The sequence below is a fragment of the Anaerovibrio lipolyticus DSM 3074 genome (assembly GCF_900141865.1).
Classification (GTDB): Bacteria; Bacillota; Negativicutes; order Selenomonadales; family Selenomonadaceae; genus Anaerovibrio; species Anaerovibrio lipolyticus.
Genome location: NZ_FQYW01000011.1, coordinates 57,672 through 115,342, shown reverse-complemented (window position 1 = coordinate 115,342; position 57,671 = coordinate 57,672). Strand labels below are relative to the sequence as shown.

General features: G+C 44.7%; 53 protein-coding genes, 7 tRNA genes and 1 other annotated feature (2 of these 61 cut by a window edge). Of the genes, 55 read left to right on the top strand and 5 right to left on the bottom strand.

The window, feature by feature from the left end; genetic code table 11:
* The 9 genes from B6K08_RS07485 to B6K08_RS07445 form a co-directional block, all read left to right on the top strand.
* Window positions 1–1,861, top strand: partial view of a methyl-accepting chemotaxis protein gene (locus tag B6K08_RS07485; protein WP_039208704.1) — the 3' portion only. The gene continues 116 nt to the left of window position 1, outside the view; 1,861 of the gene's 1,977 nt are visible here — the last part of the coding sequence; its start codon lies off the left edge, out of view; it ends in the stop codon at window positions 1,859–1,861.
* 79 nt (window positions 1,862–1,940) lie between these two features.
* Entirely contained in the window at window positions 1,941–3,230 is a 1,290-nt protein-coding gene (locus tag B6K08_RS07480; RefSeq protein WP_039208700.1) for a DUF3298 and DUF4163 domain-containing protein, read from the top strand.
* Between the two features lie 169 nt (window positions 3,231–3,399).
* Complete coding sequence (locus B6K08_RS07475; protein WP_027398005.1) at window positions 3,400–3,612, top strand: hypothetical protein; 213 nt, start codon at window positions 3,400–3,402, stop codon at window positions 3,610–3,612.
* A gap of 103 nt (window positions 3,613–3,715) precedes the next feature.
* A complete protein-coding gene (locus B6K08_RS14270) occupies window positions 3,716–4,222 on the top strand; it encodes an HMA2 domain-containing protein (RefSeq protein WP_327078472.1) in 507 nt (168 codons plus the stop codon).
* A 4-nt stretch (window positions 4,223–4,226) separates the two neighbouring features.
* Entirely contained in the window at window positions 4,227–4,838 is a 612-nt protein-coding gene (locus tag B6K08_RS07465; RefSeq protein ID WP_039208696.1) for an HMA2 domain-containing protein, read from the top strand.
* Complete coding sequence (locus B6K08_RS07460; protein WP_039208695.1) at window positions 4,838–6,919, top strand: heavy metal translocating P-type ATPase; 2,082 nt, start codon at window positions 4,838–4,840, stop codon at window positions 6,917–6,919. The genes B6K08_RS07465 and B6K08_RS07460 overlap by 1 nt, the downstream gene beginning before the upstream one ends.
* Window positions 6,920–7,088: 169 nt before the next feature.
* Window positions 7,089–7,433 (top strand): Hpt domain-containing protein, encoded by a 345-nt coding sequence (locus B6K08_RS07455; RefSeq protein ID WP_052212184.1) that lies wholly within the window; start codon window positions 7,089–7,091, stop codon window positions 7,431–7,433.
* Window positions 7,434–7,702: 269 nt separating this feature from the next.
* Window positions 7,703–7,779: transfer RNA gene (locus tag B6K08_RS07450), tRNA-Pro, on the top strand.
* Window positions 7,780–7,788: 9 nt separating this feature from the next.
* Window positions 7,789–7,865: transfer RNA gene (locus B6K08_RS07445), tRNA-Arg, on the top strand.
* 221 nt (window positions 7,866–8,086) lie between these two features.
* Here the strand turns inward: B6K08_RS07445 and B6K08_RS14195 are convergent.
* From B6K08_RS14195 to B6K08_RS07420, 5 genes are all read right to left on the bottom strand, one after another.
* Window positions 8,087–8,245, bottom strand: a complete 159-nt coding sequence (locus B6K08_RS14195) for a helix-turn-helix domain-containing protein (RefSeq protein ID WP_072033471.1) — start codon at window positions 8,243–8,245, stop codon at window positions 8,087–8,089.
* Between the two features lie 149 nt (window positions 8,246–8,394).
* On the bottom strand, window positions 8,395–8,658 hold the full coding sequence (locus tag B6K08_RS07435; RefSeq protein WP_039208692.1) for a Txe/YoeB family addiction module toxin: 264 nt from the start codon (window positions 8,656–8,658) through the stop codon (window positions 8,395–8,397).
* Complete coding sequence (locus B6K08_RS07430) at window positions 8,651–8,908, bottom strand: type II toxin-antitoxin system RelB/DinJ family antitoxin (protein ID WP_039208690.1); 258 nt, start codon at window positions 8,906–8,908, stop codon at window positions 8,651–8,653. Before B6K08_RS07430 ends, B6K08_RS07435 begins: the two co-directional genes overlap by 8 nt.
* Window positions 8,909–9,052: 144 nt before the next feature.
* Window positions 9,053–9,376: a type II toxin-antitoxin system RelE family toxin gene (locus tag B6K08_RS07425; protein WP_039208689.1), complete on the bottom strand. Its 324-nt coding sequence runs from the start codon at window positions 9,374–9,376 to the stop codon at window positions 9,053–9,055.
* A complete protein-coding gene (locus tag B6K08_RS07420; protein ID WP_052212183.1) occupies window positions 9,373–9,699 on the bottom strand; it encodes a type II toxin-antitoxin system Phd/YefM family antitoxin in 327 nt (108 codons plus the stop codon). Before B6K08_RS07420 ends, B6K08_RS07425 begins: the two co-directional genes overlap by 4 nt.
* Before the next feature lie 94 nt (window positions 9,700–9,793).
* Here B6K08_RS07420 and B6K08_RS13975 point away from each other — a divergent pair, with 94 nt between their 5' ends.
* The 46 genes from B6K08_RS13975 to rpoC form a co-directional block, all read left to right on the top strand.
* Complete coding sequence (locus B6K08_RS13975; protein WP_039208687.1) at window positions 9,794–10,045, top strand: recombinase family protein; 252 nt, start codon at window positions 9,794–9,796, stop codon at window positions 10,043–10,045.
* A 167-nt stretch (window positions 10,046–10,212) separates the two neighbouring features.
* Window positions 10,213–10,464 (top strand): UPF0175 family protein, encoded by a 252-nt coding sequence (locus B6K08_RS07410; protein ID WP_039208685.1) that lies wholly within the window; start codon window positions 10,213–10,215, stop codon window positions 10,462–10,464.
* Window positions 10,457–10,942, top strand: coding sequence for a PIN domain-containing protein (locus B6K08_RS07405; protein WP_039208683.1), 486 nt, complete (start codon window positions 10,457–10,459; stop codon window positions 10,940–10,942). The genes B6K08_RS07410 and B6K08_RS07405 overlap by 8 nt, the downstream gene beginning before the upstream one ends.
* Window positions 10,943–11,306: 364 nt before the next feature.
* Complete coding sequence (locus B6K08_RS07400; protein ID WP_039208680.1) at window positions 11,307–11,711, top strand: YkvA family protein; 405 nt, start codon at window positions 11,307–11,309, stop codon at window positions 11,709–11,711.
* A 109-nt stretch (window positions 11,712–11,820) separates the two neighbouring features.
* On the top strand, window positions 11,821–13,536 hold the full coding sequence (locus B6K08_RS07395; protein ID WP_039208677.1) for a methyl-accepting chemotaxis protein: 1,716 nt from the start codon (window positions 11,821–11,823) through the stop codon (window positions 13,534–13,536).
* Between the two features lie 150 nt (window positions 13,537–13,686).
* A complete protein-coding gene (locus tag B6K08_RS14060; RefSeq protein ID WP_234985295.1) occupies window positions 13,687–14,916 on the top strand; it encodes a L,D-transpeptidase family protein in 1,230 nt (409 codons plus the stop codon).
* 33 nt (window positions 14,917–14,949) lie between these two features.
* Complete coding sequence (preA, locus tag B6K08_RS07385; RefSeq protein WP_080325830.1) at window positions 14,950–16,446, top strand: NAD-dependent dihydropyrimidine dehydrogenase subunit PreA; 1,497 nt, start codon at window positions 14,950–14,952, stop codon at window positions 16,444–16,446.
* Between the two features lie 99 nt (window positions 16,447–16,545).
* On the top strand, window positions 16,546–19,395 hold the full coding sequence (locus B6K08_RS07380; RefSeq protein WP_039209045.1) for an AAA family ATPase: 2,850 nt from the start codon (window positions 16,546–16,548) through the stop codon (window positions 19,393–19,395).
* Between the two features lie 80 nt (window positions 19,396–19,475).
* Window positions 19,476–19,748 carry a YhdT family protein gene (locus tag B6K08_RS07375; RefSeq protein WP_039209052.1) on the top strand — a complete coding sequence of 91 codons (273 nt, stop codon included), beginning with the start codon at window positions 19,476–19,478 and terminating at the stop codon, window positions 19,746–19,748.
* Window positions 19,745–21,229 (top strand): sodium/pantothenate symporter, encoded by a 1,485-nt coding sequence (gene panF / locus B6K08_RS07370; RefSeq protein ID WP_080325829.1) that lies wholly within the window; start codon window positions 19,745–19,747, stop codon window positions 21,227–21,229. Before B6K08_RS07375 ends, panF begins: the two co-directional genes overlap by 4 nt.
* Window positions 21,230–21,274: 45 nt before the next feature.
* Window positions 21,275–22,675, top strand: a complete 1,401-nt coding sequence (locus tag B6K08_RS07365; protein WP_080325828.1) for an alanine/glycine:cation symporter family protein — start codon at window positions 21,275–21,277, stop codon at window positions 22,673–22,675.
* Between the two features lie 83 nt (window positions 22,676–22,758).
* Window positions 22,759–22,835, top strand: a tRNA-Pro gene (locus B6K08_RS07360).
* A gap of 315 nt (window positions 22,836–23,150) precedes the next feature.
* Window positions 23,151–26,672, top strand: a complete 3,522-nt coding sequence (nifJ, locus tag B6K08_RS07355) for a pyruvate:ferredoxin (flavodoxin) oxidoreductase (RefSeq protein WP_039211627.1) — start codon at window positions 23,151–23,153, stop codon at window positions 26,670–26,672.
* A 179-nt stretch (window positions 26,673–26,851) separates the two neighbouring features.
* A complete protein-coding gene (gene def / locus B6K08_RS07350; protein WP_027398021.1) occupies window positions 26,852–27,319 on the top strand; it encodes a peptide deformylase in 468 nt (155 codons plus the stop codon).
* Window positions 27,316–28,248, top strand: a complete 933-nt coding sequence (gene fmt, locus B6K08_RS07345) for a methionyl-tRNA formyltransferase (RefSeq protein ID WP_039211632.1) — start codon at window positions 27,316–27,318, stop codon at window positions 28,246–28,248. Before def ends, fmt begins: the two co-directional genes overlap by 4 nt.
* Window positions 28,249–28,272: 24 nt before the next feature.
* On the top strand, window positions 28,273–29,073 hold the full coding sequence (locus tag B6K08_RS13545) for a DUF116 domain-containing protein (protein WP_039211635.1): 801 nt from the start codon (window positions 28,273–28,275) through the stop codon (window positions 29,071–29,073).
* Window positions 29,074–30,402, top strand: coding sequence for a 16S rRNA (cytosine(967)-C(5))-methyltransferase RsmB (gene rsmB / locus B6K08_RS13540; RefSeq protein WP_039211637.1), 1,329 nt, complete (start codon window positions 29,074–29,076; stop codon window positions 30,400–30,402). It begins immediately after the preceding gene.
* Window positions 30,403–30,408: 6 nt separating this feature from the next.
* On the top strand, window positions 30,409–31,449 hold the full coding sequence (gene rlmN / locus B6K08_RS07335) for a dual-specificity RNA methyltransferase RlmN (protein WP_039211640.1): 1,041 nt from the start codon (window positions 30,409–30,411) through the stop codon (window positions 31,447–31,449).
* Window positions 31,450–31,536: 87 nt separating this feature from the next.
* Entirely contained in the window at window positions 31,537–32,292 is a 756-nt protein-coding gene (locus tag B6K08_RS07330; RefSeq protein ID WP_039211642.1) for an FhaA domain-containing protein, read from the top strand.
* 1 nt (window position 32,293) lies between these two features.
* Window positions 32,294–32,749, top strand: a complete 456-nt coding sequence (locus B6K08_RS07325; protein WP_027398027.1) for an FHA domain-containing protein — start codon at window positions 32,294–32,296, stop codon at window positions 32,747–32,749.
* Window positions 32,746–33,468 (top strand): Stp1/IreP family PP2C-type Ser/Thr phosphatase, encoded by a 723-nt coding sequence (locus B6K08_RS07320; RefSeq protein ID WP_234985293.1) that lies wholly within the window; start codon window positions 32,746–32,748, stop codon window positions 33,466–33,468. Before B6K08_RS07325 ends, B6K08_RS07320 begins: the two co-directional genes overlap by 4 nt.
* Entirely contained in the window at window positions 33,458–34,717 is a 1,260-nt protein-coding gene (locus tag B6K08_RS07315) for an FtsW/RodA/SpoVE family cell cycle protein (RefSeq protein WP_039211646.1), read from the top strand. Before B6K08_RS07320 ends, B6K08_RS07315 begins: the two co-directional genes overlap by 11 nt.
* Window positions 34,707–36,104 (top strand): peptidoglycan D,D-transpeptidase FtsI family protein, encoded by a 1,398-nt coding sequence (locus tag B6K08_RS07310; RefSeq protein WP_039211648.1) that lies wholly within the window; start codon window positions 34,707–34,709, stop codon window positions 36,102–36,104. Before B6K08_RS07315 ends, B6K08_RS07310 begins: the two co-directional genes overlap by 11 nt.
* A gap of 11 nt (window positions 36,105–36,115) precedes the next feature.
* A complete protein-coding gene (gene pknB / locus B6K08_RS07305; protein WP_039211651.1) occupies window positions 36,116–37,918 on the top strand; it encodes a Stk1 family PASTA domain-containing Ser/Thr kinase in 1,803 nt (600 codons plus the stop codon).
* A 28-nt stretch (window positions 37,919–37,946) separates the two neighbouring features.
* Window positions 37,947–38,843 (top strand): ribosome small subunit-dependent GTPase A, encoded by an 897-nt coding sequence (gene rsgA, locus B6K08_RS07300; RefSeq protein WP_039211653.1) that lies wholly within the window; start codon window positions 37,947–37,949, stop codon window positions 38,841–38,843.
* The gene (gene rpe / locus B6K08_RS07295) at window positions 38,843–39,493 is read left to right on the top strand and encodes a ribulose-phosphate 3-epimerase (protein WP_080325827.1); all 651 of its coding nucleotides are present in this window, start codon (window positions 38,843–38,845) and stop codon (window positions 39,491–39,493) included. The genes rsgA and rpe overlap by 1 nt, the downstream gene beginning before the upstream one ends.
* A gap of 16 nt (window positions 39,494–39,509) precedes the next feature.
* Window positions 39,510–40,193, top strand: a complete 684-nt coding sequence (queC, locus tag B6K08_RS07290) for a 7-cyano-7-deazaguanine synthase QueC (protein ID WP_039211657.1) — start codon at window positions 39,510–39,512, stop codon at window positions 40,191–40,193.
* Window positions 40,194–40,204: 11 nt separating this feature from the next.
* Window positions 40,205–40,993 (top strand): GTP cyclohydrolase FolE2, encoded by a 789-nt coding sequence (gene folE2 / locus B6K08_RS07285; RefSeq protein WP_039211659.1) that lies wholly within the window; start codon window positions 40,205–40,207, stop codon window positions 40,991–40,993.
* A gap of 68 nt (window positions 40,994–41,061) precedes the next feature.
* Window positions 41,062–42,081 carry a lysylphosphatidylglycerol synthase transmembrane domain-containing protein gene (locus B6K08_RS07280; RefSeq protein ID WP_052212536.1) on the top strand — a complete coding sequence of 340 codons (1,020 nt, stop codon included), beginning with the start codon at window positions 41,062–41,064 and terminating at the stop codon, window positions 42,079–42,081.
* Between the two features lie 80 nt (window positions 42,082–42,161).
* Window positions 42,162–43,328, top strand: a complete 1,167-nt coding sequence (locus tag B6K08_RS07275) for a hypothetical protein (protein WP_143254865.1) — start codon at window positions 42,162–42,164, stop codon at window positions 43,326–43,328.
* Between the two features lie 77 nt (window positions 43,329–43,405).
* Window positions 43,406–44,158, top strand: coding sequence for a glucosaminidase domain-containing protein (locus B6K08_RS07270; protein ID WP_080325834.1), 753 nt, complete (start codon window positions 43,406–43,408; stop codon window positions 44,156–44,158).
* Window positions 44,159–44,205: 47 nt separating this feature from the next.
* Window positions 44,206–45,828 carry an ABC-F family ATP-binding cassette domain-containing protein gene (locus B6K08_RS07265; RefSeq protein WP_039211664.1) on the top strand — a complete coding sequence of 541 codons (1,623 nt, stop codon included), beginning with the start codon at window positions 44,206–44,208 and terminating at the stop codon, window positions 45,826–45,828.
* A gap of 62 nt (window positions 45,829–45,890) precedes the next feature.
* Window positions 45,891–47,183 (top strand): DEAD/DEAH box helicase, encoded by a 1,293-nt coding sequence (locus B6K08_RS07260; RefSeq protein ID WP_039211667.1) that lies wholly within the window; start codon window positions 45,891–45,893, stop codon window positions 47,181–47,183.
* 129 nt (window positions 47,184–47,312) lie between these two features.
* A tRNA-Tyr gene (locus tag B6K08_RS07255) sits at window positions 47,313–47,397 on the top strand.
* 19 nt (window positions 47,398–47,416) lie between these two features.
* A tRNA-Met gene (locus B6K08_RS07250) sits at window positions 47,417–47,492 on the top strand.
* A gap of 12 nt (window positions 47,493–47,504) precedes the next feature.
* Window positions 47,505–47,580, top strand: a tRNA-Thr gene (locus tag B6K08_RS07245).
* A gap of 7 nt (window positions 47,581–47,587) precedes the next feature.
* Window positions 47,588–47,664 (top strand) — tRNA-Met (locus B6K08_RS07240).
* Between the two features lie 171 nt (window positions 47,665–47,835).
* A complete protein-coding gene (gene rpmG, locus B6K08_RS07235; RefSeq protein WP_027398039.1) occupies window positions 47,836–47,985 on the top strand; it encodes a 50S ribosomal protein L33 in 150 nt (49 codons plus the stop codon).
* Window positions 47,986–48,087: 102 nt separating this feature from the next.
* Window positions 48,088–48,258, top strand: coding sequence for a preprotein translocase subunit SecE (secE, locus tag B6K08_RS07230; RefSeq protein ID WP_071997220.1), 171 nt, complete (start codon window positions 48,088–48,090; stop codon window positions 48,256–48,258).
* A gap of 34 nt (window positions 48,259–48,292) precedes the next feature.
* Window positions 48,293–48,841: a transcription termination/antitermination protein NusG gene (nusG, locus tag B6K08_RS07225; RefSeq protein ID WP_027407588.1), complete on the top strand. Its 549-nt coding sequence runs from the start codon at window positions 48,293–48,295 to the stop codon at window positions 48,839–48,841.
* Window positions 48,842–48,867: 26 nt separating this feature from the next.
* Window positions 48,868–49,293, top strand: a complete 426-nt coding sequence (gene rplK / locus B6K08_RS07220) for a 50S ribosomal protein L11 (RefSeq protein ID WP_027398041.1) — start codon at window positions 48,868–48,870, stop codon at window positions 49,291–49,293.
* A gap of 61 nt (window positions 49,294–49,354) precedes the next feature.
* Entirely contained in the window at window positions 49,355–50,038 is a 684-nt protein-coding gene (rplA, locus tag B6K08_RS07215; protein ID WP_027398042.1) for a 50S ribosomal protein L1, read from the top strand.
* Window positions 50,039–50,054: 16 nt separating this feature from the next.
* Window positions 50,055–50,193, top strand: a sequence feature (ribosomal protein L10 leader region).
* A gap of 22 nt (window positions 50,194–50,215) precedes the next feature.
* Window positions 50,216–50,764: a 50S ribosomal protein L10 gene (gene rplJ, locus B6K08_RS07210; RefSeq protein ID WP_039211670.1), complete on the top strand. Its 549-nt coding sequence runs from the start codon at window positions 50,216–50,218 to the stop codon at window positions 50,762–50,764.
* A 60-nt stretch (window positions 50,765–50,824) separates the two neighbouring features.
* Window positions 50,825–51,193 carry a 50S ribosomal protein L7/L12 gene (gene rplL, locus B6K08_RS07205; protein ID WP_027398044.1) on the top strand — a complete coding sequence of 123 codons (369 nt, stop codon included), beginning with the start codon at window positions 50,825–50,827 and terminating at the stop codon, window positions 51,191–51,193.
* Window positions 51,194–51,677: 484 nt separating this feature from the next.
* On the top strand, window positions 51,678–55,505 hold the full coding sequence (gene rpoB / locus B6K08_RS07200; protein WP_080325826.1) for a DNA-directed RNA polymerase subunit beta: 3,828 nt from the start codon (window positions 51,678–51,680) through the stop codon (window positions 55,503–55,505).
* Window positions 55,506–55,525: 20 nt separating this feature from the next.
* Window positions 55,526–57,671, top strand: partial view of a DNA-directed RNA polymerase subunit beta' gene (gene rpoC, locus B6K08_RS07195; protein WP_080325825.1) — the 5' portion only. Its footprint extends 1,961 nt past the window's final position; only the first 2,146 of its 4,107 coding nucleotides appear in the window; the start codon lies at window positions 55,526–55,528; its stop codon lies beyond the right edge, outside the window.

Here is a 57,671-nt window from a genome sequence, read left to right as displayed (position 1 = left end):
AAAGATTGTTTCCATTATTCACGCAGATAATAACGCTGCGGAGGCCTGGCTGCTACAAAAGGGGCAGCTGGGTGAAGGGGTTGCATCTATTCTTACCAATTTATCAGCTGATCAGGAGGCTATGGCCAGAAGTCATGAGCTTACTCAGGCAGTAACAAGTGATAAAGAAGTAACTAACCTTATCAATGCCATGGAGGATGGCTACTGTATGGCACGCACTGGTGGTAACCAGACAGGTCAGGCAGAATGGACAAAACGTGCGTGGTATACTCAGGCCAAGGCTGCAGGTAAACTGATTTTTACAGATCCGTATAAATCAAAGACAACCGGTGATATTGTGTGTGCAGCTGGTATACCTTATACCAGAAGTGGTGCTCCAAGCGGTGTAGTAAGCGTTACGTTTAAGACGGATACCCTTTCAGAATTAGCAAAAAATATAAAATACGATGGGGAAGGCAAGGGTATGATAATAAATCCTACCTCTGCTCTTATTTTGGCCTCTGCTGATGAAAGCGAGAATTTGCAGTCTGCCAAGGATAGTCCTATTTTAAAGAATCATCTTAGTGATATGGCATCTAATAAGTCTGGCTATTTTATAGATGATGTGGACGGGACGGAAATGGTTATTGCCTACGAGAGTATGCCAGTCACAGGCTGGGTTACAGCTGTAGCTGTACCAGCAGATTTTGTATTTGCTGATATTGCAAGATTAAAGTTGATATATAGCTTCCTTACTATTATAGGTATTGTGTTGATAATGGCTTCCCTGTTGTTCTTCTCTAATAATGTGGTTAACAGCATTAGTGGACTTGTAGGACACATGAAGGAAATGTCAGAGGGGAATTTGCATTTGTCTGATTTGGAGGTTAAATCTAATGATGAATTTGGACAGATGGCAGGACAGTTTAACACGATGCGTGATAATATTCATGGATTGATTACCCAAATGTCCCATTCTGCTGAGCAGGTTGCTTCCAGTTCAGAAGAATTAACAGCCAGCTCCCAGCAGGCAGCAGATGCAGCAACTCACGTGGCTCAAACCGTTGTTGGTGTGGCTAGTGGCATGGAAAGACAGCTTTCAAGTGTTACTGAAGCTAAGGACAATATAGATAGAGCCTTTGTAGATATAAATGCAATGACGGAAAAGGCCGGGGTAGTCACAGAAAATACTGAGAATATGGCTACTTCTGCAGAGCATGGCGCTCAGCTTATGCGTAATGCTATGGATAAAATGGGTGGTATCGAGCAGAGCGTTTCTCATTCAGCGGAGGTTGTTAAGAAATTAGGGGAGAATTCCCAGCAAATTGGTGCTATTGTGGAAAGTATTTCTGCTATTGCTGATCAGACCAACCTGCTGGCATTGAATGCAGCTATTGAGGCTGCCCGGGCAGGTGAAGCCGGCAGAGGATTTGCTGTAGTTGCCGAGGAAGTCAGAAAACTTGCTGAACAGTCACGTGAATCTACGGAGGAAATTAAAAGCCGTATTTCCACTATTCAGTCCGATACAGAGAAGGCTGTAGCCGCCATGAAAACCGGTACCGAGGAGGTAGCTCTGGGTACCCAGGCTATTCGTGAGGTGGGCGAGCAGTTCAAGGATATTACGGATAGAGTAGCTTCCATAAAGAATGAAATGAATGAAATAAATTCCGCAGTTCAGACTGTTTCAAAAGGAATGCAGGAAGTGGTAACGGCAGTGGACGAAATCGACACTATTAGCCGTAATACTTCTAAAGAAACGCAGACCATTTCTGCTGCAGCTGAGGAGCAGTCAGCTTCCAGCGAAGAAATTGCTTCTGCTTCTCACTCGTTGTCAAGTCTGGCTGGCAAGCTACAGGACGAAACCAGAAGATTTAAATTGTAAAAGCTGTTAGTCTAATATCGGGCTGTGTCTATGTGCATGGCCCGTTTTGACTATCTGTAAGTACGAGGGGGAGATGGCAGTGTTTCAATACAAAGGTCTAAAAAAAGCAATAGTGGCTGGAATGGTGCTGGCACTTAGTGCTTCTCTATGCGAGGCTGAAATACCTGTGGATAGGTCTATTCAGCCTGTTCAGCTTTCGGTAAATACCAAATATTACTGGGATGGAGACAAGGATGGGGACTTGCTTTGGTCCTCAAAAACACTTGTTAGTGTGGTAGGCTCCGAAAAGGGAAAGGGAATATCAGGCCTTCAGGATAGTCTTTGGCAATATTGCAAAGATGTAAATAAGAAGCACAAGGATATAAGGGAAGGTATACTTGATGCAGCAAAGCAGGAAAAGGCTTTGCGTAAGGAATATCAGCCCTATGTATTTTATCCCTTTGAGCATTGCACAGATGTATATATTCGCCGGGCTGATACTGTTGCTACCAGTCTGTTGGAATTTTCTCATACCTATGAAGGTGGGGTACATGGTATGTACGGTGTTCGGGGAAGGAATTTTGATTCCAGGTCAGGCAAGGAATTGAGCCTAACAGATGTATTTACCGATACCAATGTGCTTATAGGAGCTATTGAAGCTCAGCTTCGCCGTGATTATCCAAAAGCTACCTTTATGGAGGAGGGCAGCACTCTGATGGAGGATATGGTTTCCAGAATGGTATTGGATGAAGTTATCTCCTGGAGCCTTGATCCTTGTGGTGCTACATTCTACTTTAACCCGTATGTTATTGGTTGTTATGCTGAAGGTATATTTAATGCCACTATTCTCTATGATGATTATCCAGGGCTGTTTAAAGAAAAATATGCTTCTATGCCAGCCAGCTACTGTATGGAGCTGTATCCTTATTTACCGGTACGTACTGGCTTTGCCGATGGTAGCAGCACTGTTGTTGAGGTGGGAGGTACAGACAGTGGTGTTCGTGTAGTGGCAGGGGGACAAACCTTGGTGGATAGTGGTTTCAAGGGAGAAGCTCGCCCGGTGTTGGTAAGTCTGGCAGACGGCAGGCGGTATTTATATGTGGATGCAGTGGAGGAAGGGGAACAGTTCGAGCGTACCAGGGTATATGATATCTCAAACGGAGCCCCAGTTACTGTACCTTTTAAGAATTGGCTCAGCCGCCGGGAAAACGTGCCTGCCAACTATAAAAGGGCAAATTTTGATAAAAATAAGAAAATGGAGAAAAACTTTTATATTATGTCAGATCCAGATGATTTCTTTATGACAGCCTTCAATGAAGAAACTGGCGAAACATATAAGGAAGTATTTAAGATTGGAGCCGATGGCATCCCGGAACAATTAATTAGATAAAAATAACTGGACTCGATTTGAATAATGGATTATAATAATGATAACAATTATTATTTCCATAAAGCCACCAAATAATTAAGTATCTTTATTATTGAACATAAGCTAACAAAAGTGTTATAATTGTAGCGAAGTTATTCTTCGTTGTTATATGTTGAAGGAGGAAAATTTAATGTTTCAGAAGACAGATTTTTGGATTGGTTTAGCAGTTGGTGCAGTTGCAGGCATTTTTGGCTATCGTTTCATGCAGGAGCGTGAGCAGCAGATGGCAGCTATGCAGCAGTCCATGCTTCCAGCAGGTCAGGTTCCTTTAGCTGAACTTCAGCGTCAGAAGGAAGAGCTTGAGGACATGATTGCAGCTCAGGAAGCAGCTCAGGCTGAGTAATTGCGCGATTTAATTGAGGTTGCTTTGGAATATCTGGAGCAGCCTCTTTTTTCTTATTAAAGATATTTAATAGAGACTCATTTGGCTGTGGGAGTGAAGCAGTATGGATAAAAAGAGTTTTAAAAATACAATTAAGAATATGCCGTTGTCTTTGCCAATGGGAGCAGCAGCCATTGGAACTGCAGCTTCTTTATGGTTTGCCAATAAAAGGGTACATACCCTGTGTGGCATGATATGGCTTGGAGTATCTGCAGTACATACTTGGCAGCATTACAAAAAAGTAAGACAGGATGCGGCAAAGGTGGTAAATAAAATGGGATTAATGGATGTTTTAAATCTTCCAAAGAGTAAATTGGATTTGTTTGTACGCTCCGTGGAAGTGTCTTCGTATATACCTGGACGTGTGCGCTTGTACAGCAAGGCCCTTATCGGTAATAAAGCAAAGTGCCAGCAGGTCCTGGAATATCTGCATGGGGTTGGGGAATTGGATGAAGTGAAGGTAAACGAAGTTACTGGTTCTATTTTGATTTTATATACCCCTCAGATATTGCGAGCCAATAAAGAATTAATTAGGGTGGAGGAATATATCAAAACCCATGTGAGGAGGTAACATAATGTCATTTATGTCTGGAATTATGATGGGGGCTGCCATCGGGCGTAATATCCATGAAATAATTGGCGGTAAAAAACGCTGGAGGGGCAAGGCAAATGCCATGGCAACGGGCAAAATAAGCAAAGGCAGTTGCTGTGGCAAAGGTCATGCTAAAGCAGAGGAGTTTGCCTTAGTAAGTAAATTGCCAGGACGTCGTCGTTATCGGATTCAAGCTTTGGTAAACAATGCTGCTCTAGGTGCTCTTATTGAGAAGAAGCTTAAAGAGGATAGAAAGATTTCCAAGGTGGAAATCAATTTTCTTACAGGCAGTCTTTTAATCATCCATAAAAAAGATGACAAGGCAATGGATTCTCTGATGGTGCAGATAAAATCAATGATTCCTGTAAAAAAAGGAAAGGCACCTGTTATTTATGCCACTAATTGGTATAACACCACTGATTCTCTTAATAGTCGTGTAAGATGCCTGACTCATGGCTGGTTTGACTTGTCAACCCTTTTGTCAGTGTTCTTTTTGATTCGCGGTATTCGTAAGATGTTGCTATTGGGGCAGCGACCATCTGGTCCTACCATGGTATGGTGGGCTCTTCACATGATGAAGGGGTGGAAGTTTTAATGGCTTTTAAATGTTATAGCATAAAATTGGGGGCACGATTGTCCCAGCCTGACAGCAGAATGCTCTGCGTTCGTCTCAGAGCTTTATCGGGTATAGTTTCTGCTGTTGTGTCCGGCATGGAGCTAAAAATATGGTACTACGGTGTATTTCCAGCTTCTAAGGTAAATTTGCTGGTGGCCAGTATTATGAATTCCTACAAAAAGCAGGGCGAAGAGCCGGAAATGGCGGATTATCGCCGTGAAGCTCTTTTGTCTGTGGGCAGCTTTATTGCCATGCAGCTTCTCAAAAAGGCTTCACCTGGGGCTTTTGCCAGCGTAAAGCTGTTACGCAGTGCTCTGATTTTGTATATTTCCCGTAATTTCATAAAAAATGGTGTTACGGGACTGGTAAGGGATAACAGGCCAAATGCGGATACCTTAACTGCTACAGCAGTGGTGGCCTCAGTATTAGCAGGTAAGCCAGAATCCAGCCTCAGTTTACTGGCTCTTTCCAATGGTGCGGAAATGCTTACAAGCTATGCGGCTGAAAAGGCCCGTGGTCATATTTCCGGATTGCTGAATTTGAACCAGCCTTATGTATGGCTGGTGGATAATGGTATTGAGCGAAAGGTTCCAGTAAAGGAAATTAAGGCTGGGGATATTATTGCAGCCCATACTGGAGAAAAAATCTGTATCGATGGACAGGTATTGTCGGGAACAGCGGCCATTAATCAGGCATCCATTACCGGAGAATCAGCACCTGCCATGAAGAAAAAGGGATTGCCAGTGTACGCAGGCAGTGTGGTGGAAGCTGGTGAGGTTGTTATCAAGGTTGAGAAGGTGGGAGATGATACTTCCCTTGCCCATGTAGTACACTTGGTGGAGGAGGCCCAGACCAGAAGGGCTCCGGTACAGAATTTTGCCGATACCATGGCAAACCTTTTGGTGCCAATTTCCTTCCTGGGAGCGGCTATTGTTTATGGTGCCACCAGGGATTGGCAAAGGGTGTTGAATCTTCTCTTTATTGACTTCTCCTGCGGTCTGAAGCTGTCTACGGCTACAGCGATTTCTGCGGCTATTGGTGCTGCAGCCAGAAAGGGTATATTGGTAAAGGGTGGCAACTATATTGAGGCTCTGGCAGATACTGATACAGTAGTGCTGGATAAAACAGGTACCATTACCATTGGCGTGCCTCAGGTATCTTCAATCCTTACAGTGGAGAATGTGGATGAAAAGGAGCTGCTGCTTTTGGCAGCTTCAGCCGAGCATCATTCGGTACATCCACTGGCAGTGGCAATTCAAAAGTATGTCAAGGACAAGGAATGGACAGTACCACAGCATAAATCCTCCAAGACCATTGTAGCCCGTGGTATGACGGCAATTGTACCGGATTTTGAGGACTATAAAGGCGGCGAGGTGCTGGTGGGTAGTGCCAAGCTCATGCAGGAGCGGAACGTTTCCGGTATGGAGCAAATAACCGTGGAAGACATTACCATGGGTTATATTTATGTTTCCAGAGATGGCAAGCTGTTGGGGGCTATTGGCATAAAGGATCCTATTCGCCCGTTAATGAAAAAGACCTTAAATCAGATGCGTCGCCATGGTGTGGATGAAGTAGTAATGCTCACCGGTGATTCCAAAGCCGTTGCCAGCGAAGTGGCAAGGGATATGGATATCGATGCTTATCATGCCGAGGTGCTGCCGGAGGATAAGGCAAACCATGTAATGAAGCTGAAAAAACGTGGAACCGTTATGATGGTAGGAGATGGCATAAACGATGCACCAGCTCTGGCCTTTGCTCATGTGGGTGTAACCCTGGGAGGCAGACAGACGGATTTGGCGGCTGAATCTTCAGCAGTAACTATTCGCTCCGAGGATCCTACACGCCTGATAGAGGCTTTACAGCTGGGACGGCGTACTATGAACCTTATCCACCAGAATTTTACGGCAACTATTATGGTAAATTCTGCGGCTATGATTCTGGGGGCCCTGGGAGTTATTAATCCTCTGTGGTCGGCAGTGATTCATAACACAGCAACTTTGGCGGTGGTATTGAATAGTGCCCGCATATTGGCACCAGATAAAAGGCGGATGGCCGGATAATTAACGATTAATGAATTATATGGGGCTTTTCAACGATAATCTGTTGGAGAGCCCTATTAATTTGTTAATAATTTACTATCCATAAAATATGGTGTATGCTATACTTAACAATAGGAGAGTATGACAATAGTTTATCAATATTCTATTTTTACTATAAGGAGTGACGATTATGTCAGCTTTAACAGACACCTTAAAATCTATGGGATGCGGAATTGACGAGGCTATGGCCAGATTCTTGAATAATGAGGCCTTTTATGAAAAGTGTTTTAAGAAGTTCCTTGATGATACTGTTTTTGAGGGCTTGGGGGCAGCTTTGTCCACAAACAGTGTAGAGGATGGCTTTAGCATGGCCCATAACCTGAAGGGTGTTAGTGCAAATCTTGGTATTACTCCTATGTACGAAATCGTTGCTGCTCTGACCGAGGAGCTGCGTGCCGGTAATATGCCAGCTGATGCCATGGACAGATATAATGAGATTATTAAGATGCGTGATGATTTGAAGCGTCTGGTGTAATTTTATTTTCTTGTTTAAAAATATATATAACGAGCTTTAAGATGTCCCCCACCTCTTTAGGTGGGGGATAGCAAACTACAACAGCTGGCGAGCATATCTCCCAGCTCGTTGCGACACGAACGAAGTGAGTTAGTCCTTTAGGGAAACGCTAATTGGAAGATTTTTCTTCTAAAGAAGAAAAATTTGAGCAATGGCGTTATAAATTACTTGACATGGTCTGCAAATTAGTATATTATATATTGTGTTGACGCGTTAAGCGAAGGCACGATCGGGGCATGGCTCAGTTTGGTAGAGCACCTGGCTTGGGACCAGGGGGTCGCAGGTTCGAATCCTGCTGCTCCGACCATTTTTATTTGCGACAGTAGCTCAGTTGGATAGAGCAACGGCCTTCTAAGCCGTGGGTCGGGGGTTCGAATCCCTCCTGTCGCACCATTTAAAAATAACCTCAAAGTCTTGTGTATCAAGGCTTTGGGGCTTTTTTATTTTCAGGCGAAATCTGAGCATTTGTCCACATTAGCATTTTGTACCCCAATAGCAAAATAGAGAATGTAAAAAATGTAATTAATTTAGGTAATGTTTGACTACAGTTTAAGTATAATTATACAAATTACAAAATAGTTTTCCCCTTGGTCGTTATAACCAAGGGGAATTTTTCATTTTATAGCAGTTTGGATGTACTCGTTGACACTGGTTTGAGGAATCTTCCATATCCGTTTAATTCTAAAGGCTTTGATTTTCCCAGACCTCAGTAATTCATAAGCAGCGTTTTTACCGATTGAAAGCTGTTCACACAGCTCTTCTAAGGATAGTATAGGTGTTGGTTCTTTATTGAAAGACCTGTAAAAAAGATAACATCAAAACTTGTAAAGGTTATGGAGGAGGTATCCAATGTCCCAAAGAACGGAACGTCAACAATAATATAAAAATAGCTCCCTGCATAACACAGAGAGCTGTACCGATACTACTTATCCCGGTAATGAGAGCCACATTGGACTATTTTTATGGTGTCATTCTCAATCTTATAGACTATACGGTTAGCATCATCAATGCGCCGGCTCCAGTAACCAGACAGATTCTCACCCAGAGGTTCCGGTTTTCCGATACCAGAGTACCCGTTTCTGTCAATATCTTTTATGAGATTCAGAATCCGCTTTAAGGTTTTCTTGTCCTGCTTTTGCCAATAGCAGAAATCATCCCAAGCGTCATCAGTCCATGATTTAATCAACGTATTTTACCTCATGGACAGTACCGCCAGTTGCTTCCATCTGAGCAATAGATGCTTTCAAACGTGAAATATTCTCATCGGAGTAAAACGGATCAGCGGACACTTCAAAAGGGATACGGCGTTCTCTACATACTTTCTTTGCGAAAATGGTAAAAGCTGTAGTCATGGTCATTCCCATGTCTTTGCAAACAGCTTCCATCTTTGTTTTTAATTCTTTTTCCAAGCGGAAATTTACAGCTACCTGCTCCATTTCGATTACCTCCTTTTTATTCAATTATAAAGAAAAATAAAGACATTGTAAAGAAAATTCATTACAAGATAGGAGCGATAATATGTCAGATGAGCGTCAAATATGACACATAACAACACCACTACTCCAAGCAGCGGTTCATAATCATAATTTTTGTATTCTTTTTTCGGCCAATTCGTAAACGTCATTATCTGCCCTGACTCCGATAATAATTATCCTCATACCCTTTTCATCTCGCTTTAAATCGTATACTATCCTGATTCCAAGTTTCAGTAATTTGATTTTGAGAAGGCCGGATAGATTGATGCCGTGTTTGTTGCCAAGGGGCTTTCCGTAACCACCCTCATCAGTAGGCAACGGATTCTTGGCAACTTTGCTGATTCCTTTCAGCACGATATTCCTTTGGGAACCATCAAGTCTATCCAAGTCATCTTCGGCTTCTGGTATATACTCGATGCTCCAGCTCATTCTATTTCAACATCCTCCATTTCATCAAGGTCATCTTGGCTGATGCCATACTTCTTCATGATTTCCTCATGGCTAATAGTTTTACCGGAAGTATGGGAAAGACGGTCTTTGGCCATTGCCAAGAGTCTCATATCTTCAAGTTCGTCCAATAAAGATATGTATTCCTCAGGGGACATTAACACACATTCAGGAATATTATTTTTGATTACAACTTTAGGCCCGTTGCTGCGCACATCTGCGAATATTTTGCCGGCCATACCTTTATTGAAATTAGAAATAGGAACAGAATTTTGGATTGCACTTCTAACAGATACGGTTCTCATAGTAAATCACCATCCTCAATTATATTATAGTATTTATAGATATATTTATCAATCAATATATCGTTTGATTTAATAATAAATAAGGAGAAAGCATATGAATAAAATATATGGTTATGCACGTATCAGTAGGAAAGAGCAATCTATAGACCGGCAGATTCGGAATATAAGAGCAGCATGTCCAGATGTCCACGTAGTGCAGGAGGCGGAGGCTGGTGTTCCAGTGAAAGTAGTGAGTGAAAGATTAGGCCACAGTTCTGCAAAAATGACCCTTGATGTATACGCCCATGTTATAGCTCACCAGCAGGATAAGGCTGTAGCTGCCTTGGAAAAATATATGAAAGAATAGTGTGCCCATGCCCATTGGAGGCATGGCACAAGCTCTGGCGATACGCCAGGGCTTTTTTAGATTGTGCAGAAAGTGGAACGAATATGCTAAATAATATGCTATAATAAGGAAAATATAGGAATCGATAATAATATTTGTGACTCTAAATGTTTGATGGAGGCGATAATATGTGTCAGGTTGCAATAAATATACCAGAAGAAGTGCTATACGATACTTGCATGAATCGTATAGAGGCTGAGCAAATGGTGAAGCGTGCCACAGCTTTGTATTGCTATGTGAACCATCACGTTTCTATAGGTTATTGTGCTGAAATAGCCGGAATGTCAGAAGAGGATTTTATGCTTTTCTTAGGGCAGAACAAAGTGTCTGTGTTTAATTATGATGCGGATGAATTGCAAGAGGATTTTGATAATGCGTGATGTGATTGTAAATTCTACACCTATGATAATTTTGAGTAAAATAGGAATGTTGGATATATTACACAAAATGTATGGTAATGTCATTATTCCTCAGGCTGTCTTTGATGAAGTGACTGTAAAAGATGATTCTGCGTGCCACACTATAAAGACATTGGAATGGGTCAATGTAAGGAGTATTGCCTCGCAGGATGACAGGAGAATGTATAAAGCTAAACTTCACGCTGGTGAAGTTGAGGTAATGATTTTGGCCCAGGAGCTGGGTGAGGATGTTTTGACTGTCATTGATGATAATGCGGCCAGAAAAACGGCCCGTTATCTTGGGATAAAGGTAACTGGTACAGTCGGTGTTTTGATGAAAGCTAAAAAACTTGGGTATATAGATAGCGTAAAGAAATGTATTGCCATGATGCGCAGGGCTGGTTTTTATGTTAGTACTGAGTTGGAAAGGGTGGCTTTGGACAAAGTTGGAGAAGCTTAGGGATTGACAATATATACATGTTATTCTCATGATTATTCATGGAGTTTTAATAGGTGCACACAAAAGCTTTGTACCACAATTTGTACCCCAACAGCAAAACAAACAATGTGTAAAATGTAGACATTGGGCTGAAAGAATGTAAAAAAGTAGTGTATATAATGGACAAATGGCAGGAAAAACGCAGGATAAAGCCCACCGAGCTTCTTCTAAGCCGTGGGTCGGGGGTTCGAATCCCTCCTGTCGCACCATTTGGAACTAACCTCAAAGTCTTGTATATCAAGGCTTTGGGGATTTTTTATTTTAATGTATCTTTAGCAGGAAAGAAGTATTGCTTTGTAGAAATGTAGCTGTCGAGGTGGTTATAATGAAGGATAAAACAATTGATGTTGATTTCAGCAAAATTAAAGTAGAGAAATATGTGGATGATTATTCTGAGGAAGGACTTTGGAATAAAATAAAGGAAAATGTTACTGCCATTGGTATTGGCCTTATTTATAAGGCGTTGCAGCTTTATTATGTGGCCCAGTCCCCCAATTGCCCCATGAGAGTTAAGGCTGGAATTTATGGTGCCTTGGGATATTTGATTTCCCCATTTGACTTTATTCCAGATTTTACACCAATAGCCGGTTATACCGATGATGCTGCAGCCATTGGCATAGCCCTGCTTTTGGCACAGATGTACATTAACGATGACATTAAGGCCCAGGCCAAGGGGAAAATAAAAGATATTTTGGGGGTAAAGGCTTTGGAAAAGTTGAATGAGGGTTAAACGAATTTTTTGTTTTCAAGAATTATTAAAAAAATTTAAAGGATTTTAACTTTGAAGATAGAATACTTGCAATAAGTGAATGATTATAGTAAGAAAAGAGGGGATGTAAATGAATTTTTTTTACAATTTGAAGATGGTGTATAAGATATTAACCCTTGTGGTAATTGCCGCTATCGGTATGGCTCTCATCGGCTATCGTGGGTATTCCACCATATCTGAATCCCGTGATTCATTGGAGGTTATTTATCAAAAAAATATGCAGCAACTGTATTGCATAGGTGAGATAAAATACATGCTCCGTGACATGCAGTCAAGAGGTGCCCTTTCCCTGTCCGCCAAGGATCAGAAGCGAATTGATGATTTGAGAAATGACCAGAAGGAAATAAGGGAAAACTTTGAATCCAACTGGAAGCTGTATGAGCAGGCTACATCAGGAACTGAGGCAGAGAAAGCCAATGCCGCTATTCTGGAAAAGTGGAAGGTTTTTGGCGCTGCCATTGATCAAGTAATTGCTTTGGCAGAAGCCAATAATAAGGATGAGGGTGCAACATACCTCAGTAAAAATGCCGGTGATGCCACCAAGCAGCTGCGTTTATTGTTGGAGGCTCAGCAAAAGCAGGCCCAAGAAAATTCTCAGGCCCTTTTTGAGAAGATGGAAAGTGATGCGACTTCAGCCAGCAGAATGATGGTTTTGTTCAGTGTTGCTGCTTTGATTGCCCTGTTTGCTTTCTCCATGCTGATTATTAAAGCAATTACTGGCCCGTTGAATAGAATGATGGAGACCTGTCGCCATATGGGTGATGGAGATTTTCGTATTACTCCTCGTACCATCACCACTACCGATGAAATAGGTGAGCTGGCAGATACAGTATGTATTATGCGTGAAAACCTTAATAAGCTTATGCGTCAGACCAGCTCCAGTGCTGAACAGATTGCGGCTGCCGGTGAAGAGCTGACCGCCAGTGCCCAGCAGTCAGCCCAGGCCTCTACTCAGGTGGCTCAGTCCGTAACTGATGCTGCCGGTGCAGTGCAGATACAGCAGGGAGCTATCGAGTCCAGTACCCAGGCAGTCAGCAATATAAATGATTCCGTATCTGCCATTGATAATCAGTCCAATAATGTGGCATCCAGAGCAGATTCTGCAGCAAAGTCTGCGGCACAGGGCTTAAAATCCATTGAGGAGACAATTAAGCAGATTCGTAATGGTGCTGTTGGGGTTCAGGATTCCTCAGAAATTGTGGATAGGCTGGGAGAAAGCTCTCAGGAGATTGGTACTATCGTAGAGACAATTTCCGGTATAGCGGAGCAGACCAATTTGCTGGCGCTCAATGCGGCTATTGAGGCTGCCCGTGCTGGAGAACATGGTCGTGGCTTTGCTGTAGTAGCTGAGGAGGTCCGTAAGCTGGCCGAGCAGTCCGGTGAAGCCGCTCAAAAGATTACCCAGCTTATTACGGGGATTCAGCAGGAAACCCAGCAGGCGGTTACTTCTATGCAGAAGGGCAGAGCTACAGTGGATGCTGGGGCTGAGTCTGTGGCTAATCTGCGACAGAATTTTATAGAAATAGAGTCACTGGTAAATGAAGTTACCCAGGAGGTCAAGCAGATGAGTCAGGCCGTTCATTCCGCAACCTCCGATACAGAGAATATCACTACACAGGTGGAAAATATCGATAAGCAGGGACGTGCGGTTTCTGACGAAATGCAGACTGTTTCGGCTGCTACAGAGGAGCAGTCAGCTTCTGCCAGCGAAATTGCCACTGCCAGTGAATCCTTGTCAAAATTGGCTGAAGACCTGCAGCATTCGTTGCACCAGTTTAAGTTTTAATTGAGTGTAGGTTGAAATTGGACATAAAGAAATAAACTATAATAACCCCAGAGTCAAATCATATTGGCTTTGGGGTTATTATTTTGCTAAAAAGGTATTTGAAGATGAAGGTCGAATATATCAAGATAATAAGACTATTATGGAGGTGCTATGATGGTTAAACTTTTAGGTTACATATTAAGGACGACAGTGACTGCAATGATGTTGGCAGTTGTGCTGGTGGCATTGTCATCAGGAGAGGCATTGGCAAAGGACAGTACCTTCTATACCAGTAATGGGTATCGGCTTGAGGTTCCCAACAAGTATAAGGATGACTTATTGACCACTACCATTTTTGATAAGTACGAAGGGACACTGTTCTCTGTATCAGAAAAGAAATCCGTGGAGGAGAGCAGGGCAGCTGGTATGCGCTATGACGGCATGGGCTGGCTGTTCAGTATCGGCAAGATTAATGAAAAACAATTAAATGAAATGCTTTGTTATGATATGTCCGGTGTGGAAATTTTTGCCAGGGATATATCTGGTATGTACTATGTATTCAGACACCCAACGGATGTGCGTTATCATAGGTCTACTATAGAGGAAATGAAAGAGGACCAGGCTAAGTGGACTGAATTGGTACAGTGGGGCTATAAATATGTAAGGGATGAATTTGTTAAGAATAATCCTGGGTTAGTGTCAGTAGCTTTTAATAATGATGAGGTTATGGATAGCTGGCGCAATGCCATGGCAAATTATAAGGGATACACTGAAGGTAGTTACGAGGCATCTCCAGCTTGGGTGCAGCAGCTTCCTGAGGCACAAAAGGCAAAGCAGCTTTTTGTGGTGGCTGGCATAGGGGATACTACTGCCTGGGTTTCTATGCACGAAAGGGATTGGGATGGTAACTGGAAAGAGATAATGACAACTCCTGGAATTATTGGGAAAAATGGTTTAGGAAAAAATAAGGAAGGGGATGGCAGGACTCCGGTAGGAACATTCTGCTTCAATGCGGCCTTTGGCATTGCCCCTGATCCTGGCTGCGCTATCCCTTATCGTCAGGTGGATGAAAATATATATTGGTCCGGAGATGTTCGTCCGGGCATGAAATATAATGAAATGGTGGATATCCGAAGCTTGCCGGCCTTGGATAAGGATAGCAGTGAACGTATTGTGGATTATAATCCTCAATATCTTTACTGTATGAATATCAGCTATAATGCTGAGGGCCTTCCGGGGGCTGGGTCGGCTATATTCCTCCATTCCTTTGGCCCACAAAAGCCATATACTGGTGGGTGTGTAGCCATTCCGTTGGACAAAATGGAATTTGTAATGAAGCATGTTCAGCCGGATTGTGTGGTAGTAATTAATACTTTGGAAAAGCTGGGTGGTAGCCTTTAAGGCTCATTTTGTGTGTAAGTAGGAGTGAGTGTGATGTTTTTGCAGCCCAATATAAAAAGGCGGGATATGATAAATTGTGCCCTGTGTGATAATGCACCCTGCGATGAGGCGTGTCCATACAAGCTTAACCCAGGTGAAAAGCTAAGAGAAATATGGTTGGGAGGCGAGCATCATGCGGTGTCCTTTTTGCCGGAAACAGACGCTTGTGCAGCTTGTGATGCCCTCTGCGAAAAGGCCTGTGTTCGCCCGGGGCTGGTGCCTATAAAAGGGCTGATTACCCGTCTTAGAAATGAAGTAAAGCCAGTGATAACAAAGGAGCAGCTGGCTGATGAAAGCATTTTGCAGACGGATATTTGTGGCATACCTTTGGAAAATCCATTTTTGCTATCTTCCTCTGTTGTAGGCAGCAATTATGATATGTGTGCCAGAGCTTTTGAGGCAGGATGGGCTGGGGTTTCCTTTAAAACGATATGCAATTTTGATATTCACGAGGCATCTCCAAGGTATTCTGCCATAACCGGTGGCAGCAGCAGTATTATAGGCTTCAAGAATATTGAGCAGCTTTCTGATCACAGTGTGGTAGAAAATATGAAGATATTTAAGGAGTTGAAACGGGATTACCCAAATAAATTTCTTATGGCTTCTATCATGGGCCGGGATGATGAAGAATGGGAGAGCTTGGCGCGGCTTTGTGAGGAAAATGGGGCGGATGCAATAGAGCTTAATTTTTCTTGTCCAAACATGATGGAAGGTGGTCTTGGTTCAGATATTGGACAAAATCCTGTATTTGTGGAACGGTTTACCAGAGCGGCCTGCCGTGGAGTAACAATTCCGGTTTTGGCAAAGCTGACCCCCAATGTGGCTTCTATGAATGAAGCGGCAGAGGCAGCCAAAAGGGGCGGCGCTAAGGGAATTTCGGCTATCAACACCGTTAAAAGTATTATGCGTATAAATCTGGATACTTATGTTTCCAGCCCAGCGGTAGGTAATGACTCTGCGGTGGGGGGATATAGTGGTAATGCAATAAAGCCTATAGCTTTAAGATATATTACGGAGCTTGGGAAAAATCCGAATATCTCTGGCCTTCATATTAGTGGTATGGGAGGTATTGAGACATGGCAGGATGCCACGGAGTTTATGCTGCTGGGGGCAGGCTCAGTACAGGTAACTACCGCTGTAATGCAATATGGCTATAGGATAATCAAGGATTTAAAGGCGGGGCTTAATTATTATCTAAGGGTAATAGGCGATAACAGTGTAAAGGATATAGTGGGGCTGGCCTTGGAGCATGTCAGCAATACCACGGATTCTCTGGAACGGGACACGGTTGTTTATCCAAAATTCCTTAGAAATAAGTGTATCGGATGCGGTCGCTGTCGCATATCCTGTGCAGACGGTGGACATCAGGCCATAACCATGAAGGAAAGAAAGCCTATTTTGGATCCTAAGCGGTGTATAGGATGCCACTTATGCTTGCTGGTGTGCCCAGCCGGAGCAATAGAATCCTCCGGGAAAAGGGTAAAGAAATGAAATAATTTAGATTAGCCATCCCTCTTGGAGCTATCATGGACCAAGGAGGATGGCTTATCAGTTGAATAAAGGACAATATTGTACCCAAGGGGGATTATTATGAAGCGAAACAAGAAAAAAGAGCTGGTGGAGCTATCCAAGAATACCAAGACCCTTTACCAGACGTTATGTGCCAATATTAAGGGGCAGGATGCAGCCATACATTATTTCGTTCAGGGAATTTTTAAGGGCCAGTTTATTCCTGAATCATCGGGGCAGACACTTCATAATATTTTCCTGCTATCGGGGCCTCCTGGTATCGGCAAGTCCCGTCTGGCTCATATTACGGCAGATGTACTGAAGCGCAGTATTTTGGAAATTAATCTGGATATGAACGCGGCTGAAACCTTTGCCAAGGATTTGGTTAATACCGTAAGCGGCAGCAAAAAGACTGGTAGGATTACAAAATTCGTGGAGGAAAATCCCAGCGGCATTTTGCTTCTGAAAAATATAGAAAAGGCCAGTCCAAAGGTGGTTTCTGCTATAAGCCAGATCATTGAAACGGGCCGTGTGGTGGATGCCTCTACGGGAAAGTCGATATCCTTTGGGGAGAGTATCATTATTTTTACTACCCATGTAGGGGCGGAGCTGTATCTAAATGACAATCTTGGCTCCATGCTGCCTAAATCAGTGATTTTGGGCTCCTTTGCCAAGGAGCTGGAAGAATCTGATTTTCCTATTATTTTCTTCTACGAATATTTTAATAATGAAAATATCATTTTCTTCAAGGACATGGCGGTTAACCATTTGCTGGAGCTCATGGAGCAGAGCTTTTTTGACTTTGCCAATGAAATAAAAAATGAGTATGGCTATGATATGGATTTGGACCCGGATATGCTGAATCTGTGTCTGTTTAATCAGTGTGATATGATAGATGCCAATTCTGTATTGCCTCTCAGCAGGGCATTTCTTAAAAATGAGTTTTATGAATTAAGCCGTCATTTGGCACCAGATGCTCTTACAAAAATCCAGAAAATTATTTTCACGGTGGAGCGTCCTGAGCTGGAGAGCCCTATGGCTACGTTGTTCAATTACAAGGAAAAGCCTCAGGTGCTGCTGGTGGCAGACAGGGAAAAGTATAAATGTCTGCTGGAAAATGAATTTATAGATTACATTTTTGTCACCAGTATTGATGAGGCGGTGAAAACCCTGTCCAATACTATTCTTTCCTTTGTGGTGGTGGACCTTATGGAAGGAGTGGAAGACAGGGGATTTAATGTGCTGAGCTTGGACGATGAGGTGTCAGTAGGTCTTGGAGTTTTTGAAATTGTTCGTGAGAATCTTCCAACCCTGCCAGTTTACCTCATTAAGCACGACAACATTACCATGGCGGATTACTTTACCTTTATGCAAAAAGGGGCTCGGGGGACTGTGGATCTTTCCGTGGACCGTGAACACGCCCAGGCGGAAATGCTGCTGGTTGCACGGGATACCCTTATTCAGAAGAACTATGATGCCCTTCAACGGGAGGATTTAATAGTAAAATATAACACGGCTCAGCAGATTTCTGATGATGGCAAGACAGCTGAAGTAATTTTCTATGATTTCGATTTTGAAACCCTAAAGGGACCGGATCCGGTGGATGAGTATCTTGAGGAGGAGAAGGAACCACGGTATTTTGATGATATAGTGGGAGGTACAAGTGCCAAAGAGGATTTAAAATACCTGAAGGAGTATTTGGTTAATCCTGAGGCCTTTGTGATGAAATATCACAGTGTGCCGGGGGGAGTTCTGCTCTTTGGTTCCGCTGATGCAGGGAAGGTTTCTCTGGCCAGGGCGTTGGCTACTGAGGCAGAGGCCAGCCTGTTGATGATAACTCCATCAAGATTGGCTGACCTTACGCCTGAGGGGGCCTGCCAGTTATTAAAGGATCTTTTTGAAAAGGCCATTCGTGAGGCACCGGCGGTTATTCTGATAGAGAAGTTTGACCTGTTGATAAAGGCCTGTGGACTGGGGGCTGTAAGAACATTTATTAATGGTATCAAGGATATAAAAAATTGCGGTTCCCCGGTACTATTTGTGGGAACTATGAATTGGTCCCATTCCACTGTTTCTGATGAAAATTCTGAGTTGGATCCGGAGCTGCTGCACCTTTTGGAGCACAAGATATATGTTCGTTTGCCTGACCGTGATGAACGTATTGCTGGTATCAAGAAAGCCCTAAACAATAAAGGAATAACAACAATTCCTGATACCATTATCAATAATATTGCAGATCGTGTTTTTGGACATAGTATAGCGGATATTAATGAGTTTATTTCTTTGGCTACCCGTATGGCCTTAAAGCAGCAAAAAGAGGTGGACAGTGATATTCTTTCAGACGCCCTTGACGAGCTGACATTTGGTCAAAAGCATGATTGGGAGGAGATTAACTATTTTGCCACTGCAGTGCACGAGGCGGGACATGCTTATCTTTTGTGGCTTACCGGTGAGCAGTCATCCTTTGTAACTATTGTGGGCCGGGAGGAATACGGTGGCTACACCAAGCCGAAGGTAAATGAAAAAATCTCCAAGAACTACAATCGTCAGTGGTATGTTGACAAGATACGTGTTAGCTTGGCGGGACGTGCAGCTGAGGTGGTTTTCTTCGGGGAAAAGGAAGGGGTCAATGCCGGTATTAGCGGCGATTTGGAAAATGCTACTGTTCATGCTGTTCTGATGGTTAATAATCTAGGTATGGGTAAACAGCTTCGGGCCTATATACCATTGGAAACCCTTTCTGTAAGTCCGGCGGCGGTGAAGGTTTATGAAGAGGCAAATGAAATAATACAGCAGGAATACGAAAACACCTTGAAAATTGTAAAAAAAGGCAAGAAAGCTATTAAGGCACTGGCAGACAAGCTGGTGGAGAAATATCAGCTTACAGGTCCTGAAATAGACGAAATTTTTGCCAAGTTTAAGAAGGCATAGTATAATTACAGGTGTTGAGGACACTGGTTGGACAAGCTTTGTTTAATTTTATGGCCAGGTTCTACAGAAAGGTGCTTTGTATGTCAGAAAAAGAAAAATACCTTCAGATTCGCAGGGAAGCCATGTGGACCGGCATAACCCTATTGATTTTGATTGTCTTTTGGGTGTTGGCCGGATTCGGTCTGGCTGGTGTGGATATTAAGGTTTTTGGACTGCCGCTTTGGGCTGTTGCCGGAACCTTCGGCGTGTGGATTTTTGCCATGGTTTTGGTAAAGCTGCTTACTACCTTTGTTTTCAAGGACATTGATTTGGAAACAGATGGTACTCCTTCCCGAAAGGGGGGACAGCCATGAATGGCGATATAAGTCAGCTTTTACCTCTTTTAGGTTATATGGCCTTTATGATTGGTATCAGCTTCTATGTACGTCATCAGCAGCAGTCAGGGTTGATGAATAATTTTGTCAAGACCTACTTCATTGGCAATCGGGACTTGGGTGGATTTGTTCTTGCCATGACTACTGTTGCCACCTACAGCTCCGTAAGCTCCTTTGTCGGTGGGCCTGGCGTGGCTTGGAATGTGGGCTTTGGCTGGGTTTATATGGCTGTGGTTCAGGTAACTGCGGTATTTTTGGTGCTGGGCATATTCGGCAAGCGGGTGGCATTGCTGGCCAGCAAGTTTAATGCGGTAACGGTGGTTGATATTATTCGTCATCGGTATAAGTCGGATTTATTGGCAGAGATTTCTGCATTTATTATAGTTTTGTTCTTTTGTGCTACTATGGTTGCCCAGTTTGTGGGCGGTGCCAAGCTATTTGAAGCGGTGACCGGGTATAGCTATGTGACGGGATTGATTCTTTTTGGTGCCATGGTAGTGGTATATACCACCATTGGTGGCTTTAGGGCAGTGGCCATTACGGATACCTGTTGTGCTGTAATGATGATGATTGGCATTATGATGCTGGTATATTTTGTTCTTCAGGCCGGTGGCGGCTACGACAGCATAGTGGCACATCTGGAAACAAATCGTCCCGATATGCTGGAGCCACTTTCCGGCGGCAAGATGCCTTATGGCTTGTATCTTACCCAGTGGATTTTGGTGGGTATCTGTACTATTGCACTGCCACAGTCAGTGGTAAGGGGCTTGGCCTTCAAGAACAATAAAAGTCTGGTTAGAGCCATGCTTATTGGTACTTTCGCGGTAGGCTTTATGAATATTGGTGTAAATCTCACTGGTATTCTGGGACAGGGAGTGATGACGGGGGCTCCTGCTGATTATGGCGGAACTGACAGCATTATTCCGCGCATCGTGGTAACGGCAATGCCAGCCACTTTGGCAAGTATTGCGATAATTGGTCCCCTTTCTGCCAGCATTTCCACCATCAGCAGTTTGCTGTTGGTAGGCTCGTCAGCAATTATTAAGGATATTTATCTCTATCGTCAGGAGAGAAAGGGCAATAAGCCGGGAGATGGCAAGCTGCGTATCTTGTCCATGCTGGCAACGGCAGTCATTGGTGCCATAGTATTTTTTATTGCGATGACCCCGCCAAGCCTTATTTGGCTTATTAATATGTTTGCTTTTGGAGGTCTGGAAACTGCTTTCTTCTGGACACTTTTGCTGGGGCTTTATTGGCCAAGGGCAAATAAGACCGGAGCCATGCTTTCTATGGTGGGGGGGACAGTGCTTTATTGCCTTGCTCAGGGCATGGGCTTTAAGATTATGGGGCTTCACCAGATAACCATTGGTATTACTGTTTCATTGATTTTGTTCTTGATAGGTTCTTACGTGGGTAAGTCTGAGGATAAAGAAACTTTAGGGGATTTTTTCCCTGAATAGGGAAATTTATATTTATTTTTAAAAGGAAAAGGGGTAGATAAGAAAATGTTGGATGCGTTAATTGGAGAAATCTCTAACTTCATGTATGGCAAGTTGTTGATTGTCATGATTCTGGGCGTAGGTTTTTATTACACACTACGGACCAGATTTGTCCAGATTCGTCTTTTCGGGGAGACGTTGAAGGTTATCATGGAGAAAAAAGAGGGACAGAAGGTATCATCCTTCCAGGCTTTGATGGTTTCCACTGCTTCCAGAGTTGGTACTGGTAACATCATTGGTGTTTCCACAGCACTGTGTCTGGGCGGCTTTGGTTCCATGTTTTGGATGTGGCTGGCTGCATTTTTGGGCGGCGGAGCTGCATTCGTGGAGAGCACTTTGGCTCAGGTGTATAAGAAGCGCGGTGAACACTCCAGCTATGGTGGCCCGGCCTATTACATTGAGAGTGCCCTTCATAACAGATTTGTGGCAATTATCTTTGCATTGGCACTGATTTGTACTTATGGTGTTGGTTTTAATATGCTGTGTGCATATAACCTCCAATCTACATTCTCTGGATTCACATTCTACAACCCTGCCAGCACACCATGGGTTATTGGTGGAGTCCTGGCAGTTCTTGTGGGATGGTGTATCTTTGGTGGTGGCCGCAGAATTATCAAGGCTACTTCCGCATTGGTTCCTCTTATGGGCCTTATTTATGTTGTCGTAGCATTAATCGTAGTGATTATGAACATTGGCCTTTTGCCAAGTGTTTTTGACACTATTTTCACTCAGGCCTTTGATTTTGAAGCAATTTTTGGTGGCTTCACCGGTTCCTGTGTAATGTTTGGTATCAAGCGCGGTCTGTTCTCCAATGAGGCAGGTGTAGGTTCTGCGCCAAATGCCGCAGCTGCAGCAGATGTTTCCCATCCTGTAAAGCAGGGCCTTGTTCAGATGTTCTCAGTATTTATTGATACTATGATTCTCTGTACTGCTACTGCTTTTCTGTGCATGAGCTCCGGTGTGGCTCCTACCAAGGAATTGGCCGGTGCCCCATTCGTTCAGGCATCCCTTGATGCAACCCTGGGCTCTGGTGCCGGTGTGTTCCTGACAATTTCCATGCTGCTCTTTGCGTTTACTACATTGCTGGGTAATCTTTATTATGTAGATAACTGTCTGGCTTATGTAAACGGCAAGGTGCCTGGGAAGCTGTTTATGACCGTTTATCGTACATTTGCTGCACTGGTTATTTTTGTAGGTGCCGGTCTCAGTATGGATCTTCTGTGGAATCTGGCAGACGTGCTTATGGGCTGCATGGCCATCATCAACCTGCCTGTAATCGTTATTTTGGGCAGTCAGGCAATGGCATGTCTCAGAGATTACGAAAGCCAGAGAAATGAAGGGAAGGATCCTGTATTTTATGCCAAGGATATTGGGATTACTGATAGCCTTGATTATTGGCAGAAGTAATAAAATAAAAAGTAATAAAATTTGTTGACAAGCAATGGAGATTGTAGTATTATTATCAATGTTGACGCGACAAGGGTCGACAACGGGGCATGGCTCAGTTTGGTAGAGCACCTGGCTTGGGACCAGGGGGTCGCAGGTTCGAATCCTGCTGCTCCGACCATTGCATTTAAAGCTGGATTTTTCGAATCCAGCTTTTTTTATTTTTCCTTTTTTACATAATTAGATTCATATATAAGTATAAATAAGATATATTTGTCTGATGATTATTACCAAGAAACTGAAATTTTGTTCAAAATTATTTTGGTTTCTTTTCATTTGTGCGAAAATAAAAAGAAAAAGCGATTTATTTTACAAAATAAATGGTTAGATGTATAATGAATTTGTAAAACATTTATAAGGATATTGTTATAGATGTTATTGTTACTTGATTGGTATTCGGGTAAATTTCGTGTTATGAGAGGAGAGTTAATCAAGTATGGGCAAGAAAATGAAGACTATGGATGGTAATACAGCTGCGGCTTATGTGTCTTACGCATTTACCGATGTGGCTGCTATCTATCCTATCACCCCATCTTCACCAATGGCAGAGCATGTTGATGAGATGGCTGCAAAGGGGCAGAAGAACCTTTTTGGTCAGAAGGTACGCATTGTTGAGTTGCAATCCGAGGCTGGTGCTGCAGGTGCAGTTCACGGTTCCCTGCAGGCTGGTGCTTTGACCACCACATACACTGCTTCTCAGGGTATGCTGCTGATGATTCCAAATATGTATAAGATTTCCGGCGAGATGCTCCCAGGTGTATTCCATGTATCTGCTCGTGCACTGGCTACTTCTTCACTGAATATTTTCGGTGATCATCAGGATGTTATGGCTGCACGTCAGACCGGTGTGGCTATGCTGGCAGAATCCTCTGTACAGGAAGTAATGGATTTGGCTGCTGTAGCACATTTGGTTGCTATCAAGGGCAAGATTCCTTTCTTGAACTTCTTTGATGGTTTCCGCACTTCCCATGAGATTCAGAAGATTGAAGTGGTTGATTATGATGATTTGGCCAAGATTCTTGACTGGGATGCAGTAAATGCTTTCCGTCGCAACGCTCTGAATCCTGACCATCCTGTAATTCGTGGTACTGCTCAGAATGATGACATTTATTTCCAGGGCCGTGAGGCTGTAAACAAAGCCTATGATGCTTTGCCAGAGCTCGTGGAAGAGGCTATGGGCCAGATGGCCAAGATTACCGGCCGTGAGCATCATATTTTTGATTACTATGGTGCCAAGGATGCTGAGCGCGTAGTAATCGCTATTGGTTCCATTAACCAGACACTTCAGGAGTGTGTAGATTTCCTCAACGCTAAGGGTGAGAAGGTTGGTGCGGTTGCAGTTCATCTCTTCCGTCCATTCTCCGTAGACCATTTCCTGAAGGCTATTCCATCTACTGTAGAAAAGATTGCAGTTCTCGACCGTACCAAGGAGCCTGGTGCTCTTGGTGAGCCACTGTATCAGGATGTTCGTACTGCATTCTATGCAAGCCATCGTCATCCACTGATCGTTGGCGGTCGTTATGGCTTAGGTGGTAAGGATGTAACTCCTACCCAGGTCCTCGGCGTATTTGAGGAACTGAAGAAGGATGCACCTAAGAATGGCTTTACCATTGGTATTGTTGATGATCTTTCCAATACATCTCTTGCTCCATATCCAGAGCATGTTAACCTCACTCCAGAAGGAACCACTGCTTGTAAGTTCTGGGGTCTCGGTTCCGATGGTACTGTAGGTGCCAACAAGTCTGCTATTAAGATTATCGGTGATAAGACTGATTTGTATGCTCAGGCATACTTCGCTTATGACTCCAAGAAGTCTGGTGGTATTACCATGTCCCACCTGCGTTTTGGTAAGTCTCCAATCGCTTCTCCATATCTTATTGATAATGCAAACTTTATTTCCTGCTCCCAGCAGTCTTATGTAAATAAGTATGACCTTTTGGCAGGCTTACAGCCAGGCGGTACCTTCCTGCTTAATACACTTTGGTCTGACGATGAGCTGTCTGAGAAGCTGCCTGCTTCCATGAAGCGCTACATTGCCAAGAACAATATTAAATTCTACACTGTAAACGCTGTTAAGATCGCTCAGGATCTGGGCCTTGGCGGACGTTTCAATATGGTAATGCAGTCTGCATTCTTCAAGCTGGCTGATATTATTCCACTTCAGAAGGCTGTTGGCTATCTGAAGGATGCTATTGTAACTTCTTACGGCAAGAAGGGCCAGAATATCGTAGATATGAATAATGGCGCTGTTGATGCCGGTATTGATGCACTTCATCTTGTAAATGTTCCTGCTGACTGGGCTGATGCAAAGGATGCCAAGGAAGAATGCAAGTCTGATGTTCCAGCTTACGTTAAGGAGATTCTGGAGCCAGTTAACCGTCAGGAAGGTAACAAGATTACTGTTAAGCAGATGGCTGCCCATGCAGATGGTACCTTCCCATCCGGCACTGCTGCTTACGAGAAGCGCGGTATTGCAATTAACGTTCCTGAATGGGATGTTACCAAGTGTATTGAGTGTAATCAGTGCGCATTTGTTTGCCCACATGCTGCAATTCGTCCAGTTCTCACAACTGATGAGGAAAAGGATGCTGCACCAGAGGGCTTTACCTCCAAGCCAGCTCTTGGCACCAAGGGCCTGAACTTCACCATGGCTATTTCTGCTCTTGACTGCTCTGGCTGTGGCAACTGTGCTATTGTTTGCCCTGCCAAGGAGAAGGCTCTTGTTATGAAGCCTATCGCTACTCAGATTGACAAGCAGGCTGTATTCGATTATGGCGTAAAGGTTAGCCCTAAGACTAACCCTATGAAGAAGACTACTGTTAAGGGTTCTCAGTTTGAGACTCCTTGTCTTGAATTCTCCGGCGCTTGCGCAGGCTGCGGTGAGACTCCATATGCCAAGCTCATCACTCAGCTCTTCGGTGGTCGCATGATGGTAGCTAACGCTACAGGCTGTTCCTCCATTTGGGGTGCATCTGCTCCTGCAATGCCATACTCCAAGAATGCTTGGGGTCATGGTCCTGCTTGGGCTAATTCCCTCTTCGAGGACAACGCAGAGTATGGTCTTGGTATGTTCCTGGGTGTTAAGGCTGTTCGTGAGGCCTTGGCAGCAGACGTTACTGCAGCTATTGAGTCCGGCAAGCTGTCTGTTGCATTAAAGGATGCAATGATTGACTGGAAGGACAACATGAACTGCGGTGAGGGTACCCGTGAGCGTTCATTGAATCTGATTGGTGCTCTTGAAGCTGAGAAGGGTAATGATCCGCTTCTCAACAAGATTTATGAAAACCGCGACTTCATGGTTAAGCGTTCCCAGTGGATTTTCGGCGGCGACGGCTGGGCTTATGATATTGGTTACGGCGGTCTGGATCATGTATTGGCTTCCGGTGAGGATGTAAATGTATTCGTATTCGATACTGAGGTATATTCCAACACTGGCGGTCAGGCTTCCAAGGCTACTCCTACCGCTGCCATTGCACAGTTTGCTGCAACTGGTAAGAGAACCAAGAAAAAGGATCTGGGCATGATGGCTATGTCCTATGGCTACGTATATGTAGCACAGGTTAACATGGGTGCCGATAAGAATCAGGTTCTGAAGGCTATTACAGAGGCTGAGGCTTATCCAGGACCATCCCTTATCATCGGTTATGCTCCTTGTATCAACCATGGTATCAAGATTGGTATGGGCAAGTCCCAGATGGAAGCAGCCCGTGCTGTTGAATGCGGTTATTGGGCTAACTACCGCTACAACCCAGAGCTGGTTGGCACTGACAAGAACCCATTCAGCCTTGACTCCAAGGAGCCAGATTTCGGCAAGTTCCAGGATTACCTCATGGGTGAGGTTCGCTACAACAGCTTGAAGCGTGCATTCCCAGAGGCTGCTGATGCTCTCTTCGAGAAGACTCAGAAGGATGCTGAAACCAGACTCGCTAACTACAAGAGACTTGCTGGTAAAGAGTAATAAATAACCATTTTGCTAATTTGCTATACTAACCCCTAGAAATATTTTGGAGCACTGTTCAGATACGTTGACAGTGCTCCCTTTTTTTGGCATTTGTTTGCTGAGATGGTATAGTTTGGACTTTCCTTTCATAATATGATAAAATTAGACGGATATAGAGAAATAGGAGGGTGTTACAGTTGGCACTGTTAGATATAGTAAAAGCTGGTGATCCTGTTTTAAAACAGGTTGCCGCTCCAATAGAGAAGGTTGACAGCAAAATTAGAAAGCTGATGGAAAATATGGCTGAGACCATGTATAAGGCGGATGGAGTCGGTTTGGCTGCGCCACAGGTGGGTCAGTCCATACGTTTGGTGGTAATTGATGTTGGTGACGACAATGGCCTGGTGGAAATGGTGAATCCTGTGATTACACGTCGTGAGGGCACCGAGATCGGCCAGGAGGGATGCCTAAGTGTGCCCAATGTATTTGGCGATGTGGAACGTGCGGAGAAGGTTAGCGTTGATTACCTTAATCGTTGGGGCAAGAAAAAGCATCTTACAGCAAAGGGACTTATGGCACGCTGCATTCAGCATGAGCTGGATCATTTGGAGGGTACATTGTTTATTGATGTGGCCAAGACCATTAAGCAGGGAGAAAACAAATGAGCAAATTAAAAACTGTTTTTATGGGAACTCCGGACTTTGCCGTTGGTTGTCTGGAGGTAATGCAGGAAAAGACGGAAGTGCTTACCGTTATTACACAGCCTGACCGTCCAAAGGGGAGAGGTCAGAAAATGACACCTTCTCCAGTAAAGGTTAAGGCACTGGAATATGGTTTGCCTGTTTGGCAGCCAGAGAAAATAAAGACAGCTGAATGTGTGGCAAGGTTAAGGGAGTTAAATCCTGATCTTATTGTGGTGGTAGCCTTTGGTCAAATCCTTTCCCAGGAGGTTTTGGACATTCCTCGCCTGGGCTGCGTAAATGTTCATGCTTCTTTGTTGCCTAGATATCGTGGTGCGGCACCTATTCATTGGTCCATTATTAACGGGGAAACTGAAACTGGCGTAACCACCATGATGATGGATGCGGGCCTTGATACCGGAGATATGCTTCTTAAGAGTAAAATAGAGATTACACCGGATATGACTACAGAGGAGCTTCACGATAAGCTGGCTGTTATGGGCAGCAAATTGTTGACAGATACTGTTGATGGGCTTATGGCTGGGACTATCACTCCGGAAAAACAGGATGACAGCCTTACCAACTATGCGTCAATGCTTACCAAGGAAACCGGTCATATCGACTGGACCAAGTCGGCCCAGGAGGTTCACAATCTCGTGCGTGGCCTTAACTCTTGGCCAGTGGCCTGGACCTTGTTGGACGGCAAAAACTACAAGGTGTGGAGCACCAAGGTGAGAGATGATAAGTCCGGTAATCCGGGTGAGGTGCTGGAGCTTACCAAAAAGAGCTTTATTGTTGCTGCAGGCAAGGGGGCTGTGGAAATCACAGAGATTCAGCCACCTAGTAAAAAACGCATGTCAGCAGGTGATTTTGTTCGGGGAAATGGCGTAAAAGCTGGATTGATTTTTAATTAATGTTGTTTTCCCAGAGGATAAGTTATGAAATATACGGTAAAAAAGGCTAAGAAGCGACTTTTCATCAGTCTTTTGTGCATAACCTATATTATTATGCTGATAATATGTGCAGGAGTCTGGTTTATAACCCTTCCTGGTCTTAATAATATAAATCCTCATCTGGCCCCTGCCTTTGCGGCGGCTATGATAGGAATCCTGTTCCTTATTGGCTTTGGCATTTTGGGAATGGTGTTTGGCATAAAAGGTTGGCCATTGCCAACTATTTTTAAAAAGCAGACCTATACCCTTTTGAATGTCCTTTATTATATTGTTATTTCGGCAGGAAAAATCGTTGGGATTGATCGTCGGCGCATAGAGGCATCCTATGTGGCAGTGAGTAATACCATTGTAGGTAATCGTCATTTAAAGGTGCCGGCTGACAGGCTATTGGTGGTGACACCCCACTGCTTGCAGCTGAGCACCTGTCCCCATAAGATAACTACGGATCCCAATAATTGCAAGCGTTGTGGTGGTTGTAATATTGGAGATTTGGTAACCTTGGCTGAAGAAATCGGCTTTCATTTCTTCGTGGTAACGGGTGGAACCCTGGCCCGTCAAAAGGTTATGGAAATAAGACCACAGGCGGTTGTGGCTGTGGCCTGCGAGCGAGATTTGGCCAGCGGTATCCAGGATGTATACCCTATTCCTTCAGTAGGTGTTATGAATATTCGCCCTAATGGTCCATGCTTCAATACTAAGGTAGATGTTGAGGAGTTCAAAAGGGTCATTATGGATATTATAGATTTGCCTGTGTCTGATGCTGTCAGCCAGGAAAAGGAGAATTAAATGGATAAAGCACGTGAAACGGCTTTGAAAATTATAAATGCGGTCCATGAACAGGAGGCTTATGCCAATGTAGCTCTGGCCAAGGAGCTACGCAAGGGCGGTCTTAGTGATATGGACCGTCGTTTTGTTACTGAGCTTGTTTATGGTACCGTAAAGGCAGGGGAAACTCTGGACTGGATTATCAGAAGGTATATTAATCGTCCCATAAGCAAGGTCAGCCCGATTATAAGGGATATTTTGCGCATGGGCGTTTATCAGCTTAAATACATGGATAAGGTGCCTGACTCCGCTGCTTGCAATGAGTCTGTGGAGCTGGCTAAACGATTCGGCCATGCGGGGGTTGCCAAATTTGTCAATGGTGTAATGCGTACCATGGTAAGAGAGCCGGAAAAGGGGGCATTTCCAGAGGGAAAGGGCAATGCCACTGTTCAGCTGGCCCTTACGGAGCAGCATCCCGAGTGGTTGGTTCGCCGTTGGATTAAGGAATTTGGCTATGATGAGGCGGCAAAGCTGTGTGCATTTAATAATCAGCAGGCACCGCTTTCTGTACGGGCCAATACACTGAAGACAAACCGTTCAGAGCTTATGCTTCAGCTTATTTCAGTGGGGGTGGATTGTCAGCAGTCTGTCTTCACTCCAGAGGGAGTTATTATTAAGTCCCATGGTTCCCTTGATGATTTGCAGGTGCTTCAGGATGGTTATTGCCAGGTCCAGGATGAAAGCTCCATGCTGGTGGCCCATGTGGTGGATCCACAGCCGGGGGAGCTGGTATTGGATGTGTGTAGTGCTCCGGGAGGAAAAACTACCCACATGGCAGCCATGATGGAAAATCGTGGACGCATTGTGGCCTGTGATATTTATGAGCATAAGCTGGAAAGAGTCAGAAGCAATGCAGAGCGCCTTGGTGTCACCATTATTGATCCAATGCTTATTGATGCCAGAGAAATTTGGCAGGAATTTCCGCAAGAGGCAGATAGGGTCTTGGTGGATGCTCCATGCTCTGGCTTGGGAGTTCTCAGAAGAAAGCCTGATTCCAGATGGCGTAAATCTCCTGAGCTTATAAAGGAGCTGCCTAAGCTGCAGCTGGAAATTCTCAGAAGTGCTGCAGCAGCAGTAAAGCCAGGGGGACTTTTGGTGTATAGTACCTGTACTATAGCTCACGAGGAAAATCAGGATGTAGTTAAGGCATTTTTGGAAAAGGCCAAGGAATTTACTTTGGAAAATGCCGGGGAGAGACTGCCTGTACCAAGGGATGATGAAATGGTTCAGCTGTATCCTCAGCGTGATGGTACAGACGGATTCTTTATTTCATGTATGAGGAGAAAATAAATCATCATGGTTAATATTTTCGGCAAAACATTGGAGGAGCTTACAGAGCTTCTTACGGAATGGGGATTGCCAAAGTTCCGCGGCAAGCAGCTGGCGGATTGGATGTACAAGAAAAGCGTTACTGATTTTAATGAAATGCAAAACCTTCCTAAGAGTATGAGGGAAAAGCTGGCTACGGAGTGCGTTATTGACCGTGCTGCCAGAGTGGATCAGCTTGATTCTGCCGATGGCAGAACATCCAAGTTTCTCCTTAATTTCTCTGATGGGGTGGGGGTGGAAACGGTGCTTATGCGCCAGCCCTACGGAAACAGTATTTGCGTTTCTTCCCAGGCGGGGTGCAATATGGGCTGTGCCTTTTGCGCTTCAACTCTTCACGGCATGGTCCGTGACCTTACTGCGGGAGAGATGCTGGCCCAGACCTATTACATAAATGATATGCTGTCAAAGTCCGGGGAAAAGGTAGATACCATAGTTATTATGGGTTCTGGTGAGCCACTGACTAATTATGATAATGTTCTAAAATATATAAGATTGCTCCATGAGGATTATTGTCTTGGAATGAGCTACCGCAGTGTAACCTTATCCACCTCTGGTATTGTTCCCAACATTTATCGTTTGGCCCAGGAGGAGATACCAGTTAATCTCTCAATTTCCCTACACGCACCAGAGAACAGCCTTCGCTCGGAGCTTATGCCCATTAATCGCAAGTATCCTATGGCTGATGTGGTAAAGGCCGGAGGGTATTATGGTGAAAAGACCCATCGCCGGGTTACCTATGAGTACATTCTTATAGATGGGGTAAATGATAATGCCAAGCAGGCCAAGGAATTGGTGGAGCTGCTGAAGGGACAGCTGGCTTCAGTAAATTTGATACCGATAAATCCCGTTGTGGAACGGAATTGGAATCGTCCCTCCCCGGAGAGAATAGAATTCTTTGAGAAGTACCTGGCCAAGCACCATATTACGGTAACAGTTCGCCGGGAAATGGGGAATGATATTCAGGCTGCCTGCGGACAGTTGAGAAACAGACACCTGGATAATGGCTGAGATAGCTGATTTTATGCGGATTATCTTATTTACTTGTATAGATTTAAGATGTAAAATTAAGACTAGTAAGGCTTAGGAGGGACTATTATGTCTATAGGAAATCTGGAGTCTTTTCTGGAAAAAAAGATAGAGGGATTTTTTAATCGCAAGCTGAGCTCTGTCCTGGAACCAACTGAGGTCATAAAGCAGCTGGAGCGAGAAATAATCAGAAAAAGGCGCAAGAGTCAGACAGGTCTGATTGTGCCTAATTTTTATTATGTGGAAATGGCCCCTGATGACTATCAGCGACTTTGTGCCCGTCGATTTCTTGATGAGCTTTATGTCATGGTGGAAAAGATGATTATTTCCAATGACTGTTTTATGGATGGGCAGCTGGAAATTACTCTCAATGCCAATGAGGAATTCAAAAAGGGAACCTGTGAGGTGAAGGGAACCTTTGTGGATGACAGCTACGGAGAAATGGAGCAGCCAATTGAGGTGCCTGAGTGCCATACCATTGTGCTGAACAAATCAGAATTCAAGCCGCCTCTTAACCTGCCGGTGGAGCACAAGACAGTAAGTCTGCTGGCAATAGAGGGGCCTGATATAGATTCATATTTGGAGTTTGGAGAAAAGCAAATATATATTGGCAGAAGGGTGAATAACGATTTTATTCTTACTGATACCAATGCTTCCAGGGTCCATGCTTTTATTACCTATGAAAGGCATCGTCATATATTGTATGACGCCGAAAGTCTTAACGGTACCTTTGTAAATGGACAAACGGTAGTGTCACCACAGCTCCTTCATACCGGGGATGAAATACGAATTGGTGAGACGGTGCTGGTGTATGAGGTGATTTGATATGCAGGGAACTGCAATAGTAATTAAGACGTTGGGCATTGCCCTTCAATATGGGTTGCTTCTATTATTACTGTATTTTGTCTACAAGCTGATGAAGTTTATGAAAAAGGACAGTCAGCATGTGGTGGAGGATATATACGCAGTTACGGAAATTTCCAATGTGGAAGCGGTGCTGACAGTGCTGGAGGCTGCTGATCAGAGTATGGTGGGACAGCGGTTTGCCTTTTCCAATCATATCAGCATTGGTCGGGGGAACGATAACGACATCGTATTAAACGACAGCTTTGCTTCTCATCATCATGCGGAAATAGCCCTTTTGAACAACCTGTATGTAATAGAGGATATGGGCAGTGTCAATAAAACCTATGTGAATAACGAGCCTATCACCGGGCGTCAGTATCTGCAGTCCGGGGATTTGATTTCTGTAGGCTCGGCTACATTTGAGTTCGGGAGGTGATAGATTTGTTAAAGGTTAGTCAGGCTACTGATATCGGATTAGTTAGAGAGTTAAATGAAGATAGCATTTTAGTCGGACCTAAAGATGTATTTGTGGTGGCTGATGGTATGGGTGGTCATGTGGCCGGTGAAATAGCCAGCCATATTTTTACGGCAACTGTGGAAAACAAACTGTCATCTGAGGACACTATCCTTGATCAGGACGGCCTTCGTTATTTGGTTATTGATGGCAATGATGCCATCTTTGAATGTACCCAAGAAAATCCTGAAAGAAGTGGTATGGGTACTACCGCCACCCTACTTCACATTGAGGAAAAATCAGCATTTTGGGCCCATGTGGGGGATAGCAGATTATATCGTCTCAGAAATGGTGAGCTTAAGCAGATAACCAGCGACCATACCTATGTGGCGGAGCTTTTGGCCAATGGCAGCATTTCTGCCGATGAGGCCAAGGACCATCCCAACAAGAATATGCTTTTAAGAGCAGTGGGAGTAGACCCTGTGGTAAAGGTGGATACCGGTGAGATGGGACTGCAGAGCGGGGATGTGTTCCTGCTTTGTTCTGACGGTCTTACCAATATGGTGACATTGCCTGATATTCAGGCGACTCTTGATAAAGGGGATTGCCCAGACAAGGCGGCAGTATTGGTGGAGCAGGCCAAGGCTGCCGGTGGTTTGGACAATATCTCAGCAATAGTGGTGGAATATAATGAAAACTAAAAGCCTGCTTTTGGTGGCAGTTGATTTTTTGATTATGTTTGCTGGTTTGGGAATTATAATGCTGAACCAGTATCCAAATATAGATTATTCGCCTATGCCCTGGGCGTTGGGGGCGGCTGTTATGGGGATTGTCATTCAGCTGTTTCTTGTCAAGGGAAGGTATAGCAGTGATATATGGGTGTTTCCCATGGTGCTGTTTTTTTCAAGCTTGGGCATAATTATGCTGGCAAGGTTGAAGCCTATACTATGCGTACCTCAGCTAAGATGGCTGATGATTGGCATGGTTGTAATGCTGGGAGTTTTGTATTTCTCCCGTCAGCTGAAAAATATGATGCAGTATCAGTACATTTTGGGAATATGTACTTTGGTGGTATTGTGTCTTTCCCTGCTTTTCGGTGTGGAAATCGGCGGCAGCAAGAACTGGTTGGTACTGGGACCTATTTCTGTCCAGCCTTCAGAGTTTGGCAAAATACTGCTGGTGCTTTTTTTGGCAGCCTTTCTTTCTGACCATGGGGAAATGCTGAATGCGGCAAAACGTAAATTTCTCTTTCTTGATTTGCCGCCAATAAGATTTATTGCTCCTCTTTTGGTTATTTGGGGCATCGCTATCCTTATGTTTGTAGTTCAGCGTGATTTGGGCTCAGCCCTGTTGTTCTTCTGTATGGCAGTGTTTATGACCTATATGGGGACCGGCAGTAAATCCTATGTGTTTATAGCTATGCTGTTTTTCGGTCTGGGAGCTGCAGTCAGCTATGCTTTTTTCTCCCATGTGCAGGTCCGCTTTAATATTTGGCTTGATCCTTGGGCAGATCCAGCAGGGCAGGCATATCAGGTGGTTCAGTCCCTGTTTGCTTTTGCTGCTGGTGGTGTTTGGGGCACGGGCTTTACACATGGTCATCCAGGCCTTATACCAGAGGTTCATACGGATTTTATTTTCTCGGCTGTGGCTGAGGAGTTGGGGCTTTTAGGCTGTACCGTGATTATGATGGTATATGTGATGCTTTTTTATCGTGGTATTATGATTGCCATGAACTGCAAAAAGGAGCTTCACACACTGGTAGCCGCGGGCTTTTCCATAGCTCTCTTCACCCAGGCCTTTATCATTATCGCCGGCGTCACAAAATTTCTGCCTCTTACGGGCATTACTCTGCCATTTATTAGCTATGGCGGCAGTTCCATGGTATCAGGCTTTATTATGATAGGTCTTTTATTGTCATTATCAAAGAAGGAAAAGGTTCATGGGGCATAAAGATATAAAAAAATATATTCTGCATTGCAGTCTTTTTATGATGGCATGCTTCCTGTGTCTTTTTGGATATATTGTTTACTTGCAGGTTATCGCGGCACCATCCTTGGCGGCAAATCCTATGAACCGTCGTGGCAATGCGGCATTAGATATAACAAGGGGAGCAATCCTCGACATAAATGGACGGGAGCTGGCAAAAAGCTCTCAGCCGGGAGAAAGAAGCTACCCTTATGGTGAAATAATGGCACCAGTAACAGGGTATCTTGGAGAGACCATAGGCAGTGATGGTATTGAGTCTGTGGCAGGCAATGATCTTACAGGTCAGTCACAGCAGCTACAGATGTTGGGGCCAATAGGCCAGGCAATGCAGTCAACCCAGGGCAATAATGTGAAGCTGACGGTGGATGCAGACATTCAGCAATTGGCCTATGAGGCATTGGGCAACCATAGGGGGGCTGTGTTGGTTATGAATGCAGAGACTGGAGCCATAATTGCCATGGTGAGCAAGCCTACTGTAGATCCTACAGATGTGGAGAGCAACTGGAAAAGTCTCACAGCAAGGGAAGACAGCCCACTCCTAAACAGAGCTACCCAAGGCCTTTATCCTCCCGGCTCCACCATTAAGGTGCTGATAGCTGATGCAGCCCTTGATGAAAAAGTTACTGACTTAAATGAGAAGTTCAACTGCAACGGCAAATTGCAGATTGGCAATGAATATATAGGCGAAAGCCACGGGGCAGTTCATGGTAACAATCTTATCTTGAAGGATGCTCTTACAGAATCCTGTAATGTTACCTTTGGTACCCTGGCTATGCGAATGCATGGAAAAGGGTTGGAGAGTGCCTTTGACAGATTTGGTTTTACCACTCCGATTAACAGCGAGTTTAATGAAAGCAAATGCCATTTGCCAAAGTTTTCATCTCTTGGTGATGGGGATACGGCCCAGGTTGGTATCGGTCAGGGGGAGACATTGGTAACACCTCTGCGGATGGCAATGCTGGCCAGTGCTTATGTTAATCATGGCAAGATTATGGTTCCATATCTTGTGGAGGAAGTGATTTCTCCAGTAGGGCTGGTAATAAGAAAAGCCTCTCCGTCGAAATGGATGGATGTTACCTCTGAAAAGCGTGCCAACATAATTGGCGGTTTTATGGAGAATGTTGTAACCAATGGTACTGGTGGGGCAGCGGCAGTGTCTGGTGTCCGGGTTATTGGCAAAACCGGTACTGCAGAAAATTCCCAAGGGGCAGACCACGGCTGGTTTATTGGCGCAGCTGAGCTTCCAAAGGGGAAAATAGCCTTTTGCATAATTGTTGAAAATAGTGGTGGCGGTGGAACCGTAGCGGCTCCTATCGCCCGTCAGATAATTACAGCTTTGAAAGACAGGTAGGAGGATATGGCATGATAGAACGCGTTTTAGCAAGACGTTATGAAATTCAGGAACATATCGGTGGCGGCGGCATGGCTGATGTATACAGAGCCCATGATAAGCTGTTGGACCGTGCTGTTGCTGTAAAAATCCTTCATGCGCAGTTTGCCAATGATGCTGAATTCATAGAGAAATTCCATCGTGAGGCCAAGGGTGCAGCCAAGCTCACCCATCAGAATATCGTTAATATATATGATGTAGGGGAAGATGAAGGCAGTCATTTTATTGTTATGGAATATGTGGCTGGCAAAACCCTCAAGGAATATATTCAGGAAAAGGGCTATCTGGAGCCGGAGGAGGCTGCCCGCATAGCCAAGGAATTGGCCTGTGCCCTGGAGGCTGCCCACAAGAATGATTTGGTGCATTGTGACATTAAGCCCCATAACATTTTGATTATGGATGATGGTCACATTAAGGTTACTGATTTCGGTATTGCCAGAGCAGTTTCTTCTTCCACAATGACCTATGGGGGAAATGTAATGGGGTCTGTTCATTATTTCTCTCCTGAACAGGCTAAGGGCACTGCTATTACTACTAAGTCAGATGTATATTCTCTTGGCGTGGTGCTGTATGAAATGCTTACCGGCACATTGCCATACAACGGCGAAACCTCTGTCAGCATTGCACTGAAGCATTTGCAGGAGGAGCCGGTACCTATTCGTCAGATTAAACCATCTGTTCCAGCGGTTTTGGAGGCCATTGTACAGAAGGCAATGAACAAGGATCCTATGCTGCGGCCTACCAGCACAGATATGTACATGGATCTGGAGCAAGCTCTGTCCATGATTCAGGGCAAATCCACTGGGGCAATCGTGAATGCACCGCAGACTTCAAATGATCCTTTTGCAACCCAGGTTATTCCACGGGTTACCCCTGATATGATTCAGCAGAATCAGCCTCAGCAGTACAGCTCTCAGGATTATGATTACGATTATGATGGTGATTACGATGATTCCGGAGAGGAAGATGAGGGGTCCTTCAAGAAAATGATTAAGTCCAAAAAGTTTGTCTTTGGCTTGGTCTTGATTTTGATATTGGGATTCTTTGCAGGGTCCTTCCTTTCCTTTGGAAATTTCTGGAGCTCCGTAGAGGTAGAGGTTCCGGATGTGGTAGGGCGTCAGGTGGAGATCGCCCGTGAAATGTTGGAGGAAAAGAATCTGCGTGTTAAGATAGCAGAAACTTATGATGCCAATGTTCCAGCAGGACAGGTTGTATCCCAGTACCCTGAGGCGGGAATTATGGTTAAGGAGCAGCGCCAAGTAACCATTTATATCAGTAAGGGCGGTGAAGAGCTGACTATGCCGGATTTAAAAGGGATGTCACGTTCAAATGCTGAAGCCAAGCTGAACAAAATGGGGCTTAAAATAGGCGCAGTTTACGAGGAAGAAGCCGATGAACCGGCAGGAACGGTTTTGAAGCAGGATCCAGCTAATGGCTCCAAGGTTACCAAGGGGCAGACCGTAGACTTTACTGTCAGCAAGGGGCCTAAGAAGACTGGAGTGACCATTCCGGATTATACTGGTATGTCTGTGGACAGTGTAAAATCCAATCTGGCAGCAAATAATCTGAAGCTTGGCACTGTTACGGAAAAGACGAGTTCCCAGTCAAGGGGCACCGTTATTGGGCAGTCACCGGCAGCAGGCTCCGAGGTAAAGGAGGGCGGTGCTGTAAATATTATTGTTTCCAGCGGACAGGCTACCTCAACTACAACCAAGCCAACAGATCCGGGGAAGAAAACCCAGAAAACATCTCCGGAAGAGGTCGTAAAACCATAGTTATTTTGAAAATGTAAAGGACATATAAATGCCAACAGGTCAGGTTATAAAAACATATAACGGATTTTATTATGTGCTTGAAGATGGCAGGGAGCTTACTCAGAATCCGGAGCTTTTATCATGCCGTCTTCGTGGCAGAATAAAAAGAATAAAGGGCTCCGTGGTGACAGGGGATATGGTGGAGTATGAGCTCTTGGGTGATGGTACTGGCGTTATTGAAAAACGTCTGCCCAGAAAAACACTTCTCCATAGGCCTTCTGTTGCCAACATTGACCAAGTGATCATAACCTTTGCCCTTAGGGAGCCGGATATTAATTCGTTGTTGCTAAACCGTTTTTTGGTGCTGGCAGAGTGGTCGGACATTCCGGAAATTGTAATTTGTCTTAATAAAACGGATTTGTTGCCTGCTTCCGCTGATGAGTTTGTTAAGCCTTATGTGGACGCAGGTTATAGAGTTATTTTTGCCTCAGCTCATGAAAAGCAGGGAATCGAGGAGATCAGAAGCCTGCTGAAGGGGAAGGTTACCGCCTTTGCGGGGCCTTCTGGTGTGGGAAAATCCTCTCTCCTTAATGCTATTGACAGCAATTTATCCCTTACTACGGGGGTTATCTCTGAAAAAATAAAGCGGGGAAAGCACACCACCAGAGCGGCCTGTCTGCTGCCAGTGGCCAGCGGCGGCATCGTAGTGGATACACCGGGCTTTAGTGCGGCAGAGCTGGAGCAGCTTGATAAAAATCTTCTGGCGGGCTATTTCCCTGAGTTCAGACCATTAATAGAAAAATGCTATTATAATACATGTACCCATAGCCATGAGCCCGACTGCGGTATAAAAAATGCCCTGGCAGAGGGAATTATCAGTCAGGAGCGCTATGATGCATATTTGAATATATTGCAAAGTATTTTGGAAAGAAAGAAGGCATATTGATGACTAAGGTTGCGCCATCAATTTTATCTGCTGATTTTGCCAATTTGGCTCAGGAGGTTGAAAAGGTTATTACAGCAGGTGCTGATTATGTACATATAGATGTTACGGATGGCACTTTTGTGCCTGAAATTACTTTAGGTGCCTTGATCGTAAAGGCTATTCGCCCTGTTACGGATGCTGTATTTGACGTACATCTCATGGTAGAGCATCCGGATACTCAAATTGAGTCCTTTGCCAAAGCAGGTGCGGATATTATAACCTTCCATGTGGAAGCCGCAAAACATCCTCATAGAGTATTGCAGGCCATTAAGTCTGCTGGCTGTAAGGCTGGTATCTGCCTTAATCCCGGGACTCCTCTTTCAATGGTGGAGGAGCTGTTGGATGATCTGGATATGATTGTTATCATGTCTGTAAATCCAGGCTATGGTGGACAGAAGTTTATTCCTAATTCATTGGATAAAATTGCCCGCTTAAAGGCGATGCTGGTCAAGGCCGGAAGCAAGGCCGAAATTGAGGTGGACGGCGGTGTTACCGTGGACAACTGCAAGGCACTGGCGGAGGCCGGGGCCGATGTATTGGTAGCTGGTTCAGCGGTATATAAGGCACAGAATATAACTGAGGCTATTCGTAAACTGCATTGCGTCGGGTAAGGAGGGCGTTTATATAATGGAAAAAGCAGTTGTTTTACTTTCTGGTGGTCTTGATTCTACCGTATGTATGGCTGTGGCCAAATCAAAGGGTATGGAGGTTTATCCCATCAGCTTCAATTACCATCAGAGACATAATATTGAATTGGAGGGTGCCAAGAAGGTTGCCAAATTCTATGGCGTGAAAAAGCACCTTATTATAGAAACTAATATGGAGGAAATCGGAGGCTCTGCCCTTACAGACAGTCAGATTGAGGTTCCGGACGGAGATTTTCAGCATGGGGCAGAGGATATTCCAGTTACCTATGTTCCTGCCCGTAACATGATTTTTCTCAGCTATGCCATGGCGTATGCTGAGGTTATTGGGGCAGACCATGTATATATTGGTGTGAATGCAGTGGATTATTCCGGCTATCCGGACTGTCGTCCGGAATTTATCGGCAGCTTCCAGAAAACTGCTAATCTGGCTACTAAAGCCGGGACTGCTGATGGACGTAATATTAAAATAGAAACCCCTTTGCAGGACCTTTCCAAGAAGGAAATAGTTCAGCTGGGAAGTAAACTGGGGGCTCCATTGCAATTTACACATAGCTGCTATAAGGGCGGCGAGAAGGCCTGTGGTGTCTGCGACAGCTGTAAGCTGAGACTTCGTGGATTTGCTGAGGCTGGTGTAGTTGACCCAGTTGAGTATGAAAATATGTAATAGGTGTATTTATGAAGGATGTACAAAATAGTGCAGATACCCGCGGTATTGCCATTCAGAAGGTGGGTATCAGGGATGCACATCTTCCTCTTTTGATAAAAACAAAGGAGGGGGACTACCAGCAGGTTTTGGCAAATATTAGCTTTACAGTTTCACTGCCAATGGAATACAAGGGTACCCACATGAGTCGGTTTCAGGAGATTCTGAACAAATGGACCCGCCTGCCCATTGCAGAGGTGGAAATGGCTGATATTTTGCAGGAGGCTATGGATAAATTACAGGCGGAGACAGCGGCTATCCATATTGAATTTAAATATTTTGTGGATCGATTTGCCCCAGTTAGTAAGAGAAAATCAGTTTTGGACGTGGACTGCTTCTTTGATGGTGTTATGGAAAGAGAACAGCCATTGCAGTTTACTTTGGGTGTGAAGGTTCCATATACTTCCCTTTGTCCTTGCAGCAAGGAAATTTCTGAATACGGAGCCCATAATCAGCGTGGTGTTATGGACGTAAGGGTTTCCTTCGATGATGAACATGAATGTATTCTCATTGAGGATTTGGTAGCTCTTATGGAGCAGCAGGGCTCATGTCAGGTTTATCCGCTGCTAAAGCGTGAGGACGAGAAATTCGTCACGGAAAAGGCTTATGACAATCCAAAATTTGTTGAGGATATTTTAAGAGATGGCGTGATTGCCCTTCGTCAGCTTGAAGGCATCAAATGGTTCGCTCTGGACTGCGATAATTTTGAAAGCATTCACAACCACAGCGCTTATGCCAGTCATGAGGAGTTTGTGGAATAGAGGTAGAATTTGGCACGAAAGAAAGCAAATGGTATAATAGTGCTGATTTCTTTTTAAGGAGTTGCTGAATGAATAAGGTTTATGGGCGTATACTAGGCTTATTCCTATTGGTTTTGGTAATATCCAGTGCAGTAATTTATTTTACGGTGGACATTAATACCATTACCAATTTATATATGTTCCAGCCCTGGTCCGTTGGTTTGGCAATATTGGCCATGGCCATCGGTCTTGTATTGGATGGAACCAGATTAATGCACATGGTAAAAATATCCGGGGAAAATATTACCTTGAAGCAGGCTGTACAAGTGGTTTTTGGTAACTATTTTCTGGCTATGCTGGGGCCCGGTGCTGCTGCCGGTGCCATAGCACAGGTGATGTTTCTGCGCAGGGCAGGAGTCCCAGGGGGAAAAGCCGCTGTATTGGCATTGGTCCGTACAGTGGTTTCCATATTCTTTCTGGCTTGTTGTTTGCCGTTTATATTCCTTCATGACGAGGGAATATTGCCAGGTGTTTCCAATGCGGTAATGGTTTATGTCGCCGGTACTGCAACTGTTTTAATGTTGGTGGCAGCCTATGGTATTCGCAGAAATGCATTTGATTATTTTGCAGTGAAAATTGCCAGAAAGCTATCCAAAAAGTGGAGCAAAAAATTTGTGGACATGTACAGAGATAGCAAGTCTGCCATAATTCTGTTGGCGTCATCGCCCAAATCCATGATTCGGGTTTTCTTTGAATCTGGCTTAAGCCTGATTTTTATTTACATGGTGGTCCCTTTCCTTATGCTTGGCTTGGGTGCTACTGTGGACTGGCTTACGGTAATGGGACGCATGATGTTTTTGAACATCCTGCTTTATTTTTCTCCTACCCCGGGAGGCTCCGGCATTGCGGAGGGTGGTTTCGTATATCTCTTTAGTGAAAGCGTACCATCAGGTACAGTAGGTATTCTTGCTGTGTCATGGCGTTTTATTGCAGAGTATTTGCCATTTTTTGTGGGCCTGTATTATACCATTACAGTATTTGGCAAGCATGTGCTGGACAAGGATTTGGATGAGGACGATCCAAATTCCATTAAAGTTATGGATAAGTAATGTATATCAGTCTATAGCCATGTTTGTTATAGGCTGATTTATTTATATGATATTAATGGGTGCTGTGCGATGTGAAGTGTATGGAGAAATATGTATCTAAAGAAATAATTGCAGGCATCATAAATTTTGCCCTGATTTTAGTAAATGTCATGGTGGTTACCATCATGTGGCAGAAAGCCGGTGTGCCCTTTAATGGAGCATATACGGCAGTAGTGTTCAGCTCAATTCTGGGAACTATGGTGGCCGCATACTACAAGATAGCAGTGTCAATGGCTCCTGGAATAGTGGTTAACAGCCTTTTATGCTATGATTTGGTTATTTGCCAGGGCTATACCTGGCAGGAGACCATGACAGTGCCTTTTTTGGCTGGGCTGCTAATATTATTTTTGGTTTATGCCAATCTTCATCGTAAGCTGGTATCCATTTTACCCCAATATTTGGAGACAGTAATTCCTGCGTCTTTGGGAATCCTGCTTGTTTATAGAGGACTTGTAATGGGACGGCTGGTTATTGGAGACCCGTTTCAATTAACATCCATGGGCAGCTTAAATGATCCTTTGGTTATAATTACTATTGTAAGCTTTGTGGCAGTAATGGTTTTTCTGAGCCGTAAAAAATCACAGGCCTTGGCTGTAGGTTTGTTGGTGGCATTGGTAATGGCAATTATAAATGGCTATGTTGAAGTCCCTGCATATATCTTTTCTGTGCCGGAGGGCTTTACAGATACGGCAGCTCAGATTAATTTTGACAGATTTTTCGAGCTGTTGGTTTCAGTAGCAGTTGTTTTCCTTGTATTGCTTTTTGATGGTCTGGCTGTGGCCAAGACCATGAGGGAAAATGAGGCGAAGCTGCTGAGAATTAATGGTCTTGGTTCCCTGCTTGGAGGACTGTTTTCAGGAGGAGCCATGAGTGTGGCCGAGGTTTCTGTTGCCAGTGGTTATGGCAGCGACACTCCTGCAAAAATCTCTAAGGTTACAGTATTACTGTTGGTATTATTACTGTTTTGTGGTCCTATGATGATGGAGCTTAAGGATTATCCGGTAATTTTTGCAGCATCTGTCATCGGAGCAGGCTGCTGTTTGCTGTCAGATTTGAAATTTTTACAAATTAATGATAATATATCAATCTTGGCAGGAGTTTTTACTCTGATGCTAGTTCCCCTTTGGGGCAGTCTTACGGCAGGAATAGGCTTTGGGCTTATTCTGTACTATACTTTGAAGATGGTAAATAGTTTTGGAAAAAGATAAAATAAGAATGCTAAAATGAAAATTGGGAGGTCTTTGGGGTGTTTTTAAAAGGTAATTGTGCCCGTTTTTTATGTGCCATGGGTGTGCTGGCAGTGTTAAGCTGTGGCAGTGCAACAGAGGCAAAGTCTATTGCTGATAGTAATGCAGAGCCTGTTAAGAAAACCACAGTTTCTACAGAGAGAACATATAATAATGGTAAAACCAAGGTGGTTACCGACAAGAACAGTTCATCTGAGAAGAAAAAGAGCTTTGCTGAAAGAATAGAGGAGATACTTCATCCTACACCTGTGGAGCAGCCAAAGGTAGTATTGCCAACCTCATCTGATGAGATGAATATTATGGGCAGTCCTGTGGCAACTCAGGAGCAGTGTGTAAGATACCTTTTGAAGAACAATCCAAATCCGCTCCTTAATACCACTCCGGAGGAATTGGTAAACTATTATTATGAAGAGGCTTCATTAGAGGGCATACGCCCTGATATCGCCTTTGCACAGGCTCTGAAGGAAACAGGCTTTTTCAGCTATGGAGGTACCGTTATTCCGGCTCAAAATAATTATTGCGGTCTGGGAACCACCAGTGCCACAGTAAAGGGAGCCTTTTTCGGGTCCCCACGGGTGGGGGTAAGAGCCCATATTCAGCATCTGTTGGCCTATGTTTCCACCAAGAATCCGGCTACTCCGGTGGTGGATCCACGTTATTCCCTGGTAAGGGGCGTTTATGGCAGCAATACCCTTAATCAGTGGCAGGACCTTAATGGTCGTTGGGCTGTACCAGGAGTTGGTTATGGCCAAAGTATTTTAGATTATTATCATGCAATCTTAAATTCATGATTAATATATAGTAATTTTTAAAACAGTATAGAGAGGATTTTTTTACAATGATTTCAACAAGTGGTGTTACACTCCAGTTCGGTAAGCGCGTGCTCTTTAAGGATGTTTCCATTAAGTTTACTCCGGGAAACTGCTATGGCGTTATTGGTGCCAACGGTGCTGGTAAATCCACCTTTCTGAAGCTGCTTTCCGGCGATATTGAGCCTACCAAGGGTTCCATAGATATTACTCCTGGTGAGCGCATGTCCGTACTGAAGCAGGACCATTTTGCCTTTGACCAGTATGATGTTATCCGTACAGTTATTATGGGTAACCAGCATTTGGTAGATATTATGGAAGAAAAGGATGCAATTTATGCTAAGCCGGATTTTTCCGATGAAGATGGTATTCGTGCCGGTGAACTGGAAGCAGAATTCGCCGAGCTTAACGGCTGGGATGCAGAGGCCGATGCGGCAAAGCTGTTAAATGGCCTTGGCATCCATGAGGAGCATCACAACAAGATGATGTCCGAGATGGATCCGGATTTGAAGGTGCGCGTCCTGTTGGCTCAGGCTCTTTTCGGCAATCCGGATATTCTTCTTCTTGACGAGCCTACCAACCATTTGGATTTGGAATCTATTAAGTGGTTGGAGGACTTCCTGGCAGATTTTGAAAATACCGTTATTGTAGTATCCCATGATCGTCACTTCCTAAATCAGGTATGTACACATATTGCAGATGTGGACTTTGGCAAGATTCAGCTTTACGTTGGTAACTATGATTTCTGGTACCATTCCAGTCAGTTGGCTTTGCAGATGGCCAAGGATGCCAACAAGAAGAAGGAAGAAAAAATCAAGGAATTACAGACCTTTATTGCCCGCTTTGCGGCTAACGCTTCTAAGTCCAAGCAGGCTACTTCCCGTAAGAAATTGCTGGAGAAGATTACCCTTGATGACATTAAGCCATCTTCCCGCCGTTATCCATATATCGCTTTCACCCCTGACCGCGAGGCTGGCGATCAGCTGTTGATAGTTGAGGGTATTTCCAAGACTATTGAGGGTGAGAAGGTCCTTGATAATGTAAGCTTCACCCTGAAGAAGGGGGATAAGGTGGCGTTTACTGGCCCTAATAGTGCTGGTAAGACTGCATTGTTCCAGATTCTCATGGGGGAAATGGAGCCAGATGAGGGTACCTTTAAATGGGGTGTTACCACTACTCAGGCATATTTGCCAAATGACAACACCCAGTATTTCGAGGGCTGCGAACTGAGCTTGACCGATTGGCTTCGTCAGTATTCCAAGGATCCGGATGAATCCTTTGTTCGTGGTTTCCTGGGCCGTATGTTGTTCAGTGGCGAGGAGAGCTTGAAGAAGGCCTCTGTTATCTCCGGTGGTGAGAGGGTTCGTTGTATGCTGTCCAAGATGATGCTCAGTGGTGCCAACGTTCTTTTGATGGATGAGCCTACCAACCATCTTGATCTGGAATCCATTACTGCCCTTAATGATGGTCTTATTGCCTTTAAGGGTACCTTGCTCTTTACATCCCATGACCATGAGTTTGTACAGACTATAGCTGATCGTATTATAGAGCTTACTCCAGGTGGTGTATTTGATAAGTTTACCACTTATGATGACTTCCTTGCTGATGAGGAGCTCCAGAAGCGTCTGGCTGCACAGTACGAAAATAAATAAGCGTTGTATTGGCTCCCCCAATTTGGGGGAGCTATCTGTATATATGTATATGAGGGATTATTATGAAATTATTTGAAGAATTAAGCGTTTCACAGCCCCTCTGTGATGCTTTAAAGAAAATCGGCATAAGAGAGACCACTCCAGTCCAGGAGCAGGCTATTCCGGCTCTCAGAAACGGCCGTGACACCATTGTTCAGGCTCAGACCGGTACTGGAAAGACTCTGGCTTTTTTGCTGCCTTTATATGACAAGATTAAGACACAGGCGGATAATGTTCAGACTTTGATTATCACTCCTACCCGTGAGCTTACTATCCAGATTTCCAAAGTGGCGGCAATTCTGGATAAGGCCACTGGTGTGCGTTCATTGGCAATATACGGCGGTCAGGATATTGAGCGTCAGAAGCATAAGCTGGGTCGTGATCCCCATGTTATTATTGGTACTCCGGGGAGAATTCTGGATCATCTTCGCCGTCGCACATTGAATTTTTCCACCACCAACAAAATAGTTCTCGACGAGGCAGATGAAATGCTTCGCCGTGGCTTCATTGAGGATGTGGAAACCATACTTTCCACCATGGCCAAGGACAGGCAGATTATGCTGTTTTCCGCCACTATGCCCGATCGTATCAAATCCCTGGCCCATCGCTATATGGTCCAGGTTCAGCACATTGAGATAAAGGCGGAGCATATCACCTTGGACACCATTAAACAGCGCGTGGTGGATACCATGGAAACATCCAAATTGGACAAGCTCTGTGAGCTTATTAATGAGGAGCAGCCATATTTGGCCATGGTCTTCTGCTCTACCCGTACACGGGTGTCCCAGGTGGCTATGACATTGGCCAAGCGGGGCTATCTGGCAGACGAGCTGCATGGTGAGCTTAGTCAGCTTCAACGTACCAACGTGTTAAAAAAATTCCGTCAGGCCAAGCTCCAGATTTTGGTTACCACTGATATTGCAGCCCGTGGACTGGATATTGAGGGAGTAACCCATGTATTTAACTATGATATTCCTCAGGATACCGAGAGCTATATCCACCGCATCGGCCGTACGGGACGTGCAGGTCAGCAGGGGGTTGCCATTACCTTTGTAAATGCCCGCCAGTATAATATGTTGAGAAAAATCGAGGCCGGCATAAAAAATCACATTACCAAGGATATTTCTGGCAGAAGCTTGGCATCCCGTATAAAGAGAGAAAAACGGGAAAAGGAGCTTGCACTGAAAAAGCAGCAGGCTGAAAAACAACAGGCAAAAAAAGCAAAAAGCAAGTATGCAAATAGAAAGGGAAGTACCCACAAAGGCCGTAATGACAGGTCTCGCAGGCTTCGCGACAGAGCAAAAAAGAAAAAATAATAAAAAAATAAAAAAAGTGCTTTACAAACTCAAAATAAGATGATAGTATATATACCTGTCAGCGGGAAACACAAAAGACGCACTGATAAGAGTGTATCTCAGTGATAACCGCCACCAAGTGAAGATACTGGGTAGGTGCCCGAGTGGTTAAAGGGAACGGACTGTAAATCCGTCGCCGTAGGCTACGATGGTTCGAATCCATCCCTGCCCACCATTTTATATCTTCAGAATATCGCGGGATGGAGCAGTCGGTAGCTCGTCGGGCTCATAACCCGAAGGTCAGAGGTTCAAGTCCTCTTCCCGCAACCAAAAGCTTGGTATGCTGATATAGCTCAGTCGGTAGAGCGCATCCTTGGTAAGGATGAGGTCACCAGTTCAAATCTGGTTATCAGCTCCATATATATGGCTGCGTAGCTCAGTTGGCTAGAGCATTCGGTTCATACCCGGAGTGTCAGGAGTTCAAATCTCTTCGCAGCCACCAACCACTAAATTTAGCCCCTTAATAAAGGGGTTTTATTTATGCCATAAATGAAATGTCCTTCATTTTTATTTTAATGAGCTTGTCTGTTGACACTCAGAATATATTATGATAAATTATGTTAGTGACATTTTGTTAAGTGTACATAATTTTCAATAGTAAGGAGTGCATACGATGCGCAATGCGGTTACGTTGGCCTGCACTGAGTGCAAGAGTCGCAACTATCAGACCAACAAAAACAAGAAGAACGATCCAGATAGAATCGAATTCAACAAGTATTGCAAGTTCTGCAAGAAGCACACACTGCACAAGGAAACCAAATAATTAGCAGTAGAGTGTAAGGGTTGCAATATTAGACAGGATGTGAATGCATTGACGAACGATAAAGCGTCAGCAGTTCAGACGAAGTCTTCAGGTTTTAACCCTATGCAGTTTTTGCGTGAAGTTTCGGCTGAAATGAAAAAGGTATCCTGGTCCACTAAGGAGGAGCTGGGCAGATATACTGTTGTGGTGTCCATAACGGTTTTCATTGTGTGCTCTCTGATTTGGATATGCGATACGTTCTTTACAAGGTTGTTTAATCTAATTTTACGTTAAGACTGGAGGGTAGGGATGCTGGGCATCCAAGTGTATGGAATCTGAAAAGAAGCTTGAAAGACATTGGTATGCTGTACATACCTATTCTGGATACGAAAATAAGGTTAAGTCCAATCTTGAGAGAAAAGTTAGTTCCTTGGGATTGGAAGACAAAATCTTCAATGTGCTTGTTCCTGTAAAGGATGAGATCGAAAAGAAGAACGGCGTCGAAAAAGTAATCAAGAGAAAGCTTTTCCCTGGTTATGTATTTGTCGAGATGATTGTCAACGAAAAGACATGGTTCGACGTAAGAAATACTGACGGCGTTACTGGATTTGTTGGTTCCGGTACAGATCCTACACCTATCGGTGAAGCAGAGATGGAAAACATCCTCAGCAAGATGGGAATGGGCGAAGCCAAGGTTGTTGTCAACATTGATGTTGAGGTTGGCGAAGTCATTAAAATCAAATCCGGTTCATTTGAAAATTACGCAGCAAAGGTTGTTTCCGTGGACAACGAGAAGGGCAAGGTTAAGGCTCTTATCGACATGTTCGGTCGTGAAACTCCTGTTGAACTTGATTTCGATCAGGTAGAGAAAAGCTGATTTCCTTTTAAGGAGGTGTATATAAGATGGCAAAGAAAGTTGCAAAGATGGTAAAGTTGCAGGTTGAGGCTGCCAAGGCTACTCCAGCTCCTCCAGTAGGTCCTGCTCTTGGTCAGGCTGGTGTTAACATCATGGCTTTCGTTAAGGAATTTAACGAGAGAACTGCTAAGCAGGCTGGTCTCATCATTCCAGTAGAGATTACTGTATTTGAGGATAGATCCTTTACCTTTATCACTAAGACTCCTCCAGCTGCTGTACTTCTGAAGAAGGCTGCAGGTCTGGCAAAGGCTTCTGGTGAACCAAACAAGAACAAGGTTGCAAAGCTGCCTCGCGCAAAGGCTCAGGAGATTGCTGAGTCCAAGATGGCAGATTTGAACGCTGCAAGCATTGAGGCTGCTACTCGTATGATCGAGGGTACCGCTCGCAGCATGGGTATCGAAATCGTTGACTAAGAATTGATTTCGTGCTCGTGGGAGGAAAATCCGTTATTACCACGAAGGGAGAAATTTAAAAATGGCAAAAGCAGGTAAGAAGTATCAGGATGCTGTAAAGCTTCTTGAGACTGGTAAAGTTTACACTGTTGAGGAAGCTGTTGATCTCGTAAAGAAGACTGCAACTGCAAAGTTCGACGAGACTATTGAGCTTCATGTACGCTTAGGCGTTGATCCTAAGTATGCAGATCAGCAGGTTCGTGGCGCAATCGTGCTGCCACATGGTACTGGTAAGTCCAAGCGCGTATTAGTATTTGCTAAGGGCGCAAAGGTTGAAGAGGCAGAGGCTGCAGGTGCAGACTTTGTTGGCTCCGACGAAATCGTAACTAAGATCCAGGGTGGCTGGACTGACTTTGATGTCGCTGTAGCTACTCCAGATATGATGGGTACTGTTGGTCGTCTTGGTAAAATCCTCGGTCCTAGAGGCTTGATGCCAAACCCTAAACTCGGTACTGTAACTATGGATCTTGGCAAGGCAATCAGCGAAATCAAGGCTGGTAAGGTTGAATACCGTACTGATAAGGCTGGTAATGTTCATTGCCCTATCGGCAAGGCTTCCTTCGATGCTAACAAGCTCGTAGAGAACCTCAATGCTTTGATGGATACATTAATTAGAGTAAAACCGGCTGCTGCAAAGGGTCAGTATATCCGCTCTGTCACCATTAGCTCCACTATGGGCCCGGGTGTTCCAGTAGTACATGCTTGATTTTTTGTGGGCTGTATAATAAAATAGTCTATGGCTGTAGACAGCAGGTATGGAGCTTCGGCTTCATTTAAAGGAGACGCCTGCCGAGGCCGGATGCTTACGCATGAATATGCGGCTTCCGGTAAATCAGCCGGAGGCCGTTTTTGCTCTTTATATTATAAAAAAGGAGGTGTATTCATGGCTGTTACAGAACAGAAGAAGGCAATTGTTGCTAACTTAAAAGAAATTCTCACTAGCTCCAAGGGTGCTGTCATCACTTCTTACAAGGGACTGACTGTTGCTCAGGATACTGCACTGCGTGTAGAACTCCGTAAGGCTGGTGTTACCTACCATGTAATCAAAAACACAATGACTCGTATTGCTGCCAAGGAGGCAGGTCTCGATGATATGATTTCATTCCTCGAGGGTACTACTGCTATGGCATATTCTGCTGACGATGCAGTTGCTCCTGCAAAGGTTATCAGCGAGTTCATTAAGAAGAACAACCTGGCTGAAGAGGAAAAGCTCGTAGTCAAGGGTGGTGTCGTTGAGGGTAAGGTAGTAAGTGCTGACGAAGTTAAGGCTATCGCTTCTCTGCCTTCCAGAGAGATCCTCATCGGCAAGCTGCTGGGCAGCATGCAGGCTCCAGTTTCCAACACTGTTGGTATCATGGGCAACATGGTTCGCAGCATCGTCAATGTGCTTGACGCTATTCGCAAGCAGAAGGAAGAGCAGGCATCCGCTTAATCTGACCGCTGCTTAAAATATTTAAAAAGAAATTAATGTTAAAAATTGGAGGAAATAAAAATGACTAACGAAGAAATTTTAGAGGCAATTGGTAACTTGACTGTTCTTGAGCTTTCCGAGCTCGTAAAGGCTGCTGAGGAGAAGTTCGGCGTATCCGCTGCTGCTCCTGTAGCTGTAGCTGCTGCTGCTCCTGCTGAGGGTGGCGCTGCTGGTGAGAAGTCCGAGTTTGACGTAATCCTGAAGGATGCTGGCGCTGGCAAGATCAACGTAATCAAGGCTGTTCGTGAGGCTACTGGTCTCGGCCTGAAGGAAGCAAAGGCTCTGGTTGACGGTGCTCCTGCTGCTGTTAAGGAAGGTCTGTCCAAGGCTGACGCTGAGGCTCTCAAGGGTTCCCTCGAGGCTGCTGGTGCAACTGTAGAGCTGAAGTAATTTCTGCCTTATAGTTTCTAAGCTATAACGAGCTTTAAGATGTCCCTTTCCTCTTTAGGTGGGGGAAAACAAACTACAACAGATGGTGAGAATATCTCCCAGCTCGTTGAAACGCTAATAGGAAGATTTTTCTTCTAAAGAAGAAAAATTTGAACAATGGCGTTATAAACATTAGGCTGTGGAAAATGAGCAATCATTTTTCACAGCTTTTTTGTATATATGACATATTTTTTCTTGACATAAGCTATGTATATAGGTATAATAAATTGCTACAGGTTAAAAACTGTAGTAGTGGCTTTAGTCACAAAGAAAATAGTAAATAAGTTCGTGCAAGGGGTATTAAATGGATTCATCAGGTGTTTTCGGACATTTGGCAATGCGTCGTGTGGTTTTAGCCCATGAAGAGGTGTTGTGAATCTGTTTATTTTTCGTGTGCGGATTTTTTGTCATTTTTGTTATTTTTAGCTAAGGAGTGAAGTTCTTAATGTTTCATCCTGTGCCGGTAGGCAAACGAACCAGGTATAGCTATGCCAAGATTAAAGAAGTTATGGAGATGCCACACCTTCTTGACATTCAGAGAAAGTCCTATGAATGGTTTATTGGCGATGTAGAAAAGGGTACCAAGGGCGCTGGCCTTATGGAAATCTTCGAGGATATTTCCCCTATTACCGATTTCCAGAACAAGATTGAATTAAGACTGTTGGATTACTCTCTGGGCGAGCCAAAATACGGCTTGGAGGAGAGCAAGGAAAGAGATGCAACCTATTCTGCACCTCTTCGTGTAAAAGTTCGTCGTATTAACAAGGAAAATGGTGAGTTCCATGACAGCGAAATCTTCATGGGTGACTTCCCTCTGATGACTGACTCCGGTACATTTGTTATCAACGGTGCAGAGCGTGTTATCGTAAGCCAGCTGGTACGTTCCCCAGGTGCTTACTATGGTGTCACCGTGGATTCCTCTGGTAAGTCCCTGTTCAATGCTACAGTTATCCCTAACCGTGGCGCTTGGATTGAGCTTGAAACTGATACCAACGATGTTATTTCTGTTCGTATTGATAGAACCCGTAAGCTGCCTGTAACTGTTTTCCTGCGAGCTCTTGATTTCATTAACAAGGCTGAAATCGCAAGAAACCAGCAGATTGCCGATGGCACTGCAAGTGCCGCTGAAACAGGCCGTAACGAGGATCACATCGAGGTGCTGACCTCTGATTTGTCTTTCGGAACCAAGGATGAAATTTTGGCACTCTTCAACAATGACCCTGCAATCGTTGCAACCCTTGAGCGTGATGCTACTGAGGGCATGGATGGCAGAACCATTGAAGAAGTAGCTTTAGATGAGATTTATAAGAGACTTCGTCAGGGTGAGCCATTTAACGTAGATAATGCCCGCTCTATGCTCCGCAGCTTGTTTTTTGATAAGAAGCGTTATGATTTGGCTACTGTTGGCCGTCATAAGATTACCAAGAAATTGGGCTGGAAGCATCGTCTGGTAGGCCAGGTTCTGGCTGAGCCATTGGTAAATCAGGAGACTGGTGAGGTCGTAGTACCAGCTAATGAGCTGATTACCCAGGATTTGATTGATGAGATTTCCGATGAGCAGGAGAAGGGTATTTTTGGCGAAGGCAAGGCTATTATCGTTCAGGTTAAGCTGAATGATGAGGGTGACCTGCTGGATATGATTTGCTCCCCAACTCTCATTGATAAAAAGCGTACCATTGCTGTAAACGATATTATTGCATCCATCAGCTATCTGCTGAATCTGATGCATGGCGTAGGCCGTACTGATGATATCGACCATTTGGGCAACCGCCGTGTTCGTTCTGTAGGTGAATTGCTGCAGAATCAGTTCCGTATCGGTCTTACCCGTATGGAGCGCGTAGTTCGTGAGCGTATGTCTACTCAGGAGGACATTTCTGCAGTACAGAACCTCATTAATATTCGCCCAGTTGTGGCAGCAATTAAGGAATTCTTCGGTTCCTCCCAGCTGTCTCAGTTCATGGATCAGCACAACCCATTGGCAGAGCTTACTCACAAGCGTCGTCTGTCTGCCCTTGGCCCTGGTGGTTTGTCCAGAGAGCGTGCCGGTTTTGAGGTTCGAGACGTACATAACTCCCATTACGGTCGTATGTGTCCTATTGAGACCCCAGAAGGTCCTAACATCGGTCTGATTGGTTCTCTGTCCAACTACGCCCGTATCAACAAGTATGGCTTTATGGAGACCCCATATCGCCGTATTGACAAGGAAAACAAGCGCGTTACCAATGATGTTAAGTACATCACTGCTGACGCTGAGGATACTTTGGTTATTGCTCAGGCCAACGAACCATTGGATGAAAATGATTGGTTCGTAAATGAGCGTGTAGTAGCCCGTGTTCACGAGGAGACCACTGAGGTTCGTCGTGAAAAGGTTGACTACATGGACGTATCACCTAAGCAGGTGGTTTCCATTGCAACTGCCATGATTCCATTCCTGGAAAACGATGATGCTAACCGCGCACTGATGGGTGCCAACATGCAGCGTCAGGCAGTTCCTCTTCTCCGTACCCAGGCTCCACTGGTTGGTACTGGTATGGAGTATAAGGCAGCATGTGACTCCGGCGTTATGATTCTTGCTAAGCGTGCCGGTGTGGTTGATTCTGTAAGTGCCGACAAGATTGTTATTCGCACTGAAGATGGTGACTTGGATGAGTACAAGCTTCAGAAGTTTATGCGTTCCAACCAGGGCACCTGCATTAACCAGCTCCCTATCGTATTTAAGGGGGATGTAGTTGAGGCCAAGCAGCCTATCGCTGATGGTCCTGCTACTGACCACGGTGAGCTGGCATTGGGCTACAACATTATCGTTGCATACATGCCTTGGGAAGGTTACAACTACGAGGATGCTATTCTTCTTAGTGAAAACCTCGTTAAGAGAGATATTTATACCTCCATTCATATTGAGGAATACGATTGCGAGGCCCGTGATACCAAGCTGGGACCAGAGGAAATTACCCGCGACATTCCAAATGTTTCCGAGGAAAATCTGAAGGATCTGGACGAAAACGGTATTATCCGTATCGGTGCTGAGGTTAGAACCGGCGACATTCTGGTTGGTAAGGTAACTCCAAAGGGAGAGACCGAGCTGTCCGCTGAGGAGCGTTTGTTGAGAGCTATCTTCGGTGAGAAGGCCCGTGAGGTTCGTGATACTTCCTTGAGAGTTCCTCATGGTGAAGCTGGTAAGATTGTTGATGTTAAGGTATACAGCCGTGAGAACAACGACGAGCTGAACCCTGGCGTAAACAATATGGTTCGCGTTTACATCGCCCAGAAGCGTAAGATTTCTGTGGGTGATAAGATGTCCGGTCGTCATGGTAACAAGGGTGTAGTTTCCCGTATCATGCGCGAGGAGGATATGCCATTCCTTCCAGACGGTACTCCAGTAGATGTAGTTCTGAACCCATTGGGCGTACCTTCCCGTATGAACATTGGTCAGATCCTGGAGACTCATCTGGGTATGGCTGTTAGAAATATCGGTACTCAGATTAAGAACGGTGACCCTACAGTTGAGAAGCGTCTCCGTGCTATTGGTTATGATTTTGATAAGTATGGCATGCCTAAGTCTGACAAGGCTGGCGTTCATATTGCAACCCCAGTATTTGATGGTGCCCGTGAGAAGGATGTATTCGATACTATTCGTGCTTCCGGCATGGATGAGGATGCAAAGACTGTTCTCTACGATGGCCGTACTGGTGAGCCTTTCAAGAACAAGGTTACCGTTGGTTGCGTATACATGCTGAAGCTGCATCATCTGGTTGATGATAAGATTCATGCCCGTTCCGTTGGTCCTTACTCCTTAGTTACCCAGCAGCCTCTGGGTGGTAAGGCACAGTTCGGTGGTCAGCGTTTCGGTGAGATGGAGGTTTGGGCCCTGGAGGCTTATGGTGCTGCTTACACCCTGCAGGAGATTCTGACTGTTAAGTCCGATGATGTTGTGGGTCGTGTTAAGACCTATGAGTCCATTGTTAAGGGTGAGAATATCCCTGAGCCAGGCGTACCAGAGTCCTTCAAGGTTCTCATCAAGGAGCTCCAGAGTATCGGTCTGGATATTAAGGTTCAGGATGAGAATGCCAACGAGATTATGGTTCAGGACGATGAGGAAGACATCAGAGATGCAGCCAACGAGCTGGATGTTGATGTAAATGGTGTAGATGATTCCGGCAATGTGGCAGCACCTTCCGATGAGTATACGGAGGATGATGCTGAAGCAGCGGATGACTATTCTGATACTGACTTAATCGTTGACGTTAATGCCGATAATTTTGACAATGAATAATGGAAGGGAGTGACACGCCCTTGTTGGATGTAAATAACTTTGATTCAATGCGTATAGGTCTGGCGTCTCCTGATAAGATCAGAGAGTGGTCTTACGGTGAGGTTACCAAGCCAGAAACTATTAACTATCGTACTTTAAAGCCAGAGACCTCCGGCCTGTTCTGTGAGCGTATCTTTGGACCAACCCGCGATTGGGAATGTCATTGCGGTAAGTATAAGAGAATTCGCCATAAGGGTACTATCTGTGAGCGTTGCGGTGTTGAAGTAACCCGTGCCAAGGTTCGCCGTGAGAGAATGGGTCACATTGAACTGGCTGCCCCTGTATCTCACATCTGGTACTTTAAGGGAATTCCAAGCCGTCTGGGCCTTGTTTTGGATATTGCTCCAAGAGCCCTGGAAAAGGTTTTATACTTTGCCTCTTATATTGTAATTGACCCAGGCACTACTGAGCTGAGCAAGAAGCAGCTTCTCAGCGAGAAGGAGTACAGCGAATACCGCAGCAAGTATTCCTCTGCCGCTTTCAAGGTAGGTATGGGTGCTGAGGCCATCAAGGAACTGTTGGTTGAAATGGAGGCAGATCTCCCTGAGGATCAACAGAAGCCAGAGGAGGGCATTATCAGCCGTCTTGATCTTTTGCATCAGGAGCTGACCAATGAGCTGAAGACTGTAACCAGCCAGCAGCGTCGCCTCAAGGCAATTCGTCGTCTGGAGGTTGTTGAGGCATTCCGTAAGTCCGGCAACAAGCCTTCTTGGATGATTATGGATGTGGTTCCAGTTATTCCACCAGAGCTGCGTCCAATGGTACAGCTGGATGGCGGTCGTTTTGCTACCTCCGACCTCAATGACCTGTATCGTCGTGTAATTAACAGAAATAACCGCTTGAAGCGCCTTTTGGAGCTTCATGCACCAGATATTATTGTTCGTAACGAGAAGCGTATGCTTCAGGAGGCTGTTGACGCCCTTATTGATAATGGTCGTCGTGGTCGTCCAGTTACCGGTCCTGGTAACCGCCCTCTGAAGTCCTTGTCCGATATGCTCAAGGGTAAGCAGGGTCGTTTCCGTCAGAACCTCCTTGGTAAGCGCGTAGACTACTCTGGTCGTTCCGTTATCGTAGTAGGTCCTGAGCTGAAGCTCCATCAGTGCGGTCTTCCTAAGGAAATGGCTCTGGAGCTCTTTAAGCCATTCGTTATGAAGCGTCTGGTTTCCGATGGTATTGCCCATAACATCAAGTCCGCAAAGCGCATGGTAGAGCGTGCCAAGGATGAGGTTTGGGATGTGCTGGAAGGCGTAATCAAGGAGCATCCAGTTCTTCTGAACCGTGCACCTACACTGCATCGTCTTGGTATTCAGGCCTTCGAGCCAGTTCTTACTGAGGGGCGTGCATTGAAGCTCCATCCATTGGCATGTACTGCATACAACGCCGACTTCGATGGTGACCAGATGGCTATCCATCTTCCACTGTCTGCTGAGGCACAGGCTGAGGCCCGCGTGCTGATGCTGGCAGCTAACCACATCCTTGCTCCTAAGGATGGTGGCCCTATCATCGTTCCTTCCCAGGATATGGTTCTTGGTTCCTACTATCTGACTGCTGTAAGAAATTCCAGCCAGGGCAGACCTATCGTAGGCGAGGGCAAAATCTTCACTGGTATCAACGAGGCACTGCTTGCTTATCAGCATCAGGAGCTGGATATTCAGGCTGAGATTAAGGTCCGCATGAAGGATGTTGATGAGGATGGCAATGTAGTTAAGGATTATGGTCTGGTTCGTACTTCTCTGGGCCGTATGATTTTCAATGAGACACTGCCAAAGGCTGTTCGTCAGTTCAGCCAGGACAAGAAGACCGGTGAATGGTCTCTTGGTATGCTCATGAACAAGAAACAGCTGGGCAAGCTGGTTGATATCTGCTTCAAGACGCTTGGTGCCAGCGAAACAGCTGTTGTTATTGATAATGTTAAGAATTTGGGTTATCACTATGCTTGTATCGCAGGTATGACCGTTGCTATCTCTGATATCAAGGTTCCAGAGAAGAAGCAGGCCCTGTTGGATGAGGCAGAGGCTAAGGTTAAGAAGACCCAGCGCCAGTTTGAGCGTGGTCTCATCAGTGATGAGGAGCGTTATAAGAAGGTCTGCAAGGTTTGGGATGATGCCACTAATCTGGTTGCTGATG

What these genes read in the sequence shown, in the direction of transcription:
- B6K08_RS07475 (WP_027398005.1), top strand. Translation starts at nt 3,400, where the DNA reads ATGTTTCAGAAGACAGATTTTTGGATTGGTTTAGCAGTTGGTGCAGTT.
- B6K08_RS14270 (WP_327078472.1), top strand. Translation starts at nt 3,716, where the DNA reads ATGGATAAAAAGAGTTTTAAAAATACAATTAAGAATATGCCGTTGTCT.
- B6K08_RS07465 (WP_039208696.1), top strand. Translation starts at nt 4,227, where the DNA reads ATGTCATTTATGTCTGGAATTATGATGGGGGCTGCCATCGGGCGTAAT.
- B6K08_RS07460 (WP_039208695.1), top strand. Translation starts at nt 4,838, where the DNA reads ATGGCTTTTAAATGTTATAGCATAAAATTGGGGGCACGATTGTCCCAG.
- B6K08_RS07455 (WP_052212184.1), top strand. Translation starts at nt 7,089, where the DNA reads ATGTCAGCTTTAACAGACACCTTAAAATCTATGGGATGCGGAATTGAC.
- B6K08_RS07430 (WP_039208690.1), bottom strand. Translation starts at nt 8,908, where the DNA reads ATGGAGCAGGTAGCTGTAAATTTCCGCTTGGAAAAAGAATTAAAAACA.
- B6K08_RS07425 (WP_039208689.1), bottom strand. Translation starts at nt 9,376, where the DNA reads ATGAGCTGGAGCATCGAGTATATACCAGAAGCCGAAGATGACTTGGAT.
- B6K08_RS07420 (WP_052212183.1), bottom strand. Translation starts at nt 9,699, where the DNA reads ATGAGAACCGTATCTGTTAGAAGTGCAATCCAAAATTCTGTTCCTATT.
- B6K08_RS13975 (WP_039208687.1), top strand. Translation starts at nt 9,794, where the DNA reads ATGAATAAAATATATGGTTATGCACGTATCAGTAGGAAAGAGCAATCT.
- B6K08_RS07410 (WP_039208685.1), top strand. Translation starts at nt 10,213, where the DNA reads ATGTGTCAGGTTGCAATAAATATACCAGAAGAAGTGCTATACGATACT.
- B6K08_RS07405 (WP_039208683.1), top strand. Translation starts at nt 10,457, where the DNA reads ATGCGTGATGTGATTGTAAATTCTACACCTATGATAATTTTGAGTAAA.
- B6K08_RS07400 (WP_039208680.1), top strand. Translation starts at nt 11,307, where the DNA reads ATGAAGGATAAAACAATTGATGTTGATTTCAGCAAAATTAAAGTAGAG.
- B6K08_RS07395 (WP_039208677.1), top strand. Translation starts at nt 11,821, where the DNA reads ATGAATTTTTTTTACAATTTGAAGATGGTGTATAAGATATTAACCCTT.
- B6K08_RS14060 (WP_234985295.1), top strand. Translation starts at nt 13,687, where the DNA reads ATGATGGTTAAACTTTTAGGTTACATATTAAGGACGACAGTGACTGCA.
- preA (WP_080325830.1), top strand. Translation starts at nt 14,950, where the DNA reads ATGTTTTTGCAGCCCAATATAAAAAGGCGGGATATGATAAATTGTGCC.
- B6K08_RS07380 (WP_039209045.1), top strand. Translation starts at nt 16,546, where the DNA reads ATGAAGCGAAACAAGAAAAAAGAGCTGGTGGAGCTATCCAAGAATACC.
- B6K08_RS07375 (WP_039209052.1), top strand. Translation starts at nt 19,476, where the DNA reads ATGTCAGAAAAAGAAAAATACCTTCAGATTCGCAGGGAAGCCATGTGG.
- panF (WP_080325829.1), top strand. Translation starts at nt 19,745, where the DNA reads ATGAATGGCGATATAAGTCAGCTTTTACCTCTTTTAGGTTATATGGCC.
- B6K08_RS07365 (WP_080325828.1), top strand. Translation starts at nt 21,275, where the DNA reads ATGTTGGATGCGTTAATTGGAGAAATCTCTAACTTCATGTATGGCAAG.
- nifJ (WP_039211627.1), top strand. Translation starts at nt 23,151, where the DNA reads ATGGGCAAGAAAATGAAGACTATGGATGGTAATACAGCTGCGGCTTAT.
- fmt (WP_039211632.1), top strand. Translation starts at nt 27,316, where the DNA reads ATGAGCAAATTAAAAACTGTTTTTATGGGAACTCCGGACTTTGCCGTT.
- B6K08_RS13545 (WP_039211635.1), top strand. Translation starts at nt 28,273, where the DNA reads ATGAAATATACGGTAAAAAAGGCTAAGAAGCGACTTTTCATCAGTCTT.
- rsmB (WP_039211637.1), top strand. Translation starts at nt 29,074, where the DNA reads ATGGATAAAGCACGTGAAACGGCTTTGAAAATTATAAATGCGGTCCAT.
- rlmN (WP_039211640.1), top strand. Translation starts at nt 30,409, where the DNA reads ATGGTTAATATTTTCGGCAAAACATTGGAGGAGCTTACAGAGCTTCTT.
- B6K08_RS07330 (WP_039211642.1), top strand. Translation starts at nt 31,537, where the DNA reads ATGTCTATAGGAAATCTGGAGTCTTTTCTGGAAAAAAAGATAGAGGGA.
- B6K08_RS07325 (WP_027398027.1), top strand. Translation starts at nt 32,294, where the DNA reads ATGCAGGGAACTGCAATAGTAATTAAGACGTTGGGCATTGCCCTTCAA.
- B6K08_RS07315 (WP_039211646.1), top strand. Translation starts at nt 33,458, where the DNA reads ATGAAAACTAAAAGCCTGCTTTTGGTGGCAGTTGATTTTTTGATTATG.
- B6K08_RS07310 (WP_039211648.1), top strand. Translation starts at nt 34,707, where the DNA reads ATGGGGCATAAAGATATAAAAAAATATATTCTGCATTGCAGTCTTTTT.
- pknB (WP_039211651.1), top strand. Translation starts at nt 36,116, where the DNA reads ATGATAGAACGCGTTTTAGCAAGACGTTATGAAATTCAGGAACATATC.
- rsgA (WP_039211653.1), top strand. Translation starts at nt 37,947, where the DNA reads ATGCCAACAGGTCAGGTTATAAAAACATATAACGGATTTTATTATGTG.
- rpe (WP_080325827.1), top strand. Translation starts at nt 38,843, where the DNA reads ATGACTAAGGTTGCGCCATCAATTTTATCTGCTGATTTTGCCAATTTG.
- queC (WP_039211657.1), top strand. Translation starts at nt 39,510, where the DNA reads ATGGAAAAAGCAGTTGTTTTACTTTCTGGTGGTCTTGATTCTACCGTA.
- folE2 (WP_039211659.1), top strand. Translation starts at nt 40,205, where the DNA reads ATGAAGGATGTACAAAATAGTGCAGATACCCGCGGTATTGCCATTCAG.
- B6K08_RS07280 (WP_052212536.1), top strand. Translation starts at nt 41,062, where the DNA reads ATGAATAAGGTTTATGGGCGTATACTAGGCTTATTCCTATTGGTTTTG.
- B6K08_RS07275 (WP_143254865.1), top strand. Translation starts at nt 42,162, where the DNA reads ATGGAGAAATATGTATCTAAAGAAATAATTGCAGGCATCATAAATTTT.
- B6K08_RS07270 (WP_080325834.1), top strand. Translation starts at nt 43,406, where the DNA reads ATGGGTGTGCTGGCAGTGTTAAGCTGTGGCAGTGCAACAGAGGCAAAG.
- B6K08_RS07265 (WP_039211664.1), top strand. Translation starts at nt 44,206, where the DNA reads ATGATTTCAACAAGTGGTGTTACACTCCAGTTCGGTAAGCGCGTGCTC.
- B6K08_RS07260 (WP_039211667.1), top strand. Translation starts at nt 45,891, where the DNA reads ATGAAATTATTTGAAGAATTAAGCGTTTCACAGCCCCTCTGTGATGCT.
- rpmG (WP_027398039.1), top strand. Translation starts at nt 47,836, where the DNA reads ATGCGCAATGCGGTTACGTTGGCCTGCACTGAGTGCAAGAGTCGCAAC.
- secE (WP_071997220.1), top strand. Translation starts at nt 48,088, where the DNA reads ATGCAGTTTTTGCGTGAAGTTTCGGCTGAAATGAAAAAGGTATCCTGG.
- nusG (WP_027407588.1), top strand. Translation starts at nt 48,293, where the DNA reads ATGGAATCTGAAAAGAAGCTTGAAAGACATTGGTATGCTGTACATACC.
- rplK (WP_027398041.1), top strand. Translation starts at nt 48,868, where the DNA reads ATGGCAAAGAAAGTTGCAAAGATGGTAAAGTTGCAGGTTGAGGCTGCC.
- rplA (WP_027398042.1), top strand. Translation starts at nt 49,355, where the DNA reads ATGGCAAAAGCAGGTAAGAAGTATCAGGATGCTGTAAAGCTTCTTGAG.
- rplJ (WP_039211670.1), top strand. Translation starts at nt 50,216, where the DNA reads ATGGCTGTTACAGAACAGAAGAAGGCAATTGTTGCTAACTTAAAAGAA.
- rplL (WP_027398044.1), top strand. Translation starts at nt 50,825, where the DNA reads ATGACTAACGAAGAAATTTTAGAGGCAATTGGTAACTTGACTGTTCTT.
- rpoB (WP_080325826.1), top strand. Translation starts at nt 51,678, where the DNA reads ATGTTTCATCCTGTGCCGGTAGGCAAACGAACCAGGTATAGCTATGCC.